The organism is Salipiger aestuarii (assembly GCF_003259905.1).
In the GTDB taxonomy this organism is placed as follows: Bacteria; Pseudomonadota; Alphaproteobacteria; order Rhodobacterales; family Rhodobacteraceae; genus Salipiger; species Salipiger aestuarii.
This window is the reverse complement of record NZ_QLMG01000001.1, coordinates 173,900-227,335: the sequence shown is the minus strand read 5'-3', so window position 1 is coordinate 227,335 and position 53,436 is coordinate 173,900. Positions and strand designations below refer to the sequence as shown.

Here is a 53,436-nt window from a genome sequence, read left to right as displayed (position 1 = left end):
GAACCGACGCAAGCTTCAAAGGGTCAGGACTTCGGTAATGGGTCCTCCTCAAGCAAGTGACTTCGGCCACACGATTTGACGGTCTATCGCAGTCTCCTTGGGCTCCTCGCTGATGAGGCAGGCAAAGCAGTGCGGGCCGGGATTGACAGGGCAAGCCGCACTTCTGACAGTTCGCTCGTTCGCGTCGACCGGATTGAAGGAATGGCCGACTATTACGAAGCAAATGCGCAGAACTTCATTGCCGCCACTCAATCGGTCGACATGTCGGACCTGCGCGCCCGGTTCTTGGCGCAACTGCCTCAGATGCCCGGGGGCCAATGCCGCATTCTCGACGCAGGCACCGGGTCCGGACGCGATGCCCGTGCGTTCCGCTTTGCAGGCTATGAGGTTGAAGCTTTCGACGCCTCCCCAGCGATGGTTCAGGCAGCCACTCTCTTCAGCGGCGTCCCGGTCCGACACCTCAGCTTCGAGGAATTCCAATGGGAGCAGCCATTTGATGGCATCTGGGCCTGTGCGTCGCTCCTACATGTTGCCCGCGCTGATCTGCCCGCCGTCTTCCAGCGACTCGCGGATCACATTGTCCGCGGCGGCATCCTCTATGCCTCATTCAAATTCGGCACCGGTAACCGCCGAAAAGACGGCCGCAATTTCACCGACATGACCGAAGAAACTCTCTCGGCCCTCCTGGACGAACTCCCTTCTCTGCGGCAGGTTGAAACCTGGCGATCCGAAGATCGCCGCCCTGATAGAAAAGAAGACATTTGGGTCAATGCCTTGCTGAGAAAAACCTGACACTTGCCCGCTGAATTGCCTTCCGCAGACAACGCACCCTGTCCATGCTGTAGCCCGGCCATGGACAAGGTGGTCGAATGCGACGCCCAGGTCATTCTGATCCGCCACGGGGCCGGCCTGATCCTCGCTCCGCGGCGACACGCGAGACGGTGGCGCGACCTCGACGGGGCCGAGCAATCGGCCCTGATGGCGCGGATCACCCCGGCTCAGACCCAGCTCGAGACCGACGGCATCACCGCCTCGGTCGCCCTTATCGAGTCTGGGCCGCATTTTCATTTTCGCCTCGAAGCCCCGGCATCCGCGACAGGTCCAATCCCCGGCGCCCCGCACGACCGACCGCTTATTTCAGGCGGAGACGACGCGCTCCATGCCCACCTCCGCCCCCTGATCGACCAGGCGAAAAGTGTCGATCTCGCCGTGTCCTTCCTGATGACCTCCGGCGCGCGCCTCGTCCTTCCCCACCTGCGTGACCTGCTCGACCGCGGCGGGCGGTTGCGGCTACTCACCGGCGATTACCTGGATGTCACCGAGCCGACTGCGCTGCGCCTCATGCAGGATCTCGACCACGACCGGCATCTCTACATCTTCCGCGCGGCGCGCATACCGTTTCATCCCAAGGCCTGGATGTTCTCCTTTGCCGACGGCTCTGGAGCGCTGATCGTCGGCTCGTCGAACTTGTCACGCTCGGCTCTGACCGATGGCGTCGAATGGAACCTCCGCCACTTCGACAAGTCGGACGCCCTGCCGCTGACCACTGCCCGCGCGGCATTCGAAGATCTTCTTGCCCGGCCCGACGTGACGAGCCTTTCGCCCGAGTGGATCGACAGCTACGAAACGCGACGGATCGCCCCAACGCCGATGACTTCCGGCGTGCCGGAGGAGCCGCCCGAAGACGCACCCAAACCGCACGCCATCCAACTGGAGGCTCTCGCTGCCCTGGCCGCGACACGCGCCAAAGGATACCGCGCTGGTCTGGTCGTGTTGGCAACCGGCCTCGGCAAAACTTTCCTCGCCGCCTTTGACAGCCAGCCTTCCGCGCGCGTTCTATTCGTCGCGCATCGTGAAGAGATCCTGACGCAAGCCATGGAGGCGTTTCGTGCAGTCCGCCCCAAGGCCCGGCTTGGAAGGTTCGGCGGAGGTGAGAAGGACTTCGGCGCGGACGTGCTCTTCGCCTCGATCCAGACGCTCTCCCGCGACGAACATCTGAACCGCTTCTCGACGGATGCCTTCGACTACATCGTCGTCGACGAATTCCACCACGCGGCCGCTGCGACCTATCGGCGGATTATCGACTATTTCACACCTGACTTCCTGCTGGGCCTGACGGCAACGCCTGACCGCTCTGATGGCGGTGACCTTCTTGGCCTCTGCGAAGAAAACCTCGTCTACGAATGCGACCTTTGGTCGGGCATCGACAGAGAATTGTTGTCGCCGTTCAAGTATTTCGGCGTCCCTGACCCTGTCGAATACGCGCAAATCCCCTGGCGCAGCGGACGGTTTGATGAGGCGGCACTGACTGAGGCTGTCGCCACGCAAGCCCGTGCTGAAAACGCGCTCGACCAGCTCGCACAGCGGGGCGGCAAGAAAGCCATCGGCTTCTGCGTCTCGCGTCGTCATGCCGACTTCATGGCCGAGTTTTCAAGAGCCCGCGGACTACGCGCCGTGGCCGTGCATTCCGGAGAAACCTCTGCCCCACGCGCCAGCGCCTTGAAGGCCCTTGAAGAGGGCGACCTCGACATCGTCTACGCAGTCGACATGTTCAATGAAGGCGTGGATGTGCCATCCATTGACACGGTCTTGATGCTGCGCCCCACCGAAAGCCCAGTGATCTGGCTGCAGCAGCTTGGCCGCGGGTTGCGCCGGTCCGCCGAGAAGACGCACCTTGCTGTGATTGATTACATCGGCAACCACAGGATCTTCCTGACCAAAGCCCGCACCCTGCTGCGCATCGGCGCGGGCGAAGGTGCGCTGCGGATCGCCCTGGAGCGCTTCGCCCGGCATGAAATTTCCTTTCCCGCAGGCTGCGAAGTCACCTACGACCTCGAAGCACTCGACATCCTGAAGTCCCTGATACGCCAACCCCGTGATGGCGAAGAGCTGACCGCCTTCTATCGCGACTTCCGCGACCGCCACGGCGTCCGCCCCACCGCGTCCGAGGTTCAACACGCCGGCTTCAACCCCGGCCGCACCGGCCACGAAGGATGGCTCGGCTTCATCAACGACATGGGCGATCTTTCCGCCGCCGGCCACGCGGCATGGACCGCGGGCAAAGGGCTGCTCGATGAGATCGAAACCACCCGCATGACCCGTAGCTACAAGATGTTGGTCCTGCGCGGCATGATCGAGGCCGGAGCCTTTCCGGGACGCATCGCCATTTCCGATCTGGCCGACCGTGTCGCGCGCCTCGCGCGTCGCAATCCGGAGATCAAGGCAGACCTCAGCGTCGATCCCAAAGACCCCGCCGCGCTGCGGGCCCTGCTGACACAGAACCCGCTGAAGTACTTGTCCGAGAAGGAGTGGTTCCAGCTCCGTCCCGGCACGTTTGAGACCACCTTTGGCAACGCCCCTGATCCAGCACTGGCGGAACTCGCATCCGAGATCGTCGACTGGCGCCTCCTGCGCTACCTGCAGAACCGCGCCACGACTTACAGTCAGGACGAAGCTAGTCCTCTCGCGGAGGCTGCCGAGGGCCAAACACCATATATCCCCGCACCAGCGCCGGCAAAGATCTGGGACGAATATCCCCGCGATCGCATCCCTCCTCTGTTTGGAGAGAGGTTCAATACCGGGTCCTGGAACTCCGGAATCGTTGTCATCCCAAAGGCTAAGGTCATGGTCCTGCTGGTCACCATGGACAAGCGCAGCATGTCTGTCGGAGACCACTATGCCGATGCTTTTGCCACTCCGACGCGCTTCATCTGGCAAACCCAGACCAGCACCCGTCGTGAAAGCTCACGAGGACGCATCATCTCAGGGGACGAGCCCGGCTGGACGATCCACCTCTTCGTCCGAAACTCCAAACTCCGTGATGGCCGCGCCGCTCCGTTTCGCTATGCCGGCCCGGTAACGTTCGCAGGCTGGGAGGGAGAAGCCCCAATCACTGTCCAACTGGATTTGACCGAACCCCTTCCAGCAGGATTGCAGTCGCTGTTTGGCGTGGGGTGACGCACCTATATTGGTTTGAGGCAGTGAAGGGTGGACCGCCGACCATCGGCTGCACATCGCATGAATGGCCAAGTTGCGCAGGTAACGGGCGTGGCACCTGGAAGAGGGCTGCCAGGTTTGGCCGGCGCTTTCGGCCCGAAGCGGTCATTCGCCAGCTGTTCATCGCTGCGGCGCGGGCTCCGAGAACCTGTCGTTTGCTCCATCGGGCAGGAAAACCAGACAGGCGAAAGCCAACAGCATGGGGCCGGTATGATATCCAGCGCTCCTTAGAAGAAACTATTTTGATCCGACTAGATAAGGGCGAGGCCAATCAGGTTGAGCCAGCGTTTCGGCCCAAAACCGCTCAAGGAGGCCCTCAGGCCAAATTCAGACCGGTTCGAATATTCCGAAGTTAGGAAGGTACCGATAGATTTCTTTAAACTGTTCCCTCTCTCGCTCCTTCAACCATTCAATTTCAGGAATCCCGTCCGATGGCATTAGTCTTTCAAGTTTCGAAACCTCGAAGGGTGTAAGTTTCGGTATCTTTATGACGAATGCATCATCCGCATCCCTATAGTAAATTAGCTGATCCAAACGACAACTATCGAATGCATCTTGCTCGTTGCGCTTGTAAATAACCCATCCAACAGTCGCCATTGCTGCGCCATCACGATATCTGAAATAGCAAACCTGGGAGGAAATTCTTTGCTCGTCAAACGGCTTAGTTGCATCAGCATCATGCAGGGCACGCTCTAGCGCGGCCCCTAGTGCCTCCCGACCAAGATCAGAGTACTTTTTTCCGGAAAAGTCCTCTGGCTTTGAGCCTTCGCCCACAAAATCAGGGAACTCCTCTCGAAGCCGATCCATTTCCCTGTCTGACCCAACTATATCTAGGGGAATCCCACAAGCAAAAGAGACACAAAGGAAAGAGCCACTCTTGATCCTCGCCCCTAGCGATGTCATGTCTGCAGCCATGTTTGCAGATAGCCGATCATCGTAATCAAGCCAGCAGATTGACCTCCGCTCATAGCTGAGATTCGGAATAACATCCCAAGTATATCCGAACTTCATCGCAATGCAGGCAAGTGGAGAATTCTGCCGGAAACGCTCCTGCGCAGCTTCATCCTCCGTCGCCTCAATACTTACCATGTCGCAAATACCTAGACCACGATGGAACATGCGATGATCAACAAAACCAATTGAACCCATGCCAATATATGAGTACTGGTCAATGTGATCGAACCTCAGTCTGCCAACAAGCTCGACCAGCATTTGCCTTTCCGCATGCTTCGCCGGGCGAAGCCGGTAGTCGATAGTCTCAAAGCTCCCCGTCAAAGATCGTCCTCCTCAACTAGACGAGCAAATGCGAACTCAAAAGATTTGACGCCAACCTCTTTTGCGCTGCTCGCGCCGAGTGCAGTTTGCAGAGATGCTATTTCTGGCTCAGGTTTCTTGTAGGCAATATTCTTAAGTGCTGGACCTTTCTTTACCGTGGCCTTTTGATAGGAGAACGTCTGCTGCACGGCCATCTTCGAGATCGGCGTGAGTGGCGCTTTTTGCAGAACGCGCGAGATCACCTGATCTTCCGGAGAAAAATCCCTCTCGTTGTCGAGTTCATTGAGGAAATTAATAACGGGGCGAGCGATCTCCACAAGCCTCTGCCGAAGTCTGACAAACTCTGGATGATCAAAGTCTAAATCTGTTTTTGTTGTATTCCACGGGAGTCGATCCGGATCATTGGAATCAAGAAACGCGTATCCTCTGAACCTAGTAAACTGATTGTGGAACTTTGGCACGGAAACCCCACTGGCACCAGGAAGATCACCCCAACCGGTCGTCGAGCTTTGGTCTGCTGAAACAATGCATCTGCCGTTGCAGAAAACATACCAGCCCGCTGCGGCCGGAGCAGATGGTCCAACCCCAGCATATATGCGACTTTTTAGAAGGTCTTTGCCACCTTCATCTTCGTAGACCTGATAGAATGGAATGAGTTGCTCACTGGATGCGAGCTGCCATGCGGGAGAGATAATTGCATCACCATTAACTCGGATGCTTAGGCCGTTTCTAATGAAGTGCTGCTGAGATGTTTTGATCTCATGCACGACCCGATCATTGAAAAACTTTGTCGAAAAAAGACTGGAAACACCGGAATACAGATTAATTACCGTAATTTCTGTACCGGTATCTTCAACTTCTACCCCTTCCGTATCTAATTTTGATATCCTAAAATCCCAGTGCGGATCGGATATCCAAGCAGGCACATCAACCGATATCTCATAGGTATCGCTCTGCGTCGCAGTCTCAACCTTGAAGTGTGATCCCATTTTAAATAGGGATCGCTTCATGCCAACGCCAAACTGCCCCACAGAACCGGGGGTGCCGTCAAATTCCTGGTCGCGGCCAAACTTGAACGCATATTTTCTTGCGATTTCCAGGTCAATTCCACCGCAATTGTCTTTAATCGAAAAGCCTTCGGCGTCAAATTGAAGTTCCACCCACAATCCGCTGTACAACGCCCCGCCGTCGCCAGCCTCCGAACTGCCGCGCAACCTCTTGGCGCCGTCGACGCAGTTGTCTACAAGGTCGGCGATGGCGTCCTCCAGACTCAGGTCTCTCGTGATGACCGAGCAGAAGAAGGCCTTTGTGGGGCTTGCATCAACGGATAGCGGGTCGCTCTCGGCCCCTTCAGCTCTCAGCTTGTTTCCGTCGTTCGTCACGTGAAATCCCCTTCATATCTGTTCGCCAAAAAGCGCGCACCCAACTCGACTTACATACTGCTAAATGCTAACTGCTAACAATGAAAATGAAAATGAAAAACAATCGCGTAGTTGACCTGTTCTGTGGATGTTCAGGACTTGGCCTAGGCGCACGTCAGGCTGGCTTCGAGGTTGCGCTCTCGATCGACATTGACTCCATCTTGACCAGCTCCCACAGCAAGAACTTTCCCGGTGAAAGCGTTCATCTGGGAGATGTTGCATCCATGAGCGGAAGCGAGCTGAAGAAGTTGTCTGGCGGCCAGATCAATGGCATTGTGGGAGGGCCGCCCTGTCAAGGGTTTAGCTCCATGGGTAAATCTGACCCAAGTGACGTTAGACGGTCGCTGCTCGGCCACTTTTTTCGGCTCATCTCCGAAGTGGAACCCGATTTCTTTCTGATGGAGAATGTTAAGGGACTGTTGGATCGACGTAACGTCGGTGAACTCGAGGCAGCTTTGGATCAGGTGAGAGACCGGTATAGCATTGCTGGTCCACATGTATTCAATGCAAAGGATTTTGGCGCAGCGACTAATCGACCAAGAGTGTTCGTTCTGGGGCTGAAAAATGGCGGAACAAAGCATCTTCTGTCATGCATAGAATCTAGGAAAAAGCCAGCGACCTCCGTTCGGGACGCAATTGAAGACCTTATTGGTGCAGAGCTTATCTCTAATCGTAAGTCGGAAATCGACTGGTGGCGAATAAAAGATTGCATTCGATTCAGTGAATACTCAAAGTCGATGAGGACTAAAGATGGTATAACGAGCGGCCTGAGAACTGTGCCTCATAAAGATGAGGTTGCTCAGAGATTCGCGTCCGTGTTGCCTGGAAAGGTGGATAAGATTGGAAGGCATTATAGACTCGACTGGGATGGTCAGTGCCCCACTCTTCGCGCCGGCACTGGTCCGGACAAAGGATCATTTCAATCAGTACGCCCGCTACACCCGGAACTGCCGCGCGTGATCAATGTCCGTGAAGCCGCACGGCTCCAGGGGTTTCCCGATTGGTTCCAGTTTCATAGAGCCTCTTGGCACAGCTTTAGAATGATCGGGAATAGTGTATCCCCCATCATTTCCCGCGAGCTCTTTTTGTCCTTGATTGACGCTCGAATTTCAATCTGTGATCCGCAGCCAAGCTGGTCACCGTGCGCATACACAGCGCCAATAGAAATTAAGGCCAATTAATCACCGCTATCAGAGATTAATCCTTAACGCATGTAAAATTACCGATGAACATCGCACGACGAGAGCCATTGTGTGCGGATATATTTAATGCATGTAAGGTCGGAAAGCTAATGATCTTCGGGGGGATGAGATAAGCTTTGCGGTTGGGGCTGACAGGATGATCTTAGGTACCACTTCGGGCGATTAGCGATTTTGCTACGACGAATTCATATTCGGCGCACAGATTTCCCAATCAGGTTCGGTGCAGCGAATTTCCGCTTCCCGCCCTTCGAGTGGTACGTGCCGTCATTCTGCGGCTCGCTTGAGTGACCGCATACGGCTGACAGTGAGCGTAGGCCATACCAGGAACAAGGCGCGTTAGAAGCCGTGCAAGTCCACCTCATCGGCGAGGCCGCCCTACAAGCGTGTCTTCTAGAACTCACCGCGGCCACGAGCGCCCTTCCAACCCCTCATCGACGTGCTTCTGCCAAGCCTCCTCATCCCGCTTGTACTGCTCGTACTGATCTTCCCCGTATGCCTCGGCGTCAGGCGGCGCGGGGATGTTCTCCGGATGGAACTTGTACACCATCTCGCTCGCAACCATGTCATCGACCAGACGCTTGTCGATCGTGAGCCCGCGCTCCTGCGCATAGCCGATCGTTTCATTGATGATCTTCTCCTGCCTAGAAAGGGGTATCCCCTTGTAGTCGGTCAGGAGAACGCGAAGCATCCAGATCGTCGTGGAAACGACCCGCTCGTACCCCTCGCTTGATGGGCGGCCGGTCAGGATCTCGTTCAGATCAACCCCGGTGTACATGTTGAGGCGAACCAGCGCCTCGGTCGGAATCGATCGCTTCCCGCTTTCATAGGCGTAGTAGCTCCGTGGCGTGATATCCATCATCTCCGCCATCTCGGTCTTGGTGAAGCCGCGCTTCTTCCTGAACAGTTCGAGGTTGGCGTGGGGCTCCACCGCGAGCGCGGCCGCCAGGGCCTCTTCCTGGCTTCGGGCTTCCTCCTCTTCCTCGAAACCACGGGCATACTCGTCCGGGTCGACCGGGGTGAATTTGAACGCCATTGTCGCGGCCTCTCAGGATAGGAACAATCGTTCCGGCAATTGTGCCCGAAAAAAGAAAGCCTGTGAAGCCGTGCATTTGACTGGTAGCATCAACCCGACAGCGTATGAAACCGGAGGCACCGATGTCGGAACTCTTGATGGAAGGGAAAACCCCGGAGAACTGGGCGAAGCAGTTGCTCGAGCACGGTGTGCGGGTGTCGCCGCGCCTCATCCGCACGAGGGCGCGTGAGACCGGCAACTACTACCAGCTTGGCAACCTGATGCTCCTGTCTCCGGAGCAGATCGAGGCGCTGCTGATGCCGGGGCGGCCTCAGGCCGACCAGAGAGCCTGAGGAGGCGAAGATGGCGGCAGAGAAGGCACGCATCACGCAATCCGAGCTGACCCGGTACCTGAAGGCGTATCGGGATGCCGGGATCCCCATCGGGCGCTCAGAGATCAGCCGTGATGGCACCGTCGTCATCTACACGGCCACGCCGAAGGCGCAGGAGGAGGACAACCCGTGGGATCAGGCCTGAAACGGAGCCGCCAGTATCCCGGCGCGACCTCCTATTTCGACCGGCACGGCAAGCGGCGCTGGCGCTTCCGCAAAGGCGGCTTCTCGGCCGAGCTTGGATCGGACTACGGTTCCGAGGATTTCATCCGCCGATACGAGGCCGCGCTGGAGGGGCATCGGACGCGCGGAGGTGTTGGCGCTGGCCGCGCGAAACCCGGCAGTGTCGGTCTGCTCGTCTCGAAATGGTACCGGTCGCAGGACTTCCTGGCGCTCGAGGCATCGACGCAGCGCGTTTACCGCGGTGTGGTCGAGAGCTTCCGCCAGCAGCACGGCGACAAGCCTGTGCATCTGATGCAGCTCCGTCATGTGCAGGACCTTCTGGCTGCCAAGGCGGACACGCCTTCAGCGGCCAACAACCTGCGCAAGAGGCTCATCCAGCTCCTGGACTACGCGATCACGCTGGAATGGCGGACCGACAACCCGGCACGCGCCACGAAGCCCTACAAGGTCGCCACAGAGGGCTTCCACACCTGGACCGAGGCAGAGATCGCAAAATTCATCCGGACGCATCCTGAGGGCACCGAGGCGCACAGGGTGATGACGCTGATGGCCTACACCGGAGCAGCCCGCGTGGATGCGGTGCAGCTTGGCCCTTGGAACATCAAGGATGGGCGGTTTCAGTACCGTCGCCAGAAGACGAAGAAGGCTAACGGGCGTCTGATCTCGATTCCCATGCATCCGGACCTTGCAGCGGTGCTATCCAAGTTGCCGCCCGACCGCCCCTACATTTCCACGAGGCGCGGTACGGCGCGCACAGCGGCCGGCCTGGGCAATCTCATGCAGCGCTGGACCCGGGAGGCGGATTTGCCCGCCTGCTCGTCTCACGGCCTGCGGAAGGCCTGTGCGCGGCGACTCGCGGAGGCCGGAGCGACCACGAACCAGATCGCGTCGGTGACGGGCCACAAGACGCTGGCGCTTGTGCAGCACTACACGGCTGCGGCAGACCGCGAAGGATTGGCTGATTCAGCTTTCGAGAAGCTGCTTGCACGTCCGAATGGAGAACAAAATCTGGCGAACCTTCCTGATTGGTTCGCCAATATCGACACCAAGTCCCTTAACGGAAAGGAAAATTGATGTTCAGTGGTGAGCCGTGCAGGATTCGAACCTGCGACCCACTGATTAAAAGTCAGTTGCTCTACCAACTGAGCTAACGGCCCACTGTGTTGGGGCTTCTAGAAATTGTCCCGGGTGGGGTCAACCACTTTCTTCAGATTTTCTGTGCCAAATTTCATCGGCTCTGGAAAGGCGCGGCGCCGAAGCGTATATCCCCGCTCATGAACAGCTTTGCGGACAGATTGCCCTTCATGAAGATGCACGGGCTCGGGAACGATTTCGTCGTGCTGGATGCGCGCGCGCGCAGCGTTGCGGTAACCCCCGGGCTTGCGCGGGCCATCGCTGACCGGCACCGGGGGGTCGGCTTTGACCAGCTGGCGGTGATCGAACCGGGCGATGTGGATACGCGGCTGACGTTCTACAATGCGGATGGCTCGACCGCGGGCGCCTGTGGCAATGCCACCCGCTGCATCGCGCGTTTCCTGATGGACGAAGGCGGCCTGACCTCGCTGCGGCTGATTACCGAACGCGGCACGCTGCTGGCCGAGGATGCCGGGAACCGGTTGACGTCGGTGAACATGGGCCAGCCGCAGCTGGACTGGCGCGACATCCCGCTTGCCGGCGCGATGGACACGCTTGAACTGCCCATCGACGGTGCCCCCACCGCGACGGGCATGGGCAACCCGCATTGCACCTTTTTCGTCGAGGATGCCGAGGCCGTGGATCTGGCAACGCTTGGCCCGGCGCATGAACACCACCCGCTTTATCCGCAGCGCACCAATGTGCAGGTGGCCAGCATCACCGGCCCCGATCACCTGCGGATGCGGGTGTGGGAACGCGGTGTGGGGCTTACGCTGGCCTCGGGGTCGTCGTCCTGCGCGACGGCGGTGGCAGCGGCGCGACGCGGGCTGACGGGGCGGCGCGTGACCGTCGATCTTGACGGCGGCACGCTGGTTGTCGACTGGCGCGCGGATGGCGTCTGGATGACAGGCCCCACCGCGCATGTGTTCGATGGCGGTTTCACCGCCGACTGGCTGGCGGGCGTGTCGTGAGCGCGCCGAAATTCACCACGCTGGGCTGCCGCCTGAATGCCTATGAAACCGAAGCGATGAAGCGTCTCGCGGACGAGGCCGGCGTGGGCAATGCCGTGGTCGTCAACACCTGCGCCGTCACCGCCGAGGCCGTGCGCAAGGCGCGACAGGAAATCCGCCGTCTGCGACGCGAAAACCCCGATGCCCGCGTGATCGTCACCGGATGTGCCGCGCAGATCGACCCCGGCAGCTTTGCCGCGATGGACGAGGTCGACGCGGTGATCGGCAACACCGAAAAGATGGCCCCCGACACCTGGAAAGGCCTCTCTGCCGGCTTCATCGGTGATACCGAGCGGGTGCAGGTCAATGACATCATGTCGGTGACCGAAACCGCCGGGCACCTGATCGACGGGTTCGGCACGCGCAGCCGTGCCTATGTGCAGGTGCAGAACGGCTGCGACCACCGCTGTACGTTCTGCATCATTCCCTATGGCCGGGGCAATTCGCGCAGCGTTCCGGCGGGCGTCGTGGTGGATCAGGTGAAACGCCTTGTGCAGTCGGGGTTCAACGAGGTGGTGCTGACCGGCGTCGACCTTACGTCGTGGGGGGCCGATTTGCCCGGCACTCCGCGCCTTGGCGATCTTGTGATGCGACTGCTGCGGCTGACGGATGTGCCGCGCCTGCGGATCAGTTCGATCGACAGCATCGAGGCCGACGACAACCTGATGATGGCAATCGCCACCGAACCCCGCCTGATGCCACATCTGCACCTCAGCCTTCAGCACGGCGACAACCTGATCCTCAAGCGGATGAAACGGCGCCACCTGCGCGACGATGCCATCGCGTTCGTGCAAGAGGCACGCAAGCTGCGCCCCGAGATCACCTTTGGCGCCGACATCATCGCCGGGTTTCCAACCGAGACCGAGGCGCATTTCGAAAACTCGCTGAGGCTGGTCGAGGATTGCGACCTGACCTGGCTGCACGTCTTTCCCTATTCCGCGCGCCCCGGCACCCCGGCCGCCAAGATCCCCGCCCGCGTCGATGGCCGCGCGATCAAGGACCGCGCCGCCCGGCTGCGCGCCGCGGGCGATGCTGCGGTGGCCCGCCATCTGGTCGCGCAACAGGGGCGCACCCATCGCATCCTGATGGAATCGCCCGACATGGGCCGCACCGAACAATTCAGCGAGGTGAATTTCGCCGTCCCGCAAACCGAGGGCAGCATCGTCACCGCAACCATCACCGGGCGCGACGGCCAGCGCCTGACCGCCTGAACGCACGCCGGAACGCCTCTTGCACCCCAATCAGATCTTTCGCACAACACCCGAGGCGCGCAGCCTGACGTTCGCGCGTGACCGGGCGTTCGGGGTGCTGGCAATTTCGTCCCGCGGCGCGCCGCTGCTCAGTCATGTGCCCTACTTGCTGTCTGACGATGGCGGCAGCGCCGATCTGCATCTGGTGCGCTCGAACCCGTTGGTGGGCGCATCAAAAGACGGCGTCGCCGCGACGCTGGCGATCAGCGGGGCCGACGGCTATGTGTCGCCCGACTGGTACGGCCTGGGGCCCGATCAGGTGCCAACCTGGAATTACGTTGCTGTTCACCTGACGGGGCGGCTGGACCCTCTGCCCCCCGACACCCTGCCGGACATGCTGGCGCGCCAGTCGGCCTTTTTCGAAAGCCGTCTGTTGCCCAAACCGCCCTGGAACATGGACAAGATGTCCGATGACCTGAAAACGCGGTTCCTGCGGATGATCCTGCCGTTCCGATTGCATATCGCCCAGGTCGACAGCACCTGGAAGCTTGGCCAGAACAAGCCCGACGCCGCGCGCGAGTCCGCCGCCGCGCGGCTTGACGACGGCTTTGGGCAGGACCTCGGTGCGCTCGCCGCGCTGATGCGCGCGCCCCAGCCCCCCGATTGACCATTTGCGAACCGCGCCCTTATGCGGCATGACGGTCGCATGACACCCGCATCCAAAGCCCTCGCCGTCCATCTTTTCACCGCGACGGGAGTCGTGTTCGCCATGCTCGCCCTGCTTGCGGCGGCGCAGGAACAGTGGTCGGTGATGTTCCTGTGGCTTGTGGTGGCCTTTTTCGTGGACGGGCTGGATGGCCCGCTGGCGCGGCGCTACGACGTAAAGTCCAACGCACCGCGCTTTGACGGGGTGCTGCTGGATCTTATCATCGACTATCTGACCTATGTGTTCATCCCCGCCTTCGCGCTGTTCGAATCCGGCCTGCTGCCAGGCTGGACAGGCTGGATCGCGATCATCCTCATCACCTTTGCCTCGGCGCTGTATTTCGCCGACAGCCGGATGAAGACCGCCGACAACAGCTTTCACGGCTTTCCCGGCTGCTGGAACATGCTGGTGCTGGTGCTGTTCGCGGTGCAACCGAATTTCTGGATCACTCTGGGGGTGGTGACCGTGCTGGCCATCGCCATGTTCCTGCCGCTGAAATTCATCCACCCGGTGCGCACCGAACGCTGGCGCGCGGTGTCGCTGCCCATGGCGCTGGCCTGGACGGGGTTCGCGGCCTGGGCGGCGTGGGTGGATTTCCATCCTGAAAGCTGGGCGCACTGGGGGCTGATCGTGACATCGGCCTACCTGATCCTTGTGGGCATGGTGCAACAGGTTGTCCCTGCGCGGGGGTGACCCGTTAAAAAATTCCCATCTCCAGGCCCGCCGCCATCGCGGCGCCCAGTTCGGCGCAGGCGCCAAGATCCGCCGTTGCGATCCGCTTGGGCGCAAGGATCGCTTCCGGAGTCTGGGCGTGGGTGATGACGATGCGGGCGGGCTGTACCTCACGCAGGCGCCAGCCGGTCGCGATGCGGGCAAGCTGGCGCGCCGCACCTTGCCCGTCGGACCCGGCACAGATCAGCTGCGCATAGGGGCGGCCTTCGATCCGGCCCAGCAGGGGATAGTAGCAGCGATCGAAAAACGCCTTCATCTCACCCGTCAGCGCCCCAAGGTTTTCCGGCCCGCAGAACAGATACCCCGCCGCGGCCAGCAAATCTTCGGGCCCCGCATCCTCGGCGCGCAGCAGATGCGTGGTCAGATCGGCCCGCGCGCCCTCTGCTGCCGCTTCGGCCATCTGCCGGCTGCCCCCCGTGCGGGTGTGATAGATGATTGCAAGGCTCATACGCTCAGTATAGCCCGCTGCCCGGGCCGGGCCAATCGCCGACTGATTGTGGCGTCTGACGTAGCGCCACAAAATATCAGCCTCGGACAAGGCAACAACCCACTTGACCCTTGAAGGCCGTTGTTTTAACCCTCGGTTCTGCCGAGCGGGCGTTGTGTAATGGTAAGACCCTTGCCTTCCAAGCAAGAGACGCGGGTTCGATTCCCGCCGCCCGCTCCAATTCACATAAAAAATAGACAGCTTTTCAGAAACTTAGGCCGCAAAGTGTCCCACGCAGGATTTGACAGTGGGACACCACCCTTCATCACCACCCCTTAACCAGCCTGCGCCAAACCGTCGGCATGAGCAACACACCCATCATCACCTGGCGCGGCGAGGAAACCCGGCTCGACTGGCCGGATCTCGCGGTGCTGGCCTATGAGCGCAGCGACGGCATAGAGGTCGGTCAGTTCTGGTGCGCGGGCCGACTAACACGGCGCGAGGTCGACACGTCCTTTTGGCGGCGCTCACCGGCCCATAGATGCGCGCCGGGAACCACCCCGACGCGCTGGAAACAGACCGACGTGTTGGGCACGTCGCGACCTTTCATTGCCGCTGAATGATAGGGGCCCGACCGCGCGGCACGGTCGCGGGCGTCACCGGGCATGTGCCCGGATCCGGGGATCAGCTTTTGCCGATGGTCGACTTTGCCCGCACGCGACCGTAGATCGCGATGAGGCCGCCCACGGCCGTGATGATCGCGTCAGCGTGCGCGGCGATGCCGGTGGCCTGTTCCTGCGACATCTCGATGCCGACGAGGCTGAGCACTTGCGGCGCGATCGCGATGATCGAGCCCCAGATTGTGACCGAGGCCAGAGGGCTTTTCGTTCCGTACATGGTCTTTCCTTTCGGGGGTGATGCGGCGCGCAGCCGCGGAGAGCGCCAACCAGAGGCGCCAGTCGGTGACGGGGATCAGCACGCGCGCCAGTCCCCATCTCGAATCCAGCCGTGCCAGTGACCTTCCCAGTTGACGGAAGGGTCCAGAGTCGGCGCGGCGATGCTGCCGTTCCAGCACCAGCTCGGCCCATGCTTTGGCTTGAAGCCGTTGCCGATCCTGAGGCGGACCTTGGCGCCACAGCCGCAGGGGCAGAAATGCAGCCAGACCTGACTGCCGTCCGGATTCGGATCCGCGATCCAGACCGATCCCGGCGTGCGGTCGCCCAGGAAGGCGTTGCGGTCGCGGTAATGGGTGGCGCGGATCACAGCAGGGCCGCCCAGGTCATCGGGCCGACAACGCCATCTGGCAGCAGCTCGTGCCGCGCCTGGAACTCGACCACGGCGCGGCGGGTCTTGGGGCCGAACATGCCGTCGATCGTAACGCCAAGCGCAGCCTGTGCATCACGGACGAAATGTCCGACCGAACCCTGCCGAATCGTTTCGCGCGTCGGGTAGTCTTGCGCCGCCGGCGCATAGTCCACGGCCTCGATCACCCGCGCGCGTAACTCGTCTCCGACCACAACCGGATCGCGCGCCGTGCTGCCGCCGGTCAGCGAATAGTCGAAATCCCATTTCCCGCGCTGCCAGACGCCCAGCGTCGGCTCGACCTCGGCATGGCTCAGGATGGTGCGGCGGGTGGCCACAATGCCGTAGCGGCCGCAGAGACGCGCCGTTTCGGCGATCAGCGCGGAGACCTGGGCGGGTCTCACCGGATGGGTCCAGCTGGCCGGGTCACCCCAGTCCGCGCCGGCCATGGCGCAGATCGCAAGGCCGATGCTGCCGGTGTTCAGCTCGCGGGTGTGCGCGGCGTAGCTGCCCGGTGCCATGCTGCGGCCGGGGGCATTGTCAGCGATCGCGTGCAGGCCGTCGTGCAGCCTGCCGTCTCCGTCGATCAGGCGGTGGTAATGCTGGCGGTCAAGATCGCTCGGGGTGTAGGTGCCGGCACTGTGGTGCCAGACGATCCGGTTCATCGGCATGGTCGTCTCCCATGAAAAAGCCCGGCGCGATGGCCGGGCGGGGTGTCGATAGGTGGGGGATGTGTCGGAGGGCTCAGGGGCGGCGATCCGCCCATGGGATCCTGAACACCAGATTGTACTGGATGCCCTCGGGGCACCGGTGCAGCGCCCAGAAACTTACATGGTCCGGCGCCCCGTACAGCGCCGTGAAGACCCACGGCCCGAACGCTTGCGGCCCGGCCACGGGCGGCCGGTCATCGGGCGTTTCCTTTGGTTCTTCGCTGCGGAACCCCGCGACAAAGCGCTGGCCACCGGCGGCGCTGGTGTAGGCGACATGGCCGATCTTTTCGCAGCGCCGCTTTTCCAGTCCGCCCCAGACCCGCAGATCGGAGCCCTGAACCTCTGCGCGATCAACGGTCACGTTGTGGAACGGGGTCAGCCCGCGGACATCCCGCCACGCCCGGCTTTCGGTGATCTTGCGCCGTTCGGCCCATGCGATGCCCGCAAGCAGGATCATCGCGGCAAGCATCATGTTGCGTCGCGTTGATCGCGCCGCAGCTTGCAGACGCTCAATCGACATCGGCGTTGTCTTTGACCGGGTCGATGCCGACCCGCTTGCGCAGATAGTCGCGCAGGATCGCGCGGCCCTCGGTGCGCCAGAACTCCCGGTCGCCGAACATGGTGGATATGATCGTCATCACGGATGTGCCCGCCAGCATGATGATCGCAACCGCCCATCGTTCGTCGCCAAAGGTCCAGGGCGCGAGGGCATCTGATAACGCCACGCCAAGCCCGGCAGAGATCAACCCATTGGTCAGCTTCGACCACCACGGCAGAGCCGCGCCGCCCCGGATCAGGTAGGCTGCAATGGCGACGATCAGGATCCAGTATTCGATCGGCTTGGACAGGATCGTCACAAATCGGTCAGGCATCAGACGCGCCCTCCTTTCGTAAGTGCAGCACTCCCGAACTGCGCGCCAGCGCGGATCGGGACATGAATCAAGGGGACTGCGTCATGTCGAGCGTCCGCGTGTCCCCGTTGCCGCGCCCGCCTTCCCCAAAGAACTCGGCGTAAGCAGCGGCGTCCGCTGCATCGAGCTCGGCATAGGTCTTGCCGGATGCTGCGACGTCGATCAGGTGGTACTGGTAGAGTATGAAGCTCTGCCCGTTGTTTTGGTTCAGGCTGTCGTAGGGGACTGATCAGCAGATGAAAGTCACCGCACAATATGTGCGCCCCTGAACCGTCGCTGCGCCGTGTGCCTCAGAGAAATAGATTTCCTCGGCGCCCGAAGGGATGACGTAGGCGTGGGGCATGAACGTGTGATTGGCGGTGTTGAAGGGATGATCGCCGGTCTCGGCGATAAGCGCTCCCGCGCCGTCCCGCAGCTGCCAGTTGACGGTGTAGCTGTTCGTGTACGGAACCCCCGGGTTCACGATCTTCACGCCGGTAATCATCGACCCGGCGGGCAGGATCGCTCGTAGGGTGTTCGATCCTAAAGGCTGGCCTGCGCCGATCGGGTCACGGAAAATGAACGTGGTCTCTGCCTGCCCGCTGTTTCGGGCATATCTGCTGCCATAGACCGCGTTCCAAACCGTCAGAACATTGCCAGTCGACTGGGTCGAAGTCCGGCAGCCACGCAACGTGACCAGCCACGTACCGCCGACGATTCCGCGCGTGAAGGTCAAGAATTCGTCGGGCGTGCCATGCATCACGTCACAGAGGCGGTATTCTGAATTGTGGGTGTATCCATAACTCGCCGCGCCGTTGCTGTATGCGTGCTTGCCGATCAACGTGCAGGCGTCGAATGTGGTATTCGCGCCCCGGTCATTGCCCGATACGAATGTCGCGGTGGTGACATTCTCGTATCCAGCCGGGATGACAGCACCGGTGTCAAAGTCCCGAAAGCTCACATGGCCCTGGTTCCATTCGCAGTAGATCAGCTTTGACAAAAGGTTCTTGTGCTCGACGCGCCCGCCGGTCACCGACATACTACACACGCCGCGCGCATGATCGTTTCCCAGAAGCTCGAACAGTGGCGCACCCTTGGTGGACGTGTTCAATGTCATGCCCGGGCTGTGACCCGACCAGTCGCAATTGACGAAGTGGAAATGTCCGCCCTTGCGTGCCCGCAGGAACTGGCCGTCATACAGCCAGAATTTGCAGTTGGTGGCCCAGTAGTTGAGAAACTGGTCCGACCCCTCGACAGGAATATCCAGCACGGTATCGCGGATGGTCGCGGTGATTGCGCAGTTCGACCAGCGCCATTCGGAATTGTTGTTGCCCCCTTCCAGCCGGTACAGCTTCTGCCAGGTGCCGTTCCAGTTGCAGTTCTCGAACAGGACATCCTGGGCGCCACCGCTGGCGTCAACGAACATGAACCGCGCGTTGTCGCTGTTGGCGGTAAAGCGCAGGTTTCGAAATCGCACGAACAGGAATTCGTTGGGGTTGTAGCAGAGGTAATCTTCGCCATCGTGATCGAAATGGATGGTGGTGCCGGTCGCACCACCCTCATAGGTAAGCCCCATGGCCCGGCCTGCCCCGACCTCGCCCATCAGGGCTCGGGGCTCGGCGATTCGGCACTCACCGCCTGCGAAGAAAATAACATTGGGCACCACGTCATTGCTTCCAACACGGGGCGATCTCTTGGCGCCGATTGCTGCCCAAAGCGCCCGCTTTACCGCCAAGGAATCATCCGTGATCCCGTCCAGCTTGGCCCCAAAGGCACGCACATCCCACCCCCTCGAACCGGGGAGCGCCTTGAACGGCGTCCCGTTTACGAGGGCGTGGTATCCCCCCAGGTTCGTCGAGCTGATTTCACTGGCACCGCTCTCCATGGCTTCAAATACGACGCCCTCCGCCGTTTGCGCTTTGGCGCCGACGCCAAGCGAGACGTACGCCGATGCGAGAAAATCCGCGCAGGTCTTCGATACGCCGACACCTTCTGCCCAGGTGACGATCCGCGAGGGGTCGGGCTGATGTTGCGGCGAAGGGGGGGAGCCCAACCAGAGGTCGGCCTCGATGCTTTGCGAGGTCATAGCCGCGCTCCTTACGATATGGTGAGATATTGGGAAGTTGAGACCGGCCCTTCGCTGCCATCCGAGGACAACGCAGCCAGCCAGTAATATCCGGTCGGGTCCGGGTCGGTGCTGATCGTAAATTCGAAAGCCCCGGCTCCGACAGGTTTCAGGGGCGTCAGCGCAGTAGCCGCGCTGAAATCATCCGTTGCAGCCATGTAGACCCGGATGGACGATGACCTTGCCGCCGCGGTTCCAACGAAAGACACCTCGCCAGTCACGGCGCTTGTACTGCTGATGACAGGTGCATCGGGTGGCGATGGTGCTGCTGCGCTTGATATGGTCACCTCTATCGGCGTCGTTGGGAATGCCGTGCCCTTGGTCGACCCGTATGTGTTGCGCACCTGGACCGTGTAGACATCGCCCGATTCCAGCCCTCTGATTTCGGTGTAATCAGAGGCGTCCCATGTGGCGTAGAACACCTCGCCATCGGCCTGCCGGGTGTAAATCACCTCCTGGTCGTACAGGTCATCCTGCGTGTCCCAATCCACGCGCAACACACCGCTGCTGGGCGACGTTGCGGAGACACCGGTCACGTCATCCACTGAGATTGCCGTGTAGGTTTCCACGTCGATCTCTGGGCGCGCGGGTTCCTCTGTCGCGCTGTCAAAATCGAAATCAGCCGCCGTCACGCTCACGGCCTCGATGCTCCACGTCCCGACGCTTTCGCGGCGCAGGGTCGAGACCTCGAACACCTCGTCCATGCCCAGCTCGGCATGCTGGAACCGGAAAAAACGCTCGCCGATCAACTCATAACCAATAGCGCCGATGCCGCCGCTCAGCTGCCATTCGGCGCGGCTGATGGTGCCAAGACGCTTGGCGATGCGGATCGCCTGGTTGTGGTTGTCCACCGCGTAAAGCTGTGGCGTGTCGCGCTTGGTCTGGTTGCCCGGCCCGACCACCCATGTGCCGGTCGACCATTCCCGGTAGACATTGTCCGGCTCGATATATTCTGGCACGATTTCTGTCGGGGCAGAACTGCCAGATCGCCCCGACGTCATCTGCACTTCGAGAAAATCCCGCGCCGTCAGGGTGACGGTCGGCGCGCTGTAGCGCCCGACCTTGAACCCGACCTTGCCGTCGATGCCCTCGTACAGGAACACGTCGGCCGCCGCGCAGAGCATGGCGCGCTGCGTCTCGAAATCCTGATCGTCAGACAGGGTGCAGTTGAGCCGCCATTTGGCGCGGGTCACGCCATAGCGATCGGTGATCGGCACATCGCAGGCGTCGGCCTCTATCGCAACATCATCCCAATCGACTGAAACGCCCATGCGTTCGGTCAGCCACCACGCAAACCCCAGGGCGAAATTGTCGGTCCAGCCGGTGCTGTCGCTGCGCGGATCGTAGATGGTGTTCAGCCCCTTGAAGATCGGCGTGGCCACCCACATCCGGCCCGTCGGGTAGCGGTCGGCCACCTCTTCGGTCGAGACCCGCTTGCCCCGAAAGTAGGAACAGCCCAGCCCGACAAAATCATGCGCGTCTGTCAATTCCTTGTCCGAGCCGGGGCCGAAATCATCCCGAATGCGGGCTGGCAAGGTCTGCCCCGCCTCGCCGGGCAATTCAGTGACATAGGCATAGCCACCCGGCCCGCCGGATACCTCCCCGATGCCGTTATAGGTCACGGGGATCTCGTCCAGATAAGTCTGAAGAAATGCCTCAATCGGATGCGCGCAATGCACGGTGATCTGGTGACGGTATTTGTTCTTTTCGCCGTCAAACCCCAGCATGCCCCCCTTGCGCACGGTGCCGATGCACCATTCCGCATAGGATACTGGGTTAGTGTAGCTGACCATTGAGGAAGACGGCTTCGGTGCCTTCGGCGCGCCTTGAAGGGCCGCCGCCACCGCTGCCAAGCCAATGCTCAGCGTGGCCTGCACCACGATGCCGCCGAAGGTCGAGGCTGCGAACGTCGCCCCCGCTGCCGCCCCCGCGGCAAATCCAGCTGACGCCCCCGCCGCCGCCGTGCCACCAAGCGCGCCGAAGGCAAAGCCTGCAACTTGCGGCTGGAACACGCGCGGATCTGACAGCGCGGTTGTCTGGCGGAAATCACGCCGCATAGCCGACCCCCCAAGATGCCAGAACCTCGACCGCGCGTGCGGCGCGGAAACAGACGCCCCGGTCCATGTGCGTTGCCCAATGCTCGCCGGTCCAGATCCCGCCGTAAGCCCAGCGTTCCCCGGCGTAGCGATAGACGCCGATGTCGCCGGGACGCATGTCCCGGTCAGAGCGCGGCAGGCCCCCGATCGTGTCGAGACAGCCCGACATGCACGCAACCGGATCAGTCAGATAGCCGGTCTCGCGCTGGCACTCTCCGCGCGTGGCATACATCCCGCGCAAATGAGCCGCCGGGTCTTGGCCGGTCACAACCTGCACCCAGTCGCCGAGGACCGTGCAGCAGTCTGTCTCGCCCCAGACGAACGGAAGCCGAGACCAGCGGTTCATCTCCCGAAACAGTGGCTGCATCGGGATGATTTCTGGACTGATCTCGGTCATCGGAACATCGGGTTTCGCTGGAAATCGGTGTTGGGCTTGTATTGCAGCGACGGGTTCGCCACCCCACCCAGCAGCGCCGCGTGGCCTTCGGTGTTGTAGGCGATGCGCCGGGCCGTCCGGCGCCCCTCCGTCCAAGCCTCGAACCCCATGGAGATCCGCCGTTCGACCGCGCCGGACAGCGAAAACGTCAACGTCCGCGCCGTGCGGCGGCACCATTGCAGCGGCGCAATGCTCGGGCGGTAAAACTCGCCCATGTGCTGCATCGGCTGCACGAAGAAATCGACGTTCTCGCCGTCGATGTATTCCGCGCCCTTGTCCTTGAGCATGGTGATCAGGTTGCCCGCCGCAGGATCCTGAAAATAGGCAAGCGTCGCGGTGCCCGCTGGCGCCACGCCGTTGATGGCACTTTCCATGCTCTCGACGCTGAACAGTTGCGAGCCGTACCATGTGCGGCCCTGCGTGTCGCGGAACACCGCGTCGGTGCCGATGATCAGCCGCACCGTGCCATCCGGCGTGTCGATTGCCATCAGATCAAGCAAGCCGATCCGGTCATCGCGTGGATCGAAATTGCCGGGAAAGAAGGTCATCGGTTCAGCACCTCGCGGAAGGACACGCTGAACGCGCTGCGATTCAACTTTCCGTAAGGCGCAGCGCCAGCCAGGTCGTCGTCGACCTCGAACAACCCCGTTGCCATACAACTCACCAGGTCGCCTGCCGCCATGTCGGCGCGCAAGGGCATCTGGATGCCAAGGGTGTAGGTGTCGTCGCCGTTCGCCTCGACACTCACCACCCCCATGGGCCAGTCGCCTGCGCTCATGATCTGGCCGGGGGCTGGCACCAGGTCAGCATCGGTGCAGGTTACGGTGACGTATGTATCCCCTGCAGATGCGGCAGCCGCCGCCTCCAGATAAACGTTTGGCGAAAAGCCGGATCCACTCGAAAACCTTTCGCCGGTTGCAAAGGGAATCCCGGTCTCGGCCACGGCGCGCCCGACGATGGCCTGCAAATTGAACCCCAAAGGGTCGAACATATACAGTCGATAGATCCCGACGCGCCCCTGCGCCTGCCAGCGATGCGCCCGCCAGGACCGCAGCCAATCATCCCGCATCGTCATGTCGAGATGACCGACCCAGCGCGGAACCTGGTTCATCACCACCTGGGTGTTGCCGTCTGTCAGTCCAGCCTCTGGCGCACCGCGCCAGTCGATGTCCCAATCGATCGACGTCACCCGCATAAGGGACAGCGGCAGGGTCACGATCTGGCGCTTCATATGCCGCGCTCCCGCTGTTGTGCTGCACGCTTGGCGAAATTGCGGCTGGTGGCGCGTGACGTTGCCTGCAGGCCCTGAGCCTGCTCAAAGCGAACGCGCGCCATGATGCTGCCATCATCGCTCAGGGTCAGCTCACCGCCTTTGATCTCGACATCTCCACGCTGTGACGATGAGCCCATCGGCGCTGTCGACGCCACTCCGACCATGCCACCGTCCGCGAACTTGGGTATGCGACGATTGCGTACGGCTTCCATGAAGCCTGCGCCGTAGAAGTCCACCGCCGAGGCGGGCTGCACAAATTCTCCCCGCGATACTTTCGCAATGAGGTTGTCCTGACGCTTGCCACCGACACCATCCAGCAGCCCCGCGCCACGCCCGATGTTCCGGAACCCGCCACCCCCGGCCCGTTCCGGCGTCCCGCCAAAGATCCCTGAAACCAGCGATCCAACCCAGCTTCCAGCGCCGGCTCCACCAGCGCCCTGCCCCAACCCGTCAAACGCCGTTGCAAGCGCCTCCCACACCGGGTCCGTGGCAAGTGACCAGAGCTTGTCGATGATCATACTCGTGAGCTGATCCCAGAAGGCTTCCTCACCCGCGCCGCCCGGCTTCAGGTTGTCAAACAGACCCCGGATGCTGTCCTCGGTCTGCTGCAACCGATCCTTGAGCGCCTGCTGCGCCTCATCTGCAGCCGCCAAGCGCCCCAAGGCAGACGCCTGATCGTCAATCACCTGTCGCAGCGTCCGGCCATCTTGGACCAGCGTCTTGTCAACATCGATGCCCTGTTCCTTAGCGCGCTGCAGCGCCTCGTACTGGAACGTCAGGCGCGCCTGTTCTTCGACGGACTTTCCCGCAAGCGATGCCTCAAGACGCAGCTGCGCGAGATGTTCATCACCGACTGCGATCAGCTGCTGAAGGGTGCTGACGCGGTCGGAAGCGGACTCCGCGCGGCTTCCGGCGCCCTGGTCAAAGGCCCCAAGGATCGTCGCATCATCGACACGATTCAGGCCTTGCCATTCTTGCCGCAGCGGGCCCGTGTCACGCCCCCGCCGGTCGATCAACCGATCTGCCATTTGGTCCTGCAAGCCGGACGAAAACAACTCACCCCCGCTCAACCCCATTTCACGCATCAGGCTGCGAAGCGTGGTCGAGACGATCTGGTAGCGCCCGACCGCAGAGCTGTTGTAGCTGTTGTCAGGGTGCGCCAGCATTTGCTTCTGCAGCGCCAGGATCTCATCCAGCGTCATCGACACCAGGTTCACATCGCCGCCGGTGAACGCCCCATACCCAAGCGTTTCGTTATACCCGCGCCCCTTGTCGGTGCCCTCCGCATAGCCAATCAGGTCGCGCAGACCTTTCTTGGCGGCATCGCTCGCGCCGCTTGCGAAGGTGACCTGATCGCTGTGTGCACGGCTTGCCTGATACTGGCCATAAACACGTTGCAGCCGATCAATTTCGTCAGCGGCATCCTTTGCGCTGTCCGCCGTCTCGTCAAACGGACGCTCGGCGGAAATTTCGCGGGTGGTGTCGAGCGCCCCATCAAGCCGTGCCTTAACGTCGGCGAGGCGCTCCTCGACGCCAGCGAGCCCCGCTATATTCTCGCGAAAATCAGACAGTCCATCCGACCGTAAAAGTTTGCCAGCCTCGGCCGCCTCCGTCAGAGCATGGGCAAGATTGTCATAGGCAGCGGCCAGATCGGCCTCAGTTGTCGCGCGGCGCACTGCCTCGATCTCATCCCTGAACAAACCCGCTTGCTCTGCGGCAGCGACCAGCGGCGACAGCTTGCCGTTGCCGGACAGGTCTTCGCCACTTTCAAGAATGCCGACGATACCATCCCGCACCGAATCCAAGGCTGGCCCTACAGCCCGCAGAGCATCCATGCTGCTGGCGAAATCCGTCGCCGAAACCTCACCCTGTCTGAATCCTTCGGCGATCTCGACAAGGCTCTTCATGAACTTGTTTTGCGCCGCACCCCGCAGACCCGACAGCAGCCCTGGGCTATCTCCGGACACCGCGTCGCGGAACATGTCGAACCGCTGGATGAAATCGTCGATGCCGTCACCGTCCAGCACTGACCCGGACATCTTGTCGCGAGCATTCGCCAGGGCACGTTCGAGATCTGTCCGCGCCTGCTCGAGCGCGGCGCGCGACTGATCCAGCATCGCCTGAGTGGCTGCCGAAACAGCGCCGCCAAGCCCCTTCTGTTCGTCCGCTGCCCGCTTCGACGCTTCCTGATAGGCATCAAGCGCATCCGCTGCTTTCATCGCGGCGGCATCAGCGCGTTCGACCGCATCCGCAGCGACATCCGTGTCGAGGCCAAAGGCCAGCAGCGAAGCCGCCGTGATCGCGAGTGAAAGCGGCCCCCCCATGACCCCGGTCAGCACACGGGCGGCGACACCCATCCGGGTCAAAGGCCCGACAGCGCGACCTGCCGCCGTTCCGGTGGCCGTGACCGAGGCCGCAAGTTCAATCATGGCCGCGCGCATCGCCACGCCTTTGGCGATCGCCAGCGTCATGCCCTTGCCAACCAGGTAAACTGTCAGCGCTTGCCCCACACGTTCGGCGATCTCTTCGACCTCGGAGAAATTCTCCGTCAGATAGCGGAGCGCATCCGTCAGGCGGCGCACGAAGGTTTCGGCCACGTCCAGCCCGCCGTTCTGGGCCGACTCGAGCTGCAACGCCTCCCAGGCCGCGGCGACTTCTTTCAGCGCGCCATCAAGCCCGCGCATCCGGACCTCGGCCTGCTCCTGCGCCGAAACTTCGCCCATCGCCGCCGCAAGGTCGCGCAATCCCGTTGCCCCCTGCGACGCCAGCGCCGCCGCCGTGCGGATTGCATCGGTGCCGAACACCGTTTTCAGGGCATCGTTGCGCGCCTCTTCGCTAAGCCCGGCCAGGCCGTCCTGCAGTTCCTGCGCGATGTCGGCCATGTCCTTCATGTTGCCTTGGGCGTCGAAGAACTCGAGCCCGAGATCCTGCATCACCCCAGCGGCTTTCGCGGACTCGGGCGTCAAACGCTGCAGGAACGTCTTGAAGCTGGTGCCGGCATCCGATCCCGATGCAAAGCTCGAGGCGGTCGCGGACAGAACGGTCAGGAAATCTTCGATCTCGACACCCGTGGTGCCCGCCACGCCGCCCGCCTGGGCGATCGCAAGGCGCAGATCGTCGAACCCGAACTTGGAAGTGAACGCGGCGCCGGTCAGCCGGTCGACGATCTCGGGGAGTTGCGCGGCGGTCAGTCCAAACTGCTGCATGACATCGGTCACAAGGTCTGCCGATGGCGCGACCTCGGCGCCAAGCGCGCTGGCCAACATCACCGAGCTGTCGAGCGCACCACCCAGGGTGTCGGAAACCGACACGCCGTTCTTGGCCAGAACCTCGATCGCCTCGGCGGCCTGCATGGCGCTGAACGCCGTGGTCTCGCCAAGCCTCTTGGCCGCCTCGCCCAGGCGCGACACGTCGGCCTCACCTGCACCGGTCGCAGCCTCGACGCGCTGCATCATCGCCTGGAATTGCCGCCCGACATCAAGAGAGCCGCGCCCGAAGGCAACCAGTCCCCCGACCAGCGCCGTGCCGCCCATGAACATCGCAAGGCGCTTCAGGGCGGGAAGCTCGGCGCTGACAGCGGAAATCCCACCGCGCAGCTGGCGGGCGGCAAGATCGGTTTCGCGCAGGCCCGCACTGGCCGGGGCGGTCGCGGACTGGATCCGCCGCAAGCTCTTTTCGCCCGAAGCCCCCAGCGCGCGCAGATCGGCGTCGAACTGCTTTTGCCCAACCGCCGCAAGGCGCACTTTGTAATTCCGGGTAGTGCTGCTCATTTGCTCTTGTCCTGCTCGCGCAGCTTTGCCGCGGCCTCAAGCAGGCCGCTTTCCCAGAAGGGAAGCAAAAGTGCCGCGATGTGGGTATTCACGCCCTGAGCCTTCAGCAGCTCAAGACAGGCCGGCATGTCGAGCCCGGCGTATCCGGCGCCGCCGATGCGGCGCTGGTGGAACATCTCACGACCGGCGGCGACAAGCGCCCGGCCCTCGATGCTCTGCGGTGCATGGGTGTCTTCGGGGCACGCGCCCTCACCCCCGAACCGTGCGCACGCATAGCCGGGCATGGACCGGCAGTCGGCGCAGTGATTCAGGCCTCCGCCGTAGCGGTATGCGGCGAGAGCGCGGAGACGTTTCCCTCCGATTCCAGCTCGGCCCATGGCTCGATCAGACGAGCATGCAGGACCGAGGACACACCGGGAAAGAGCGACATGAACGCGTCCAGGCTCTGCTCGGTCATCGGGGCTGGTGTGCCATCCTCGGCCTCGACCCCGTCCCATCCGGCGCCGAATCGCAGCAGCAGAAGCTTGACGAGATGCCGCGCGAACTGGCCGCGCGCCGCCTCGTCGTGTTCCGGCCCCAGATCCTCGTCATCATGTAGCGCCGCCTCGAAGGCGAGCCGCTCCGGAACCGTCGTGCGGGCAAGCCGCTGGGCCGTGGCCTCGGCTTCCCGCAGATCGGCATACCCGAACGGGCGATGCGACACGAACACCCCGTAGCCCAGTTCGATCCGCCGGGGCCCGGACAGCCCCCGCGCAAGGCGAAGCGCCATCAGCTGGCGTTCGCGTAGTCGGACGTGGCGTTGATCAGGGTCACCTCGATCAACTCATCTCCGCTGGCAGGCCGGTTGGCACGCCAATTGAAGCTGGACGAGATCACGTCCCGGCCCTCGATCGGGATGCCGGTGCGCTCAAGCGTCACGGACGGCAGCGCAATGGTAAGGCTGTAGTTGGCCGAGATCTGCCACGCCAGAGACAGCGCAATCGCCGTTCCCGCCGAGGCCGCATCATAGAGCCCGGTATCGCGGAAGCGTGCGGTCAGGCTGCCCGAAAGGTCCCACATGCCCGGCTGGATGTCGGACGCCGTGGCAAGGCCGTTCATCGCTTCTTGGTCCGCCTCGCGCCCCGTGGCGAGCGTCAGGTTGGCCTGCGTCACCCCGGCCGCTTCGCTTCCGTCGATGCTCAGCAGGCCTTGAAATCCGACAGGCACCGGGTCGGTGCTGAAGGACACCGGCGACGAATCCAGTGTGGCACCAGCCTTGATCTCTTCGCGACCGACCATGTTCATCGTCACGCGCTGCCGCTGGCCATTCTTCGCACCTGTGATCTCGATCGACTGCGCGGCCAAACTGTCCTGCGTGAAATGCGTCGACAGATCGTTGTGGGTGATGCCGTGCGTGGCCAACAGGATGCCAGGGTTTGCCGCCGCCACAAACGCATGGGTATAGGGCCCGGTCCCGGTGGTCGTGGGAAGGCCCAGCAGCTGCGCCAGCCACCAGCCAATACTGTCCAGCCCCATCGGCACTTCCAGAGCGCCCGAGAGGTTGCGCAAGCCTGCGACGGTGTCGCCCGGGTAGGCATCCCCCCGGATCGCTTCGTCATTGGACAGCTCACCCGAAGGCGTCACGTTGTAGCTGTAGAACGGCAGCGTGTAAAAGGCACCGGCAGCGGCGCTTTCCGCCGTGCCGAAGGTGGTCTGGCGGCGCGAAAACAGTTTCGCGCGATCTCCGCGTGCATTGGGCATCGGGTCACTCCATGGGGTTTTCGGTGGTTTCGTAAAAGATGGTGACGGGCAGGACCGCCCCCGCCAAAGTCTCAGCGCCCTGCATGGGCACTGCATCTGTCTGCTGCGGCGCGCCGACCTCGATCCAGTCGACCGCGCCGCCAAGCTGACGGTCTGCCAGCACAAGCGCCGACAGCGACACCAGCGCAACATCCAGCGTATCCGCCCGCGCTGCTGCAGTTGATCCTCGCACAACAAGTTCACAGTCGATTTCGCGCGACCACTCACGGGTGCCAGCGCCAAGACGCACGCCTTCCTCCTGCGAATCGCCGGGCACCAGGTTGATCAATCCCTCATCCGGGCAGGCGACAGGCAGGTCATGTTCGCGCATCACCCTGGCAGCATGGCTGTCGATCGCTGCCAACAGCGCCAAAATGGGGGCTTCATGTGGGCTGGGCATCAGCGCAGCCTGCGACGTGAAAGAGTGTTGAATGCTGCATCGATCTCTGAGGCGAGCCCGGACAAGGCTGCGGCCTCGATCTTGTCGCTATTCAAACGGCGGCGCAGACGAACCTGCGGAACCAGCCAGAACATCGGCACCGTATGTAGGCCACTACCGGTCCGGAGAGACTTCTTGTTCCGCGACAACGCGTAGCCACCCTTTTTCGCCGCACGCTGGTTATCGACCACCAGCAACGAGGTCCCGCTGCGCACATAGACAAAGCGCAACGGCCCATAGCGATGTTCAGGAAAGTTCGCAGGACTGAGGCGATCTCCCTTAAGTCCCTTCTTCGGCGCGGAAGGCGTCGGGATTGCGAGATATTTGCTGTTTCCTGATCGGATCGTGACACCTTCATCGAACGCCGCCACCAGCTTCTCAGCCTTCGTGAACACATATGACGCGGCGTTCAGACTCGTATCACCCTTCGGATAGTTCTCCTGCTGCCAACTTTTTGACAGTCTCCGCCCAAGGCCACCTGCAATGACGTCTGCCCGCAGCGCATGTTTGACCGCAGTTGCACGGCGGTGAACACCTTGGGTCACCGCGCGTTTGGCCAGGTCCAGCTCCTCGCGCATGTACCGCTCAAGGTCTCCCTCAAGCGCGGCTTCGATCCGGGCGCGCCTCATTCTTCGACCGGGGCTTCCAGTTCGGATTCGCGATCCGTATCGACCAGCGCGCCCTGCCCGCGCAGTTGGTCAGCGACCGAAGCCGAGACCTTTCCAGCCCATGCAGCAGGGAACACGCGCTTACGGCCCGGCGCGGCGATGACCTCGGCAGTCATGCAGGTTTCGATCTCGACCGAGGTCGAGGCAGGGATCTTGCGGGGCATGGAAATCTCCTCGGGGCATCAGGCGGGGCGAACGTCGAGCGACCAGATCAGGCGCTCGGCATCGGCCTCTGGCTCGCTTTGAATGACGAAGCTGTCGCCGCCACAGACGAAGGCATCGCCTGGACGCGGGTTCGGCACCTGCGATTGGCGAACATCGAACAGGTCTGTCGGGACATGCATCCGGATGCCCTGGAACTCGGCGACCTGATCCGGGGATCGTCGCACAGCACGGCAGTCGACCGGAACGCCGGTCGCCACCGGCGTCCAGATCGCATCCACCGCCAGGTCGCCATTCGCGAACAGGGTCAGCATGGCGGCGGAAAAGGCGGACACGCTTAGAACGACCCGTTCAGGCGGACCCGCCCGATGGTTTCGGTCGCGCCGCCACCAACGGCCGCCAGCGCGACACCAACCAGCGTGTTGCCCGAGGCGGCGGTGGTCATGCGGTAATTGGTATCATCCCAATACACCTTGGCACCGACCGTCCACGCCTGCGAGGCGGTCTTGGCAATATCGATGACGCCCGTGGTCTTGAGCACCACATCAGCGCCGGACTCTGCGGCCGTCACGGCCACGCCGAACAGCGAGCCGACAAGCGCACCAGCACCGGATGCCAAAGCACGAGGGGCGGGAACGGTGACGCTGTCGCCGTCCTGAACATAGTTTTTCATATCTCAGATCTCCGAAAAGGGGGGAAGATGGGGGAACCCGGCCAGCGCCGGGCTCACTTACCAAACGCCGGATTAGGAGCCGGCGTTTTTGTAGAGTGTCCGGTGATCCAGCGGCGCCACGCCTGCATCGATGCGGACCTTCAGTTCGACACCATCGGTCGACCATGCGGTCTTTTCTTCGAGGTAGGGCTCCTGGACGCCGTCAAGATAGGCCACCTCGATGGTGTCATAGGCGTTCGGGTCAGCGGCCAGATACCAGCCGGTCGCCGACGCCGCGTCGAGACGTCCGTCAACGATCAGCTGCGCCATACCGGCCACCGGGTTCGATGCGTGTCCCTTGTTGGCGGTCGGATCGACAGCGGATTGCAGCAACTGAGCTGCGGCGACTTCCAGCGCAGCGGGCACAATCATGTATTTCGGCGTGATGTTCAGCGCCGGGCCGGTTGCGCTTTCCTTTTGGGTCCGCATCGCCGTCTTGCCTGCCGCCATGGTGGTGATCGACGGCACAGCGCCCGAAGCCGCAAGGTTTCTGTGATCGGCGTGGAACAGCGCGGTGCCATCCGACATGGTCGGGTTGCCGGTCAGGATCGCATAAGCGAGGTTGCCGATCGTGCGCTTGGCCGCACGACCCATCTTGCCCGGCAGGGTCGAGAACAGCGCCAGATCGTCGTTGATGATTGCCTGGCGGGTGATCTTCAGCATCTTGCCGTAGGTCGCGAGCGTGATCGTTTCGCCCCGATCGCCGACGGTACCGTAGGTGTATCCACCGCCTTCGGGCACTTCGGGCAGGCTTTCAGCCAGTCCCAGGCCGACGCGTTTGGTGGCCTTGAAGTCGGTCAAGGTGCCAGTGCGCGTCCACATCTGGAACGTTTCCTCGGCCTCATTCCAACCGCGCAGCGCGGCCTTGTGCGCCACGTTGGCCAGCACATTCGCAAAATCGCTGGTCGAATGCGCGCCCGACTGCACGAAGGCTTGGCCGACCATGTCACGACGATCGGACGGGGAGCGAACGCCCGCAACGGTCAGCGATTGACGCGCAAGCTCGGCCAGCGTCATGCCGGTGAACTCGTTGCGCTGGCCACCTTCCATGCCAGCACGGGCCATCAGGCCTTCGGCGGCGCCCTGACGGAAGCGCTCCGTCGCGTCCTGCGTGACGCTGGCGCGCGGCCCGCCCACGCCTGCGGTGGCGGACTGCCCCGCCTGGGCGAAGGCTTCGATGGCCTGGGCACGGAATGCGTCGATGGTGGTGCCGTCATCGATGGCGCTCTGCACTAGCGTGTCGGTGGTGCCAAGCTGGGTTGCGGTCTGACGGATCTCCGCGATGCGGGCGCGTTCGTCCTGCGCGGCCTGCTGACGGATGGCGGCCTGATCGACCGGGGGCTGCGCCTGCGTGACGGCGCCAGTGATGGGTTCGGGCATGTTTGCCTCCTGCTGATGGTTTGCGGCTGGCGCCGCCTCGGTGGTTTCTTCGATCGGGGCCGCTGTGGCACCGGTCGGGGAAAGCTCTTGGGGTTGAGCGGATTGCGTCCGGGCTCCACGATCTCCACCGCGGGGCACGACCGAGATCTCCAAAGGAACCCAGCGGGTGAAATACATCACTTCGATGCGCTCCCCGTCTCCGCCCTGCTCGATCCGAACTTCTTGCTCAATCGCCCGGAATCCGATGCTGACATTGCGCAAGGTGCCTTCGACCACGCGTTGCCAAATCGGCTCGACATCCTCGACTGACGAAAAGCGGAGACGAGCCTTGGCCACACCCTGCTCGATCCAAGCGTCTTCGATCGAACCGATGACCGAGCGCGCGCCGTGCTCCATGTGCGAGTCCAGAACCACGCCTTGCTCGACCAAGGCCGCCAGATCCCCGGCACCTTGCTCAAGCACGAGACGCGTGGGCATCCGCTGCACAACGCCGTTGTGGTTGACCCAGTGCTCTACGAGATCGCTGGTCGAGAACACGACCTCGACCGTGCGCGCGGCTTCATCGAGCGTTTGCAGCCGCGCACCCTGCACCAGTTGGCGCGGGGCCGTGCGCGGCGGTGGCGCTGCGGGGGCCTGTGTCGTGGTCTGCTCAGTCTGCGGCATCGTCTGTTCCTTTCGATTGCGGCGCGGGTGACGCCTCCGGAGCTGTGCCAGCCGAGATCCCGGCATCCGCCAGCATCTCCTGCCAGGCGCGCAGCTCTTCGATCAGTTCTTCCGGGGTCTGGCCGGTGCGCTCGATGACCTCCTGCGGAGAAATCAGGTTCGCGTTGATCTGCATGATTGCAGCGGCTGCGTCTTTCTGTGGGTCGACCCACGGGCGCTTTGGCGGGGTCCACTGGGCCACGGGCGAGAACGGCAGTCGCAGGTCACCATTCACGCGCGCCGCATCCATCACCCGACGCCACGCCGGGCGTCCGCTTTGGGTGATCATCAGATCCGCCTGCCAGATCTCGACCAGCCGCCCAAACTCAAGCTCACCGCCCCGCATTGAGGAATAGTTCGCTTGGCTCAAATCGCCGGTCATCTGGAAATAGGTGGTGCCGATGCCCGCCGCGATCGCGTGAAGGCGCTCGCGCATGTGCTCCGCCAGCCCCTCGCTCGCAGGCGGTGCGTTGAAATCCACCCCCCAACCGGGCCGGGCCTGTAAAACCATACCGGGCTGCATCCGCTCAATCGGCGCGCCCGACGCAGACCGCAGTGGTGCGCCGCTGTCATCCTCCGCACCGGCCAACGCTGGAACACCGCTCGGGTCGCCGTCGTCGTTGGCGTTTGTGACCACCATCGAAATGCACGCTTCCAGCTTCTTGCGCACGATCTCAGCCTCGGCCAGATCCTCGGTGTCCCGCAGTGTCGTGGCCGACGGTGCCATCCAGGACACGCCTCGCACCTGACCAGGGCGAAGGACCTCGAAGACATGATCGACAAAGGCCGCAGGGACGCGCTGCAGGTCAAAGGTGAACCCGCCCGGCAAATACCGCTCACCGGGATGCCAGCGGTGCATGTGATAAGCCACCCGACGCCCGGCAGCGTCGAACTCGATCCCCTGCACAATCCGGCCGCCGTCCGACAGCATTTCGGTTTTCTGATGATCCAGAAGATCCCCCTCGACAATCGTCGCGCGCCAGAAAAGCCGCCCATCCTGCGCAACCGGCGTCCAGATCCGCAGCGCCTCGCCGCCCTCGACCACAGCGCGCATCAGCAGCCGCTGCTGGCCAAAGAAGTCGATCTGACCCTCGGTGTCGACGTTCTCGACAAAGCGTTCCCACTGGTCGCGGGTGATGCGCGACACAGCCTCGCGCGCCTCTTTGTCCTGGCTGACCGGCTTGGCACGGGGGCGAACCCCGGTTCCGGCGATGTGCGTCGACAGCACTCGCACCGCGCGGCTCGCGTGGGGCGAGTTGCGCACAAGGTCACGGGCCGAGGCACGCAGGAACGGCAGCGCGCCCTGCAATTCTGTCGTGGCCGACGTGTGTGGGCGGGCCCAGCCAGACATACGGCCACCAACGCGCGCGGCATCATAGGACTGCACCAACTCGGCCTGCTTTGCGACCGCAGCCATGTTCAGTTCCGCTTGGGCGACACGCAGGCGCGCTTCTGCCCTCCGGGCCGTAAAGGCCGGGGCGATATGCGTCAAAATGTTTGCCATGATCAGCTGCGATACACCGCGCCGATCGACACGCCCACGGCGGGCACACCAGCCTGCGCGCGCTTTTGCGATCGGAAATAGGACAGCGCTGACAGCAGCTCTGTCTGGCTGCGATATTTGACCCGCTTGCCGTCATACTCGACTTCGAGCGTGCCCGAGGCCATGGCGGTCTCAAGCGCCTCGATCGCGCTGTCGTAATTCACTGCCATCCGCTTCCTCGGCCTCCCAGCCAATCGTCGCCCGGCGCTGTCGCACGGGGTTTAGGTTCGGGTTTCTTCAGCGTCTCTGCCTGGGGCGCGGGCGTGACCGGCACTGCGGCCTCTGCATCGAACAGATCCGGCTGGGCGTCAGCCGATGCTGCAGAGCGCTCCGCATCCAGCAGCGCCCACTGTTCTGCCGTCATCGAGGTCCAGCCCTTCCGGCGGGCCGCAGCCTCGGCGTAAATCATCGTGTCGAGGCCTTCGTTCCGGCGCGTCGTCTCGGCCAGTTCCCATGAGCTGGTGACCACGCCGGTACGGCCACGCTTCAACACGCGCACCTCAGAGGTGATCTGCCGGAAATACTCGTCGCCCATCCCGACCGGGAAATGGACAAAGCCGCGCTCGACAGGGTCATCCTTGCCAAGCCAGCCATAGAAATCGGCCTTCATCTGGCTGACGTTCAACATGAACGCCCGCTTTTGACGCCGCTTCGCCTTCCCGTCGCTGCGCCGCTCGAACTTCATCGGTAGCAGCACCGGACCGGTCTGGCTGGTCGCCCCCTTCACCAGTATCACACGGCTCCACGGGTGCCGCTTGCCGAAGGCCCAAACATCGTCAGTGTAGGTACCGACATCGATAGCCATCATGTCGAGCGGCAGACGCAAGCCACGCTCGGTACGCCAGGTCGTTTTCAGGATCGCATCCAACGCCTCGCGCCCCTCTTGATCCCCGATGTGATGCGGGATCACCATGTAATCCACCGACCAGCGCCGGTTATCCGGGCCAAAGGCAACGACATGCACCTCGGTGCGATCCAGCTGGCAATCGACGCCCGCCGTCAGAATCACACCCCGCGCCGGCACAATGCCACGCGGGCGCTGATCCTCTTCGGGCGCGTGCTCGACCCGATCGCGCAGTTTTTCCCAATCGGGGCCTTTGCTTGCTTGCTGGAACGGCAAGCCCAGCACATCGTTCCAGAACGTTTGCTCGGTTCCGGCCTCGACCTGTTCGCGGATCGCATCCTCGGTTTCACCCGAGACAGAGACGCTGGTCCAGCCCATGACGCGCGCGTACTCGATGCCGATCGATGCCCAGTCCCGTTGCGGCGCATATGCTCGCCACAGGTGAAAGCTGGGGTGATCCCCCGCCGCGTTTTGCGGAACCCAATTTCCGGCCCCGACAATCCGCTCCTTGTCTGCGTGGCCGATGACCCCGCCACAGTCATCGCAGCTGAAGCAAGCGGCATGCAGGCGCTCAGGGTCGAGGTTGCGCAGAAAGTTCTCCCAAGTCAGCGGTGCCCGGTGCCCACAGTGAGGGCACGGGACAAAATACAGCCGCCGGTCGCCTCGGTCATAGGCCTTGCTGATCCGGCACGTTCCCGAGATCTGCGGTGTGCTGACCCGCAAAATCTTGGCATCCTCGAACCCAGATGCCCGGCTGCCAGCCAGCGCTTCTGGGTCGCCCTTCGGCGTCATCTCGAACTTGGCGAGGTCATCCAGGACCACGAGGCGGCGCGAGGTGCCAGCAAGGTCATCCGGAGACCCCGCCGAGGTGATCTTCAACGATCCGTTGCGGTTCAACGTCTCCTGATTGAACTTGGCATCCTTGTTGTCGCCGCCCCGCCCATCGCCAAAAATCTTGCGCAAGCTCGGGGCCTGTCGCCGCATCGGTAACCATTTGTTATCGACCCACTCAGTCGCCGCGCTGGTTGTCGGATGGACCACCAGGCTGTCGAGCGGGCCGTATTCGTGCCAGGCAGCAACCACCGGATTGACGATCGAGACCGTCTTGCCCCACTGGGCGCTGCCTCGGATTGTCACATCCCTCGCCGGATGCTCCGGGCTAAGAACTTCGTGGATCTCGCGCAGGAACGGAAACCGATCGATTCGGAACGGCCCCGGCATCGGCGACCGCTCATCGAACTCGATATTCTCTTCGCACCAGCGCGTGATGTCGGGCGGCGGCGGCGGCGCCATGGCACCCGACATAGCGGCAAGCACGATCCGCTCGGCTGCCGCCAAGTAGCCCTCAGAAGTCCGCATCGCGCTCATCGTCCGACATCGCTGCAGCAGCGGCCTCATCGGCCAGACCATCGGAGCGTTGCCCGCGATGAGCCCGCCAGACATCCAGTAGGCAGCGCCGCACCTGCAGGTAATCAACTCCCATCTCATCTGCGACCCGCCGCGCCCCATCCCGCAGCATCGTCTCAAACTGGGCAACCTCCTTTGCCATCTGCCTGCGCACCTGCGCTTCGACGCTCGACGCCAAGACGAAGCGTCCCGCATCCTCCGCATTCTGCCGCCGCAGACGCCGGGCCTCTTCCTCGACCTTCTGCGTCCGCGCCATCTCGTAGCGGTCTGAATCACGCTGGGCGAGCGGGCTGGAATCGGCCGGTCGCTTCGACTCCGGCTCATCGCTAGCAGAGGCGATGTCGCGAAGCGCGCGCTTGGTCTGCGACCCGTTCCCCATCAGCTGACCCGGATCGAGTCGCCCTGAAAGTTTCTCCGCCACCTTCGACAGGTCAAAGCGACGGGCGCGCCCGTCGCCGTCATAGCAGCCAGCAAGCTGCCCCTTGGAAACCATCTGGCTGATCCGGCCTTTGGAAAGTTTGAGCTTTCCCGCCAGTTCTGTCGTGGTCACCAGATCGCGCATGCCGCCTATTCCATCGCCTCTCTAAACCGCTTTTTGCCCGCTAAACTGTTGTTTAGTTTAGGCTTTGTGGAACGTTTACCTCCGCAAAACCTCTGCGCTCTGCGCCCCCGTATACGCACAGCCCCAGAAAGGACCCGTCGAGGGTATGTGCGACCGCAAGTTTGCCCTGATTTTCAGAGTGTAAATCTCTTGCCTTACGCCGATTGCGGCGAAAGCAGCGACACTGGAAACGAATAACGCCCGGTAGCATCTCTGCTCCGGGCGCGCTTCGGTTCGCTTGCACGATGTCAACGATCCTACATTTGGTCAAGACCTTTTCTTCCAGGGCGCGCGCGGCGGCATCTCGTCGGTGATCATGAACCCGGTCAGATCGCAGCGCATCTGGAAGGTGCACCGCAGTTCAAGCAAAGCGCCCCACCAGTTCAACCAGGCCCGCCGTGCCCGCGCTTGCTCTGCTGCCATGCCGGTGAAGACGACACGGCAACAATACCCATCGTCGCGCCCAATCTGGTTTGCCGGCCAACGCCCTGGCCCATCCCAGATTGATTTCTCTGCAAAGCGCCCCCGCCAATGATCTTTCCACGCGGCAGGCTCACAACTCGGCGTCATGTGCTGCCACTGGTCCGGCCAGCGGCCCAGTCGCGCCAACTCGGCAATGCAGGCAGCCATGCCGCGCCCCCCGCAACCTTCGGGCAGGCACGACACCGCCGAGGCCACGAGATCCGCGTCGGGATGCGGATCGGACCGACCACCCCCGTCGATGGTGCAGCCAAGATCGCCGCGCTTCATCAGGATGTATTCCATCCCCACGCCGGGGCGCGCGCCGGACGTGCTGCCCATCTCGTCAAAGTCCAGCCCAACGCATTCGACCTGGAACGCCCAGACCAGCAGATCCCAGATCGCGACCGGCACCTTTCCAGCGCGCCCGGGCCGGGTTTTTGCCACTGCAAACTGCTCATGGCCCCCACCCATCATGCCGCTGCCCCTTCGCTCACCAGCGCCACCGCGCGCACCTCGATGCCGCCGTGCCAGTCGAGCCAGCGCAGGTCGTCGGCACTCGCCACCCCGCGGCGTTCACGGTCCCGCCGGACCCGCACGCCGCTGTCCAGGTCGCGCGCCTTGTCGCGGATCGCGCGGCGGTCGCCATCGGTCAGCGGCGGCCGCTTGAACTTTTCCCAGAACAGGAACTGCGCCACGAGCGCGCCATCCTTCGCCGCCTTCGGCCCTTCGACCGATGCGAACCAGCGCCGTATTGCCGGGATCTCTTCGATCGGCCTTGGCGCAATCGCCTCCGCCAACGCCGCGATCGTCGCCATGCGCGGCCAGCCCCGGCGATCCTTGCCCTCGCCCCGCGTCCGCAGCGCCACGCGCAGGGTGTCGAGCTGCTCTTCGGAAAGGTACCCCAGTCCGTCGCAGAGCGAGACCATGAACCCATCGAACCGATCCGCCCGGATGTTGCCCGGCTTGCGAAAGCCCCATTCGGTCAGCGGTTCGATCAGGATCCGCCGCACCCGGTCGCGCTTCGTTTCAGCGACGATCTGCCCTTCGGTCATGCTCTGCCCTTTCTCAGCCCAGCCCGGACCGCTCACGCTCTTCGGGCGTCAGCAGGTTCGCGGCGATGATGTGATTGATGACCCAGACCTGAAGCCCGTCGAAGGCATCGGCGTGGCCGCTCCGGAACCGCTCGACGGCGCGCTGCGAATCGCGGATCACCATCGGGTTGTCGGAAAGATTTTGGGGCAGGTCGGTGCCCCTATGGTTCTTACATGTTTTAGCTATATTATAGGGAGGTCCTGATTTGACCCCTTTTAGGGTCAGATTTGACCCCTTTTGTTTTTCTTGACAGCCCGGATCTGAACCCTTTTCCGCGCCATAAAAGGGGTCATCTGCGGACCCTTTTTTCGGCCCGGATCTGACCCCTTTTAGGGACACGATTCGCGCCCGCGTCAGAAACCCGTACCCGCTCCGATTGCCGCGCCCACGGCCCACCACACGGGTGATCCAACCGGCGTCGATCAGCTCGGAAATCGCCCGCTTCAGGGTCGACCGACTGCGCCCCAGGGTGCCCTCCAACTCGGGCAGGCCCGGGTCGCATTGCGCGGTGTGGCGGTTGGCGTAGCGCATCGCAAGAACATAGGCCACGACCTGTGCCTGCGCCCCGACAGAGGCATCACAGCACACCGCCTCGACCCAACCGTAGCGCAGCCGTTCCCAGTCGCCCGAAGCGATCAGGTGGCGCCCCTCCGGCGCCGTCATGTCCTGCTCACGAGCTGCCCTTGTCACGGCATCCCCCCAGTAAAACCGATAGTCTCAACCCCTCACGACCGCGCTATGCAGACCCAAGGCGCGGCCACCCCAATACGCCGCAAGCGCCACGCTCAGCGCAGTGCGCGCTTGGTCGAACGCAAACTCATCCGCCGCCGCCCGCGCCGACACGACCGCCTGACCGGCGCTCAGGGCGTCTCGCAGCGGCCCGTCTGTCGGACACAGGGGCATGGCGTGCCCAAGCGCCGCGATATGGTCGCCACAGACGCGCATGCCGCCGCGGCGCAGTGACAACGCCGTGGCCGCAGCGATAAAGGCCAGCATTTCGGGCGGATCGCTCATGCACAGCGCCTCATCTCACGCGCCACAAGCGGCTCCAGCAGGCGCAGCACCTCTGCCCTCTTCGGGTTCAAATCGAACGCCCGGCGCACAGCTCCGGCCACCAGCGCCGCCTCGCAGACATCGAGCCGGGGAGCCGAAGGGACCGCCACCTTCAAGCGATCATGGCCGGGCGTGGGTGCCGCGCGGCGAAGCTTGTTTGCCGCCAGTTGCAGCCGATTCCGCCGAAATGCGAAGTGCGCGGTGGAATACCCAAGCGCAGCCGCCGCCTGCACATCGGTCAGTCCACGCCGATGACAGTCACGAATGTCATCATCAGAAACGGCGGGGCGCTGACCGGGCTGCCCATTTGCCGCCAACCCCAACCCCCGCCGTCGCTTGGCGTAATAGCATGTGCTCATGCCAAGCTCGGCGGCACCGACCTTGTCAAGCACGCCTCGTGCGACGCAGGCGCGGATCTGATCGTCGCTCGCCACGCGCGGACCCGTGCGATCGGCCTTGAAACCAGCCTTTGCTCGCGCCCGATTGATCGTTGCCCTTTGGCAACCCACCTCGGCGGCAATGGCGGCAATGCTCAGACCTTTACGGCTCAGGCGCATGATATGGGCTGCGCGCTTTGCCGCAGCCACGCTCCGGGGCGAGGTCACGGCCAATCCTCCACCGCGTCCGCGATCGCGCGCAGCTGGCCCGCCAACGCGCGGCGGTCGCGGGCACTGTCGCAAAATCCATTCGTCAAAAGCTGAGGCCGGGCGCCCATGCCGGGCGACGGCGCCGTCCGCAGCGCCCAGCTGCGCGCGCCGCAGGCACTGCGCATCAACTCCAGGGTCAACGGACCGAACGGCAACGCGCGCCGGGCAAGCATCACGAGGGGCGCAGCACCAGTCATGGGCATTTCCGCCACCAGCGCGGCGGCATCCCGCCATCCCGGTTTTCCGGATTCACACACTGGCAGGGTTGCTCGGCATCGCGCACCCGCTTGAACATGCCGCACACCGCCGCACGGCTCCGGCACAGATCGCGGGCAAGAACCGCAAAGCTCATCCCATCAACCTCATGCCGGTGCATCGCCTCAAGGAACCGCTCATCTTCGGCGCGGCCCGCATTGTCTGGCGCGCTCCACCGCCGCATCAGGCAGCCTCCTCCGCATCCAGCCGCGCGTCGGTCACGATCAGGTTGATGAGGTCTGGCACGCTGACGCCAAGCCGGTCGGCCTCACGCTGCAGCCAGACGAGATTGCCGGATTGGGCGACTTCAATCAGGTGCCGCCCGTAGACAACGCCGCGACGCGACGCGACCGACCGGACGTACATTTCCGAGCAGTTGACAGCTGCGGCGATTTCAGGGGCACTGCGGAACGGGTTCCGGCTGATTTCTGCCAGAATAATCAGGCGCTTTGATCCGTATTCCATGCTCACATCCCCGAAAAAGCCCCCGACACCACCGGCGCCGGGGGAAGGTCCAACAGGGATGCGCGGATAACCCGCCGCGCCGGGATGCAAAAAGACGCGCGGAGCTGGCCAGCCTCTGGGGAGGAGGGGAACCGGCCAAGGGACAAAGCCCCGCGCGCCAGGTGGCGGAGGGCCTGTACCCCCGCCTGACAGGCCCGGACAGGTCGGGCATGCGTGTTCGTTGCGGCGGGCATCACGCGGCCCTCCGCTGATCCACCGCAACCGCGGCGGCGAGATGTTTCAGAAATCCGGGCCGCTCAAGCACCGCGATCATCACCTTGTCGGCAGTCGGGCGCGTGCTGGCGTTCCACCAGTTCCAGGCGCTGCTGCTGCGCACCCCGAAAAACACCGCGACATCTTCGGGGCGGGGAAATTCCAACCGCAGCCAGTCCGACCAGATTTCGGACGCGATGACCTGCATCCGATAGCGGTCCAATTCTTTGGCCAGACCCTTGGACAAATCATTGGACCGCGACGCGAGTCCAGCGGCCGAGTCAGGCTCGGAACATGGATTCGATACCACCAGTTTCAGATGATCGCTCATGCGGCGTCCTCCCTCGGTGGGTTCGCGGCGATGTACGCTTTCAGCCGATCCACGCGGATCATCGTCGGGCTGGACTCGCCCGCACGCCACGATTCCCATTCCTTCCAGCCCGCACCGATGGCCTCTCGCAAGACCCACTGCGGCTTTCGGTTCACAGAGGCCGCGTAGGCCTCGACGTATGCGATCAGCTCTTCCATGCGCATAGTTATGGGAAAACATTACCACACTTGCAAGGGAATTTATTCCCGTCGCGCAGTTTTGTTGAACGTGGGAATGTATGCCCATGACCGTTGATCCATTCATTCAGGGCTTGAAGGCAGTGTTCGCTGCTAATCCCGCCCTCAAACCCGCAAGAGTCTCGCAAGAGGCTGGGTTGAGCCAATCTGCCATTCGCAAAATGTTTGAGAACGACGAAGCGTCACCTAGACTTTTCACCGCCCGGAATATTGCGGCCGTGTTGGGAATGACAATCGAAGACATCGTCGCGCAGGGCGATGGCGCCGCGCCACTTGCACGCCCCACCATCGCCATCGCAGGCAAAGTCGGCGCCGGCGCCCAGGTGCCGGTTTTCGACGCCTACGCCAAGGGCGACGGCCCCCAGGTCGAATGCCCGCCCGGCCTGCCCCCGCGCGGCGTCGTCGCGGTCGAGGTCGAAGGCGACAGCATGGAACCCGTGTACAGCGCGGGCGACCTGATCTTCTACACCCGCGACACGCCCGATGGCGTCCCCAGCGACGTGATCGGCCACCGCTGTGTGGTTGAAGACGAGGATGGCATGGGATGGGTCAAACAGGTCAAGGCGGGCGACAAGCCGGGAATGTTCCATCTGATTTCCCTGAACCCCGGCGCCAACACCATGTGGAACAAGAAACTGAAATGGGCCGCGCGCGTGCGCTTGGCATGGCCTGCGGAGCTTGCGAGGAAGGTGTGAGGCGCGGCCAGCCGTGCCCCACCCACCTGTAAATTTAGACGTTGGGAATATCGCCCATTTCATCCTTTACTTCATAGGCAAACAGGGCTTCCAACCAATCATCAAGCGCCTGCTTGCGATACCCCTCTTCGGTACAGTCGTTCGATCTCTGCGCTTCGAACTGCGCCAATACGTTCCGCAGGAACTGGCGTTCCACCATCTGGTCGCGCTGGGATCTCCCTCCATACATCTCCTGTATTGACGCGGCAACTGAGGCGAAAGCACTGGGTCTCAGCTTGCGGGATGAGGGCAACCGCGATTGAACGAAATCCGAGCCCTCGATCACCTTGAGCGCCTCGCCCTTAGAAAGGAATTCCGACATGATTAGCATCCACTTGATCTTGATAAAGACTGAGGGCGCAGATCGGATGTAAGCCAAAACTATGCGGACCGCCAAATCGCAAAGTGCGTAGAGCAAGATAGCCATAGAGAGCACCACCAGCGCACTCCACGACACCTCAAGCAACCTCGCCAACGGGTCGACCACCCTGCCGAGCAGATTCTCAGCATGAACCTGCCAACTCATCAAATCACGATCCCGAAGCCAAGAATCGATCGTCAGGACTGCTGCCGCAAACCCGATCAACCCCAAGATCCACCCGCGCACCCTCTTCATACGGAATTTTGGTCATATTGACTCCGATTCTACCATGGCGTTCTCGCCCCCCCCCCCCCCCCCCCCCCCCCCCCCCCCCCCCCCCCCCCCCCCCCCCCCCCCCCCCCCCCCCCCCCCCTCTGGCCGGGCCTTTTGCTTTGCGCCAAACCATCCGGCGCGCCCCACCCTAACCGGGGCACGCGTGGTTAACAACTTTTTTGGGGAATTATTTCCCATTTATGTTGACTAGGGAATTTTTTCCCTTCATCTTGCAAGCCATCAACCCCGATGGAGGCAGCGATGCTCATTCCCACGAAATTCGCAGGGCTCGCCAAAACGCTCTGCACCCCGGACCTGACCCACCGCGCGCCGGCGGCCGTGCAATTCGCCTGGCTTGACGCAAAGGCCGCGCATGGCCAGCCGATCACCCCCGAACGGCAGCGGCTGCTGGCCGACAGGCCCAGCCACTACCCCGGCACGGCCTCCCCCATCCCTGAGGCCCCCTTTGTCGAGGTCATCGTCGAAGGCGATCCCGATCCCCTGCCGCCCGCCCCCGCCCTGTCCGAGGTCGACAGGATACACGTCCGCGCAATCAGCAAGATCCGCGCGGCCGTCGTCGCACGCCTGCACGGCGGCGACGCGGCATGACCGACATTCCCCACGACTGGCCCGCACGGACCACGCCCAGCCAGCGCGCCGCCTACCGTGCCTTCGCAAACCTCATCTCCGCCGCCGAAGACGAACTTGCCGCCCGCCTTCTGGCCGAAGCTCCGGCATTCGGCATCACCGTTCACAAGACCGATCTTGGCGTCAATCTGCAGGGCGTGAACGGCGGTGCTCACGGCGGAAACGCCACCGGCGCACTCCACTCCTGGCGGATGCGCTATCAGGACACCCAGCCATGACCCATCGCACCACTCACGGACCGACCGGGCACGAAGATCGCGTGCTCTGGTACGCCTGCGAGGTCATGGCAGACGCGGCGCGGTACGACATCGCCACCGTCGCGTCGGCCTGCGAGGTGGCGCTGGACCACCCGCAGGCCACTTATGCCGACCGCCAGATTGCCTCTGACCTGCTGGCAGACATCACCCGTTCTGCCGCGTGATTGCCGCCCCAATACGCGCGCAGACGAAGGTAGCACCACACCCAAAAGGAGATTCCCAGTGATGGCGAACAAAAAGCCTCCGGCCCAGATCAACAGGCCCGAGCCGCAAGACCCCTACAAGATGCGCACGCTGGAACAGATCCTGACGCTGTTCGATGGCGGCGACTTTCTGGCCGATGTGATGACCCGCCATCAGGATCTGATGCAGGATCTGACCGACCACCTTGAAACCCACGGGCCCAAGGGCTGTCAGGGCAGCATGTCGCTGACCATCGAATATGCGGTCGGCAACGCTGGCGACGTGGGCATGGGCGCACAGGTGACCTTCAAGCCGCCGAAAAAGCCCAAGAGCAGCGCCGGCGCGTACATCAACGATGCAGGCGAGCTGACGCTTTACAGCCCGATGATGGCCCGGATGCACCAGCCCGTCCGGGATGTCACCGATTTCGACCCGGAAACCGGCGAAGTCCGCGACGTCGACTGATCCCACCCCCCTTTCTTGCCAACGGAGACGACAATGCCCGAAGATCTGTCCACCCATCACAATTCCGCCGAAACCATGCGCGACATCATGGCCGAGATCAGCCACCACGATCCGGTCGAAACGCCACCCGCTCTTGACCTGACCAGGGCGCACCTGGTCACCCTGCCGACGCACCGCAATATCGAGAACCTGACGCAGCATCACCGCGCGGCGCTGGAGTTCCTGAAACCGGCCCGCCGCACCGGCACCGCCCAGCTCAAGGATCTGGACAGCCTGATCCTGTGGGCCAATCGCTTCAAGGGCGACACCTCCGCGATGTTCGCCAATCCCGACATGGCCGCGCCGAAACTGACCTGCATCGCCGACTACCACGCCGCGGGCCCGATCGACCCGATCGACCCCGCAGGCGATGCGACCGCGCGCCATTGCCACCACCGCGCCATCTACAGCTTCCCCCTTTCCAAGGAATGGGATGCGTGGATGGCGATCTCCGGCCGCGCGCTGGACAAGGACGAGATGGGTGAGTTCATCGAATCCAACGCCAAGGACATCGCAGACCCGACGCCCGCAGTGCTGAGCATGGTCGAAAAAGACAGCCACCAGCCTTGGGAAAATCGCCTGATCGCGACCGCCCGGCAGATCGAGGGCCGGTATGGTCAGCTCGGCCAGCTGCTGGCCATGTCGCGTCGCTTTCAGGTGTATGAAACCAGCGACCTGACGGTGAAAACCAACCGCGACACCGGCGAAAGCGAGATCCAATTCCTGAACGAACACAAGGATGCTGATGGCAAGCCGCTCAGCGTGCCGAACCTCATAATCATCACGATCCCGGTCTTTCTGAACGGCGCGCCATACCGCATGCCCGTGCGCTTTCGCTATCGCAAGGCGGGAAGCGCGGTGAAGTTCATCCTGTCGGTCTACAACCCCGAAAAGGTGTTCGATGCCGCTTTCGACGAGGCGCTGAATATCGCGCGCGAGGCAACTGACCTCCCCATTTTTCAGGGCTCGCCCGAAGCCTGACCCATCGGTGACCGTCCCCACGCGGGGCGGCATCCCATCAGCCAGAGGAGACCTCCCCATGTCCGGCCCCTTCGACACCCTGCACCCCAACAGCAGCAGCCTGGACATAGCGCAACACATGCGCCGCCAGCCGCACGGAAATCCCCCAATCGAAACCCCGCATTCCGGCGACAAGCTGCGCCGCTACCTCGACACGCCGGTGTTCTTCAACGACGACCCCACCGGCGCGGCGGCGCGCTGGTGCCTGATCTGCGTCGTGCTGACCTGCCTCGGGCTGGCGGCGTGGCTGGGGTGGAGGATGTGGGGGTGACCCGCAAACGGCATAGCCCCGAGGCCATCCAGCGGGCCGTCGAAATGCGTGAGTGCGGCAAAAGCATCATGCAGATCGTGCGCGCCACGGGCATGTCTCGTGGCGCTGTATACTGGCATTGCCTAAAGCTCGGCGCGGACCTGCCAGACGGGAAGAAGCATCCGGTTGGCCTGCGCGGGCCCGAAGTTGTGACGCGCGGCGATCATCAGGTTCGCCGGTTCTCTGCCGATGAAGACGAAAAACTGCTCAGGTGGGCCGCGGAAGGCGTCAGCCGGTGCGAAATGGGCCGCAGGCTTGGCCGTCCGCATAATTCTGTAATCGGGCGATTGATGACGCTTGCCCGCCACAGCGCACGACAGGAGGAGCTTTCGTGAGAGACCTCTTCCTTTTTCCGACAGTCGATCCCGTCACCGAGGCGCGCCCGTTGATCGTCGACAGCTTCGCAGGCGGCGGCGGCGCCAGCACCGGCATCGAGATGGCGCTGGGGCGCAGCCCTGACATCGCGATCAATCACAATCCAGCGGCGTTGGCGCTGCATGCGGCAAACCATCCCGAAACGCTGCACCTGTCGGAAAACGTGTTTCAGGTCGATCCTCTGGACCATCTGGCAAGGAGGCACATCGGCCTGATGTGGTTCTCGCCCGATTGCAAGCATTTCAGCAAGGCCAAGGGCGGCAAGCCCGTGGCGCGCAACATCCGGGATCTCGCGTGGATCATTCCCGGCTGGATCGAACGCATTCAGAAAAGCGGCGGGCGCGTCGACGTGGTGATGATGGAAAACGTCGAGGAGTTCGCAGGCTGGGGCCCGCTGATCGAGACCGACCGTGGCCTGATGCCATGTCCGAAACGCAAGGGAGAGACCTTCCTGAGATGGAGCAAGGCGCTCAAGCGGCTTGGCGGCAAGATCGAACGCCGCGAGCTGCGCGCCTGCGACTATGGCGCGCCCACGATCCGCAAGCGTCTGTTCGTGATCATACGCTTTGACGGGCTGCCCATCACCTGGCCTGCGCCGACGCACGGTGACCCCGCCTCAGAGGCCGTGAAAAGTGGCAATCTCAAGCCGTGGCGCACAGCAGCCGAATGCATCGACTGGTCGCAGCCATGCCCGTCAATCTTCGATTCCAGCGCCCAGATCTTCGAAAAGCTGGGCCTGCGCGCCAAGCGCCCGCTGGCCGACAACACCCTTGCCCGCGTGGCGCGCGGGATGAAGCGATATGTGCTGGATGCCGATGAGCCATTCTTGGTGAATCTGACCCATGGCGGACGTACCGAATCCGCAGCCGCTCCGCTGCGCACGATCACCGGAGCACACCGCGGCGAAAAGGCCGTAATAGTGCCGACGTTGACGAATGTCGCCAACAGCAAGACTACGGGGCGCGGGCCCAACGCATGGGACATAAAGGAACCTACGCGCACTGTGACCAGCTCCAGCGGCTTTGCCTTGGTCGCGGCTTCGGTCACCCGCTTCAACAGCGGCGCGACCGGATCGCCGATGACGGCGCCGATGCCGACCGTCACCGCGAACAGCTACATAAAGCGCCCCGGCGGCGCGGCCCCGCTGGGCATTCTGGCCCCCGCTCTCGCGACCTACTACGGGCACGACGAGGCACCCGGCGTCAGATCTGCCACGCTGGAAGATCCGCTGCGCAGAGTCACTGTCGACAACCGGCATGCCCTGATCGCGCCGTCCCTACTGTCCCTGAAAGGCACGGCCCGACGCGACCGGGCAGCTGATGCGCCGCACCCGACCGTGCTGGCCGGCGGCGGGCACAGCGCAGTCGTCGCGCCGGTCCTGACCTACGCCCAGCAGGGTGGCAAATCGCGCCCCATCACCGCGCCGCACCACACGATCTGCGCAAGCCGCAAGGATCAGAACGCGGTGATCATCCCGACGCTGATCCAGACCGGCTACGGTGAGCGCCCAGGCCAGGCGCCGCGGGCGCTGGATATCGACCAACCGCTCGGCACCGTGGTCGCTGGCGGCATCAAGCACGCGGCCTGCGCGGCCTTCATCGCGCAACAGAACGGCGGGCCGCGCATGGCCGACCACGCAGGACATCCTGCCGACGCGCCGTTGTCGACCGTAACGTCCTCAGGCAGCAACCAGACCCCGATCGCGGCGTTCTTCGCGAAATACTACGGGACAGGCGACGGCGCGAAGATGGATGAACCCGCTCACACCGTCACCGTGCGCGACCGTTTCGCACATGTGGAAGCCTCTCTGTCCGATCCTGAGTTTACGCCGGAGCATCACGACCTCGCCCGCCAAGTGGCCGACTTCCTGCGCGCGCATGGCGCATGGGATGGCGACGAGTTCGTCACGATCACGCGCAGAGGAGAGACTTTCGTGGTCGTGGACATTGGCCTGCGAATGCTGACGCCCCGCGAGTTGTTCAACGCCCAAGGCTTTCCGCCTGATTATGTCATCGACGGCGTTTGGCGCGAACAGGACGGCGACTGGACCTTCGCGCCGTTCACCAAGGACGTGCAGGTCAGCTGCTGCGGGAACAGCGTTTGCCCTCCGCTTGCTGCGGCATTGGCCCAGGCAAACTGTGGGCATTTGGCCCTCACGCAGGAGACAGTAGCATGACCGATACACCCACCGCGTCCCTAGACTGGTCTGATACCGCGACTTTCACCGGCGACCACGCCGCCAAACTTATCCGCTGTGGGGCTTACGACGATACGCTGGAGCACATCGGAAAAACCTGCGGCGAATGCGCCGAAGCTGACCCGTGGAGCGCGCTGGTCTACGCCGCAGATCTGCTGCCGCCGGAACGGATCGACGCCTGCGCCATGGCAAAGCCGTGGGTTGCGCTGGAATATGCAGCCAACTTGCTGCCACCTGAGTTGGTCGACGCATGCGCCGAAGCTGATCCGGTGTACGCGCTTATCTACGCCGCCGACAAGCTGACACCGGAACGACTTGACGCCTGCGCAAAGGCTGAGCCGTGGGTTGCGCTGCAATACGCCGCAGGGAAACTAACGCCGCAACGCCTTGACGCTTGCGCAAAGGCTGATCCGATGGCTGCGCTGCGACATGCCGCCGACCAACTAACGCCGGAACGGCTCGCCGCTTGTCTCGCTGCACTCGAAGGATAACGACATGACTGATACAAGCACCGCCGCAATGATGCGCGAGGCCGAAATGATGGATGCCAGCGACAACCACGTTTGGGCCAGAAAGACGCGCGCACTGGCCATCGAACGCGACAACCTGTCGCGCGACCTCGCCGCCGCCTTCGATCTTTGCGCGCAGATTGCCGACAGCCACGCCGCAGAGGCCCGCATGAACGGCGACTTGACCGGAGCTACCATAGCTCAGCAGATCGTGCGGGATATTCGCGCCATGAGGGAGCAAGACGATGACAACGCCTGAATTGAAGTCCTGTCCGTTCTGCGGAAAACCGGCTCGCCTGCTTGGTGGCTCCATGGCCCAAGAGACTTACTCGGTGTGGTGCACAAATGAGCGCGGCAAGCGGCACCATATGGAGTGCGGAACCATGTCCGAGGCTGTTGCCGCATCGGAGTGGAACACCCGCTCCGACCTATCCGGCGCGCTTGTGGCTGCTGCATATGAGGCGGCGGCGCAAACCCACGACGACGCATGGCGGGAAACATCGGCCTACCAATCATCGCTGATCCGCGCCCTGACCCCAGCCGACGCCCGCGCCGCCTTGGGCGCCATGCTTGCAGATGCCGAACATCGGGGGCGGGATAGCGTGACTGTGCAGGACGCGGCGAAGGTACTTATGGATGCCTGCCCGAACCCGATCTTCGATATTTTGAAGCCGGTGCTTATGGGGGAGTTTCGCGTCAACACCCGAGTCTTTGATGAGGACGGCGAAGAGGTTTGGGAGGAACGATTGCTGACGTGGGATACCACGAAAGACGTGATCCACGCCACTCTCCGCGCGCTTTCAGGGAAGGCAGACCAATGACAGCACCGAAACGCATTCAGCGCAAGCGCACAAAAGGCTGGCGGATGCCCGAGGGCGCCATGAGCGTGTGCCGTCCGGGCGACTTCGGAAACCCTTGGATCGTCGGCACACCGGGGCGCGTGACCCTGACGCTGGATGGCGCAAAGACGGAGTATCACTTGCCGCGCGATCTGACGGCGGAGGATGCGGCAAAGATGTTCAGCATCTGGATCGAAGGTTATTCCATACCGTTCGACATGAAGCCAGACTGCCTTAACCGACAAGGGAGGCGCGCCATGTGGGATCACCTTGCGGCCCGTCGCGCGCAGATATTTGACCGCCTACCCGATCTACGCGGCAAAGACCTAGCATGCTGGTGCCCGCTGGATGCCCCATGCCACGCCGATGTGCTGCTGCGGATGGCGAATACGCCAAGTGGGAAATAGAACGGAGTGACAGACTGATGGCTGAGAATAGCGGCATTGAATGGACAACCCACACGTTTAACCCGTGGATCGGATGCACCAAAGTCAGCGCGGCTTGTGATCATTGTTATGCAGAGGCATGGGACAAGCGCGGCCTGCAAGGCGGGCCAAGCCGTTGGGGTCCACACGCGGCACGGACCCGAACGAAAACTTGGGGCAACCCGGCGAAATGGAACCGACAAGCCGAAGGCCAACCTGACCGACCGCGTGTATTCGTGGCATCCTTGGCTGACGTGTTTGACAATCACCGGAGCATAGATCCGACATGGCGTCGAGATTTGTGGGCGCTGATTCGGCAATGCCGCAACCTGGACTTTCTGCTTCTGACAAAGCGCCCGCAGAACGTCGCACGGTTCCTGCCAGATGATTGGTGCGGCGGCTATCCGAATGTATGGCTAGGCGCGACCGTCGAAAGTCAGAAAGAAGCAGACCGGCTTGCGCATCTGACGGCCATTCCTGCCGTTATCCACTTTCTGAGCATGGAGCCGCTTCTTGGGCCGGTCGACTTGTCTGCGCATATCGGCGGGATAGAATGGGTCATCACGGGCGGGGAAAACGGTGTCCATTACCGCGCTGCCGATCCGGACTGGTTCCGGGGACTGCGCGATCAGTGCGCCGCCGCTTGCGTGCCGTTTCTGTTCAAACAATGGGAGGGTCGCGGCCAAAAAGAGATCAAGGCCAAGGGCAGGGAGTTGGATGGCGTGGTGCATGATGGTTATCCCACCCCGCGCGGGGAAAGGGGGCTGTGATGCGATACCGTATACGCAAAGCGCGTATCGAGGTCTGCGACGGGTCCCACTGCTGGCACACGCGCCGCTTCATCGCCGAACGCCGCATAAATCTGTTCGGCTTTATACCGATCTGGTGGGCGGTCATAGATGCGAGGTGGCGATGCACACCCGCTGACGCCCGCGTCGATGTAGATCGGGACGCGAAGCTGCGCGCGCCGCTTTCTGATCCTGAGTTCATCACCACCGCAGGGAGGCCCTGACATGGCCAAGACCGCCGCACCGGCCATGCCGACGCCGCGCCAGATCGAAGACGCGTGGAAAGCCGTCAAGGCGCTGGACCCCGCCGCGCGCATCGTGTCGGTCGGGCCGGATGGTGTCAAATTCGACTATGCTGCCGACAGCATTGCGCAGAGCCCAGAATCGCCCAAGAATAGGCGGGTTCCCCTCTCTTGGACGTGACCGCCATGAACATAAAGTACCCCGGCCTGTTGGCTGAAAAACTTCCATCTGGGGCGACACGCTACCGGGTACGGGTTGAGGGCGACAAGAAACGGCGAATACCTCTGTCCGTAGAGCCAGGGCACTCACAGTTTGTCGAGGTATACCGGGCGGCGCGCGCTGGCATTATAATCACCCCCGAGGCCACGCCTGAAGAACGCGCCATCAAATACTCCATCGGCTGGCTTGCCGCGAAGCATCTTGCCGCCATGGAGCGCGAAGTGGCAGCCGGAGCGGCGTCTGCGCTCACGCTCAAGAAGCGGGTTGGCGTCATGAAGGTGCTGACAGAACGGTACGAGAATTATGCAATGGTGATGCCGCAATCCAAGCTTGTTGATCTGCGCGACGCATTTGTCTCCACCCCGGCCCGCGCCGACAGCATAATCGAGGGCATCCGGTCAATGTATCGCTGGGCGTGCGAGCGCGACCTATGCACCGTCAATCCCGCAATCGGGATCGCAAGGATAGACCAGGGGAAGGGCGGGGCCATCCCATGGAATTCTGACGATCTCAGGAATTTCCGAAATAGACACCCACCGGGGACCACACCGCACCTATGCCTTACCATTCTCATGTTCACAGCCTGCCGCATCGGAGATGCCATTTGGCTTGGACGGGGGAATGAAACAAAGATCCAAGGCGTCACGGCCCTGCGCTGGCAGCCATCCAAGAAGGGGTCCGCCGAAGTATCGATACCGATGTTGCCTCCGCTGTATCGCGCTACCCGCGCGGCGTCGATCCAAGGCAAGACGTATCTGCTTAACGGCAAGGGCGGGCAATTCGCCTCTACCGACTCTCTGGGAATTATGTTTCGGAGATGGTGCGACAGCGCGGGGCTCACTGGTCGATCCGCCCACGGCGTTCGGAAGGCAGCCGGGCACCTTCTCGCCCAAGAGGGTTGCTCTCAATACCAGATCATGACCATCCACGGCCACACTCAGGCGCAAACCTCAGAAATTTACACAAAAGGTGTCGAACGCTGGCGGCTCGCAAAAGACGCAATGGCTGCCTTGGAGAGCATGGAGTGGTGAGCGTTTTCCGTGGGACACCCTGTCGTTAACCCATTGATTCCAAACAGGCTGTATTCATGTCATCGTGGGACACCGAATGCCTGATAAATAATATAAAAACACCGATTCCGGTATCCCGCCGCCCGCTCCAATTCACATAAAAAATAGACAGCTTTTCAGAAACTTAGGCCGCAAAGTGTCCCACGCAGGATTTGACAGTGGGACACCA

Annotated in this window: 66 protein-coding genes and 2 tRNA genes; 28 read left to right on the top strand and 40 right to left on the bottom strand. The window is 62.6% G+C overall.

Annotation, left to right across the window (positions count from 1 at the left end):
• The first annotated feature begins 201 nt into the window (after positions 1-201).
• On the top strand, positions 202-792 hold the full coding sequence (locus ATI53_RS01255) for a class I SAM-dependent methyltransferase (protein WP_111549543.1): 591 nt from the start codon (positions 202-204) through the stop codon (positions 790-792).
• Between the two features lie 60 nt (positions 793-852).
• Positions 853-3,957, top strand: coding sequence for a DUF3427 domain-containing protein (locus ATI53_RS01250; RefSeq protein ID WP_111549542.1), 3,105 nt, complete (start codon positions 853-855; stop codon positions 3,955-3,957).
• Positions 3,958-4,323: 366 nt separating this feature from the next.
• Here the strand turns inward: ATI53_RS01250 and ATI53_RS01245 are convergent, their stop codons facing one another.
• Both ATI53_RS01245 and ATI53_RS01240 read right to left on the bottom strand, forming a co-directional pair.
• A complete protein-coding gene (locus ATI53_RS01245; RefSeq protein WP_111549541.1) occupies positions 4,324-5,271 on the bottom strand; it encodes an O-methyltransferase in 948 nt (315 codons plus the stop codon).
• Positions 5,268-6,653 (bottom strand): ATP-binding protein, encoded by a 1,386-nt coding sequence (locus ATI53_RS01240; RefSeq protein WP_111549540.1) that lies wholly within the window; start codon positions 6,651-6,653, stop codon positions 5,268-5,270. The genes ATI53_RS01245 and ATI53_RS01240 overlap by 4 nt, the downstream gene beginning before the upstream one ends.
• An 80-nt stretch (positions 6,654-6,733) precedes the next feature.
• Between ATI53_RS01240 and ATI53_RS01235 the strand changes: the two genes are divergently transcribed.
• Entirely contained in the window at positions 6,734-7,873 is a 1,140-nt protein-coding gene (locus ATI53_RS01235) for a DNA cytosine methyltransferase (protein WP_211315387.1), read from the top strand.
• A gap of 418 nt (positions 7,874-8,291) precedes the next feature.
• On the opposite strand, the gene ATI53_RS01230 is transcribed toward ATI53_RS01235, so the two are convergent.
• Positions 8,292-8,927, bottom strand: coding sequence for a helix-turn-helix domain-containing protein (locus ATI53_RS01230; RefSeq protein WP_111549538.1), 636 nt, complete (start codon positions 8,925-8,927; stop codon positions 8,292-8,294).
• A 122-nt stretch (positions 8,928-9,049) separates the two neighbouring features.
• Here ATI53_RS01230 and ATI53_RS01225 point away from each other — a divergent pair, with 122 nt between their 5' ends.
• Genes ATI53_RS01225 through ATI53_RS01220 form a run of 3 tightly spaced genes read left to right on the top strand, consistent with a single transcriptional unit; the run spans position 9,050 to position 10,555 of the window.
• Positions 9,050-9,259 (top strand): hypothetical protein, encoded by a 210-nt coding sequence (locus ATI53_RS01225; protein ID WP_088652986.1) that lies wholly within the window; start codon positions 9,050-9,052, stop codon positions 9,257-9,259.
• A gap of 10 nt (positions 9,260-9,269) precedes the next feature.
• Complete coding sequence (locus tag ATI53_RS23135; RefSeq protein ID WP_158965043.1) at positions 9,270-9,443, top strand: hypothetical protein; 174 nt, start codon at positions 9,270-9,272, stop codon at positions 9,441-9,443.
• Entirely contained in the window at positions 9,428-10,555 is a 1,128-nt protein-coding gene (locus tag ATI53_RS01220; protein ID WP_111549537.1) for a tyrosine-type recombinase/integrase, read from the top strand. Before ATI53_RS23135 ends, ATI53_RS01220 begins: the two co-directional genes overlap by 16 nt.
• Before the next feature lie 7 nt (positions 10,556-10,562).
• Here ATI53_RS01220 and ATI53_RS01215 read toward each other — a convergent pair.
• Positions 10,563-10,638, bottom strand: a tRNA-Lys gene (locus ATI53_RS01215).
• Positions 10,639-10,755: 117 nt separating this feature from the next.
• Here ATI53_RS01215 and dapF point away from each other — a divergent pair.
• Genes dapF through ATI53_RS01195 form a run of 4 tightly spaced genes read left to right on the top strand, consistent with a single transcriptional unit; the run spans position 10,756 to position 14,214 of the window.
• Complete coding sequence (gene dapF, locus ATI53_RS01210) at positions 10,756-11,586, top strand: diaminopimelate epimerase (protein ID WP_111549536.1); 831 nt, start codon at positions 10,756-10,758, stop codon at positions 11,584-11,586.
• Positions 11,583-12,836 carry a tRNA (N(6)-L-threonylcarbamoyladenosine(37)-C(2))-methylthiotransferase MtaB gene (gene mtaB, locus ATI53_RS01205; protein ID WP_009506197.1) on the top strand — a complete coding sequence of 418 codons (1,254 nt, stop codon included), beginning with the start codon at positions 11,583-11,585 and terminating at the stop codon, positions 12,834-12,836. The genes dapF and mtaB overlap by 4 nt, the downstream gene beginning before the upstream one ends.
• A 19-nt stretch (positions 12,837-12,855) precedes the next feature.
• Positions 12,856-13,482, top strand: a complete 627-nt coding sequence (locus ATI53_RS01200; RefSeq protein ID WP_009506198.1) for an FMN-binding negative transcriptional regulator — start codon at positions 12,856-12,858, stop codon at positions 13,480-13,482.
• Between the two features lie 39 nt (positions 13,483-13,521).
• Positions 13,522-14,214, top strand: a complete 693-nt coding sequence (locus ATI53_RS01195) for a CDP-alcohol phosphatidyltransferase family protein (protein ID WP_009506199.1) — start codon at positions 13,522-13,524, stop codon at positions 14,212-14,214.
• Positions 14,215-14,218: 4 nt separating this feature from the next.
• Here ATI53_RS01195 and ATI53_RS01190 read toward each other — a convergent pair whose 3' ends face one another.
• Positions 14,219-14,701: a flavodoxin family protein gene (locus tag ATI53_RS01190; protein WP_111549535.1), complete on the bottom strand. Its 483-nt coding sequence runs from the start codon at positions 14,699-14,701 to the stop codon at positions 14,219-14,221.
• Positions 14,702-14,846: 145 nt separating this feature from the next.
• Between ATI53_RS01190 and ATI53_RS01185 the strand changes: the two genes are divergently transcribed.
• Together ATI53_RS01185 and ATI53_RS01180 are read left to right on the top strand one after the other, a co-directional pair.
• Positions 14,847-14,920: transfer RNA gene (locus ATI53_RS01185), tRNA-Gly, on the top strand.
• A 122-nt stretch (positions 14,921-15,042) separates the two neighbouring features.
• Positions 15,043-15,303, top strand: a complete 261-nt coding sequence (locus ATI53_RS01180) for a hypothetical protein (RefSeq protein ID WP_111549534.1) — start codon at positions 15,043-15,045, stop codon at positions 15,301-15,303.
• A gap of 61 nt (positions 15,304-15,364) precedes the next feature.
• Here the strand turns inward: ATI53_RS01180 and ATI53_RS01175 are convergent, their stop codons facing one another.
• The 34 genes from ATI53_RS01175 to ATI53_RS01005 all read right to left on the bottom strand — a co-directional run bounded on the left by ATI53_RS01175 (position 15,365) and on the right by ATI53_RS01005 (position 42,273).
• Positions 15,365-15,577, bottom strand: coding sequence for a hypothetical protein (locus ATI53_RS01175; protein ID WP_111549533.1), 213 nt, complete (start codon positions 15,575-15,577; stop codon positions 15,365-15,367).
• A 75-nt stretch (positions 15,578-15,652) separates the two neighbouring features.
• Positions 15,653-15,943 carry a ubiquitination-like system serine protease family protein gene (locus ATI53_RS01170; RefSeq protein WP_111549532.1) on the bottom strand — a complete coding sequence of 97 codons (291 nt, stop codon included), beginning with the start codon at positions 15,941-15,943 and terminating at the stop codon, positions 15,653-15,655.
• Entirely contained in the window at positions 15,940-16,653 is a 714-nt protein-coding gene (locus tag ATI53_RS23775) for a peptidoglycan recognition protein family protein (protein ID WP_111549531.1), read from the bottom strand. The genes ATI53_RS01170 and ATI53_RS23775 overlap by 4 nt, the downstream gene beginning before the upstream one ends.
• Positions 16,654-16,726: 73 nt before the next feature.
• A complete protein-coding gene (locus ATI53_RS01160; RefSeq protein ID WP_111549530.1) occupies positions 16,727-17,212 on the bottom strand; it encodes a hypothetical protein in 486 nt (161 codons plus the stop codon).
• Positions 17,202-17,564 (bottom strand): hypothetical protein, encoded by a 363-nt coding sequence (locus ATI53_RS01155; protein WP_111549529.1) that lies wholly within the window; start codon positions 17,562-17,564, stop codon positions 17,202-17,204. The genes ATI53_RS01160 and ATI53_RS01155 overlap by 11 nt, the downstream gene beginning before the upstream one ends.
• A 268-nt stretch (positions 17,565-17,832) precedes the next feature.
• Positions 17,833-19,668 (bottom strand): hypothetical protein, encoded by a 1,836-nt coding sequence (locus tag ATI53_RS01150; RefSeq protein ID WP_111549528.1) that lies wholly within the window; start codon positions 19,666-19,668, stop codon positions 17,833-17,835.
• 11 nt (positions 19,669-19,679) lie between these two features.
• Entirely contained in the window at positions 19,680-21,764 is a 2,085-nt protein-coding gene (locus tag ATI53_RS01145; RefSeq protein ID WP_111549527.1) for a phage tail protein, read from the bottom strand.
• Positions 21,754-22,200, bottom strand: a complete 447-nt coding sequence (locus ATI53_RS01140; protein WP_111549526.1) for a DUF6950 family protein — start codon at positions 22,198-22,200, stop codon at positions 21,754-21,756. Before ATI53_RS01140 ends, ATI53_RS01145 begins: the two co-directional genes overlap by 11 nt.
• A complete protein-coding gene (locus ATI53_RS01135; protein ID WP_111549525.1) occupies positions 22,197-22,787 on the bottom strand; it encodes a hypothetical protein in 591 nt (196 codons plus the stop codon). Before ATI53_RS01135 ends, ATI53_RS01140 begins: the two co-directional genes overlap by 4 nt.
• Positions 22,784-23,470 carry a hypothetical protein gene (locus ATI53_RS01130; RefSeq protein WP_111549524.1) on the bottom strand — a complete coding sequence of 229 codons (687 nt, stop codon included), beginning with the start codon at positions 23,468-23,470 and terminating at the stop codon, positions 22,784-22,786. The genes ATI53_RS01135 and ATI53_RS01130 overlap by 4 nt, the downstream gene beginning before the upstream one ends.
• Positions 23,467-27,282 carry a phage tail tape measure protein gene (locus tag ATI53_RS01125; RefSeq protein ID WP_111549523.1) on the bottom strand — a complete coding sequence of 1,272 codons (3,816 nt, stop codon included), beginning with the start codon at positions 27,280-27,282 and terminating at the stop codon, positions 23,467-23,469. Before ATI53_RS01125 ends, ATI53_RS01130 begins: the two co-directional genes overlap by 4 nt.
• Positions 27,279-27,566, bottom strand: coding sequence for a DUF7697 family protein (locus ATI53_RS01120; RefSeq protein ID WP_111549522.1), 288 nt, complete (start codon positions 27,564-27,566; stop codon positions 27,279-27,281). The genes ATI53_RS01125 and ATI53_RS01120 overlap by 4 nt, the downstream gene beginning before the upstream one ends.
• Positions 27,567-27,589: 23 nt before the next feature.
• Positions 27,590-28,051 carry a hypothetical protein gene (locus ATI53_RS01115; RefSeq protein ID WP_111549521.1) on the bottom strand — a complete coding sequence of 154 codons (462 nt, stop codon included), beginning with the start codon at positions 28,049-28,051 and terminating at the stop codon, positions 27,590-27,592.
• Positions 28,051-29,022, bottom strand: coding sequence for a phage tail tube protein (locus tag ATI53_RS01110; protein WP_111549520.1), 972 nt, complete (start codon positions 29,020-29,022; stop codon positions 28,051-28,053). Before ATI53_RS01110 ends, ATI53_RS01115 begins: the two co-directional genes overlap by 1 nt.
• Before the next feature lie 4 nt (positions 29,023-29,026).
• Positions 29,027-29,461 (bottom strand): hypothetical protein, encoded by a 435-nt coding sequence (locus tag ATI53_RS01105; RefSeq protein WP_111549519.1) that lies wholly within the window; start codon positions 29,459-29,461, stop codon positions 29,027-29,029.
• Positions 29,461-30,129, bottom strand: coding sequence for a DUF6441 family protein (locus tag ATI53_RS01100; protein WP_111549518.1), 669 nt, complete (start codon positions 30,127-30,129; stop codon positions 29,461-29,463). The genes ATI53_RS01105 and ATI53_RS01100 overlap by 1 nt, the downstream gene beginning before the upstream one ends.
• On the bottom strand, positions 30,126-30,332 hold the full coding sequence (locus tag ATI53_RS01095; protein WP_111549517.1) for a hypothetical protein: 207 nt from the start codon (positions 30,330-30,332) through the stop codon (positions 30,126-30,128). The genes ATI53_RS01100 and ATI53_RS01095 overlap by 4 nt, the downstream gene beginning before the upstream one ends.
• Before the next feature lie 18 nt (positions 30,333-30,350).
• On the bottom strand, positions 30,351-30,665 hold the full coding sequence (locus ATI53_RS01090; RefSeq protein WP_111549516.1) for a head-tail joining protein: 315 nt from the start codon (positions 30,663-30,665) through the stop codon (positions 30,351-30,353).
• Positions 30,666-30,667: 2 nt separating this feature from the next.
• Entirely contained in the window at positions 30,668-31,003 is a 336-nt protein-coding gene (locus ATI53_RS01085; protein ID WP_111549515.1) for a DUF2190 family protein, read from the bottom strand.
• Between the two features lie 72 nt (positions 31,004-31,075).
• Complete coding sequence (locus ATI53_RS01080) at positions 31,076-33,085, bottom strand: prohead protease/major capsid protein fusion protein (RefSeq protein ID WP_170134505.1); 2,010 nt, start codon at positions 33,083-33,085, stop codon at positions 31,076-31,078.
• Positions 33,072-34,541, bottom strand: coding sequence for a phage portal protein (locus ATI53_RS01075; RefSeq protein ID WP_170134504.1), 1,470 nt, complete (start codon positions 34,539-34,541; stop codon positions 33,072-33,074). Before ATI53_RS01075 ends, ATI53_RS01080 begins: the two co-directional genes overlap by 14 nt.
• A gap of 89 nt (positions 34,542-34,630) precedes the next feature.
• Positions 34,631-34,837, bottom strand: a complete 207-nt coding sequence (locus ATI53_RS01070; RefSeq protein ID WP_111549512.1) for a phage head-tail joining protein — start codon at positions 34,835-34,837, stop codon at positions 34,631-34,633.
• On the bottom strand, positions 34,828-36,909 hold the full coding sequence (locus ATI53_RS01065) for a phage terminase large subunit family protein (protein ID WP_249033393.1): 2,082 nt from the start codon (positions 36,907-36,909) through the stop codon (positions 34,828-34,830). Before ATI53_RS01065 ends, ATI53_RS01070 begins: the two co-directional genes overlap by 10 nt.
• Positions 36,857-37,480 carry a hypothetical protein gene (locus tag ATI53_RS01060; protein ID WP_111549511.1) on the bottom strand — a complete coding sequence of 208 codons (624 nt, stop codon included), beginning with the start codon at positions 37,478-37,480 and terminating at the stop codon, positions 36,857-36,859. Before ATI53_RS01060 ends, ATI53_RS01065 begins: the two co-directional genes overlap by 53 nt.
• 306 nt (positions 37,481-37,786) lie before the next feature.
• Entirely contained in the window at positions 37,787-38,425 is a 639-nt protein-coding gene (locus ATI53_RS01055; protein WP_240778639.1) for a hypothetical protein, read from the bottom strand.
• A 26-nt stretch (positions 38,426-38,451) separates the two neighbouring features.
• On the bottom strand, positions 38,452-39,033 hold the full coding sequence (locus ATI53_RS01050) for a hypothetical protein (protein ID WP_111549510.1): 582 nt from the start codon (positions 39,031-39,033) through the stop codon (positions 38,452-38,454).
• Between the two features lie 13 nt (positions 39,034-39,046).
• Entirely contained in the window at positions 39,047-39,736 is a 690-nt protein-coding gene (locus tag ATI53_RS01045; RefSeq protein ID WP_111549509.1) for a GntR family transcriptional regulator, read from the bottom strand.
• 54 nt (positions 39,737-39,790) lie between these two features.
• Positions 39,791-40,087 (bottom strand): hypothetical protein, encoded by a 297-nt coding sequence (locus ATI53_RS01040; protein WP_111549508.1) that lies wholly within the window; start codon positions 40,085-40,087, stop codon positions 39,791-39,793.
• The gene (locus ATI53_RS01035) at positions 40,084-40,731 is read right to left on the bottom strand and encodes a helix-turn-helix domain-containing protein (RefSeq protein WP_146609869.1); all 648 of its coding nucleotides are present in this window, start codon (positions 40,729-40,731) and stop codon (positions 40,084-40,086) included. The genes ATI53_RS01040 and ATI53_RS01035 overlap by 4 nt, the downstream gene beginning before the upstream one ends.
• Positions 40,728-40,970: a hypothetical protein gene (locus tag ATI53_RS01030; protein WP_146609868.1), complete on the bottom strand. Its 243-nt coding sequence runs from the start codon at positions 40,968-40,970 to the stop codon at positions 40,728-40,730. Before ATI53_RS01030 ends, ATI53_RS01035 begins: the two co-directional genes overlap by 4 nt.
• Entirely contained in the window at positions 40,967-41,212 is a 246-nt protein-coding gene (locus ATI53_RS01025; protein ID WP_111549505.1) for a hypothetical protein, read from the bottom strand. The genes ATI53_RS01030 and ATI53_RS01025 overlap by 4 nt, the downstream gene beginning before the upstream one ends.
• Positions 41,212-41,493, bottom strand: a complete 282-nt coding sequence (locus tag ATI53_RS01020; protein WP_111549504.1) for a hypothetical protein — start codon at positions 41,491-41,493, stop codon at positions 41,212-41,214. Before ATI53_RS01020 ends, ATI53_RS01025 begins: the two co-directional genes overlap by 1 nt.
• A gap of 232 nt (positions 41,494-41,725) precedes the next feature.
• Complete coding sequence (locus ATI53_RS01010; protein WP_111549502.1) at positions 41,726-42,076, bottom strand: hypothetical protein; 351 nt, start codon at positions 42,074-42,076, stop codon at positions 41,726-41,728.
• Positions 42,073-42,273 (bottom strand): hypothetical protein, encoded by a 201-nt coding sequence (locus tag ATI53_RS01005; RefSeq protein ID WP_111549501.1) that lies wholly within the window; start codon positions 42,271-42,273, stop codon positions 42,073-42,075. Before ATI53_RS01005 ends, ATI53_RS01010 begins: the two co-directional genes overlap by 4 nt.
• An 86-nt stretch (positions 42,274-42,359) precedes the next feature.
• On the opposite strand from ATI53_RS01005, the gene ATI53_RS01000 reads away from it, so the two are divergent.
• Positions 42,360-43,007: an XRE family transcriptional regulator gene (locus ATI53_RS01000; RefSeq protein WP_111549500.1), complete on the top strand. Its 648-nt coding sequence runs from the start codon at positions 42,360-42,362 to the stop codon at positions 43,005-43,007.
• Between the two features lie 34 nt (positions 43,008-43,041).
• Here ATI53_RS01000 and ATI53_RS00995 read toward each other — a convergent pair whose 3' ends face one another.
• Positions 43,042-43,572, bottom strand: a complete 531-nt coding sequence (locus ATI53_RS00995) for a hypothetical protein (RefSeq protein WP_146609867.1) — start codon at positions 43,570-43,572, stop codon at positions 43,042-43,044.
• A gap of 369 nt (positions 43,573-43,941) precedes the next feature.
• Here ATI53_RS00995 and ATI53_RS00985 point away from each other — a divergent pair, with 369 nt between their 5' ends.
• From ATI53_RS00985 to ATI53_RS00910, 15 genes are all read left to right on the top strand, one after another.
• Positions 43,942-44,289 carry a hypothetical protein gene (locus ATI53_RS00985; RefSeq protein WP_146609866.1) on the top strand — a complete coding sequence of 116 codons (348 nt, stop codon included), beginning with the start codon at positions 43,942-43,944 and terminating at the stop codon, positions 44,287-44,289.
• Positions 44,286-44,546, top strand: coding sequence for a hypothetical protein (locus ATI53_RS00980; protein WP_111549497.1), 261 nt, complete (start codon positions 44,286-44,288; stop codon positions 44,544-44,546). The genes ATI53_RS00985 and ATI53_RS00980 overlap by 4 nt, the downstream gene beginning before the upstream one ends.
• Positions 44,543-44,749, top strand: a complete 207-nt coding sequence (locus ATI53_RS00975; protein WP_111549496.1) for a hypothetical protein — start codon at positions 44,543-44,545, stop codon at positions 44,747-44,749. The genes ATI53_RS00980 and ATI53_RS00975 overlap by 4 nt, the downstream gene beginning before the upstream one ends.
• Positions 44,750-44,810: 61 nt before the next feature.
• Positions 44,811-45,233 carry a hypothetical protein gene (locus tag ATI53_RS00970; RefSeq protein ID WP_111549495.1) on the top strand — a complete coding sequence of 141 codons (423 nt, stop codon included), beginning with the start codon at positions 44,811-44,813 and terminating at the stop codon, positions 45,231-45,233.
• A gap of 33 nt (positions 45,234-45,266) precedes the next feature.
• Positions 45,267-46,253, top strand: a complete 987-nt coding sequence (locus ATI53_RS00965) for a DUF2303 family protein (protein ID WP_111549494.1) — start codon at positions 45,267-45,269, stop codon at positions 46,251-46,253.
• A gap of 58 nt (positions 46,254-46,311) precedes the next feature.
• The gene (locus tag ATI53_RS00960) at positions 46,312-46,563 is read left to right on the top strand and encodes a hypothetical protein (RefSeq protein WP_111549493.1); all 252 of its coding nucleotides are present in this window, start codon (positions 46,312-46,314) and stop codon (positions 46,561-46,563) included.
• Positions 46,560-46,937 (top strand): helix-turn-helix domain-containing protein, encoded by a 378-nt coding sequence (locus ATI53_RS22880; protein ID WP_146609865.1) that lies wholly within the window; start codon positions 46,560-46,562, stop codon positions 46,935-46,937. Before ATI53_RS00960 ends, ATI53_RS22880 begins: the two co-directional genes overlap by 4 nt.
• On the top strand, positions 46,934-49,153 hold the full coding sequence (locus ATI53_RS00950; protein ID WP_240778536.1) for a DNA cytosine methyltransferase: 2,220 nt from the start codon (positions 46,934-46,936) through the stop codon (positions 49,151-49,153). The genes ATI53_RS22880 and ATI53_RS00950 overlap by 4 nt, the downstream gene beginning before the upstream one ends.
• The gene (locus ATI53_RS00945) at positions 49,150-49,665 is read left to right on the top strand and encodes a hypothetical protein (RefSeq protein ID WP_111549491.1); all 516 of its coding nucleotides are present in this window, start codon (positions 49,150-49,152) and stop codon (positions 49,663-49,665) included. The genes ATI53_RS00950 and ATI53_RS00945 overlap by 4 nt, the downstream gene beginning before the upstream one ends.
• 4 nt (positions 49,666-49,669) lie before the next feature.
• On the top strand, positions 49,670-49,942 hold the full coding sequence (locus tag ATI53_RS00940; protein WP_111549490.1) for a hypothetical protein: 273 nt from the start codon (positions 49,670-49,672) through the stop codon (positions 49,940-49,942).
• Positions 49,929-50,504, top strand: a complete 576-nt coding sequence (locus tag ATI53_RS00935; RefSeq protein ID WP_146609864.1) for a Lar family restriction alleviation protein — start codon at positions 49,929-49,931, stop codon at positions 50,502-50,504. Before ATI53_RS00940 ends, ATI53_RS00935 begins: the two co-directional genes overlap by 14 nt.
• Entirely contained in the window at positions 50,501-50,929 is a 429-nt protein-coding gene (locus tag ATI53_RS00930) for a DUF4326 domain-containing protein (protein ID WP_111549488.1), read from the top strand. The genes ATI53_RS00935 and ATI53_RS00930 overlap by 4 nt, the downstream gene beginning before the upstream one ends.
• A 17-nt stretch (positions 50,930-50,946) precedes the next feature.
• Complete coding sequence (locus tag ATI53_RS00925) at positions 50,947-51,717, top strand: DUF5131 family protein (RefSeq protein WP_111549487.1); 771 nt, start codon at positions 50,947-50,949, stop codon at positions 51,715-51,717.
• A gap of 243 nt (positions 51,718-51,960) precedes the next feature.
• Positions 51,961-52,158, top strand: coding sequence for a hypothetical protein (locus ATI53_RS00915; protein WP_111549485.1), 198 nt, complete (start codon positions 51,961-51,963; stop codon positions 52,156-52,158).
• Positions 52,155-53,228 (top strand): tyrosine-type recombinase/integrase, encoded by a 1,074-nt coding sequence (locus ATI53_RS00910; RefSeq protein ID WP_240778539.1) that lies wholly within the window; start codon positions 52,155-52,157, stop codon positions 53,226-53,228. The genes ATI53_RS00915 and ATI53_RS00910 overlap by 4 nt, the downstream gene beginning before the upstream one ends.
• Positions 53,229-53,436 lie beyond the last annotated feature (208 nt).

Coding starts and splice junctions, on each gene's coding strand:
- ATI53_RS01255 (WP_111549543.1), top strand. CDS start 202: ATGGCCGACTATTACGAAGCAAATGCGCAGAACTTCATTGCCGCCACT.
- ATI53_RS01250 (WP_111549542.1), top strand. CDS start 853: ATGGACAAGGTGGTCGAATGCGACGCCCAGGTCATTCTGATCCGCCAC.
- ATI53_RS01235 (WP_211315387.1), top strand. CDS start 6,734: ATGAAAATGAAAATGAAAAACAATCGCGTAGTTGACCTGTTCTGTGGA.
- ATI53_RS01230 (WP_111549538.1), bottom strand. CDS start 8,927: ATGGCGTTCAAATTCACCCCGGTCGACCCGGACGAGTATGCCCGTGGT.
- ATI53_RS01225 (WP_088652986.1), top strand. CDS start 9,050: ATGTCGGAACTCTTGATGGAAGGGAAAACCCCGGAGAACTGGGCGAAG.
- ATI53_RS23135 (WP_158965043.1), top strand. CDS start 9,270: ATGGCGGCAGAGAAGGCACGCATCACGCAATCCGAGCTGACCCGGTAC.
- dapF (WP_111549536.1), top strand. CDS start 10,756: ATGAACAGCTTTGCGGACAGATTGCCCTTCATGAAGATGCACGGGCTC.
- ATI53_RS01195 (WP_009506199.1), top strand. CDS start 13,522: ATGACACCCGCATCCAAAGCCCTCGCCGTCCATCTTTTCACCGCGACG.
- ATI53_RS01190 (WP_111549535.1), bottom strand. CDS start 14,701: ATGAGCCTTGCAATCATCTATCACACCCGCACGGGGGGCAGCCGGCAG.
- ATI53_RS01180 (WP_111549534.1), top strand. CDS start 15,043: ATGAGCAACACACCCATCATCACCTGGCGCGGCGAGGAAACCCGGCTC.
- ATI53_RS01175 (WP_111549533.1), bottom strand. CDS start 15,577: ATGTACGGAACGAAAAGCCCTCTGGCCTCGGTCACAATCTGGGGCTCG.
- ATI53_RS23775 (WP_111549531.1), bottom strand. CDS start 16,653: ATGCCGATGAACCGGATCGTCTGGCACCACAGTGCCGGCACCTACACC.
- ATI53_RS01160 (WP_111549530.1), bottom strand. CDS start 17,212: ATGTCGATTGAGCGTCTGCAAGCTGCGGCGCGATCAACGCGACGCAAC.
- ATI53_RS01155 (WP_111549529.1), bottom strand. CDS start 17,564: ATGCCTGACCGATTTGTGACGATCCTGTCCAAGCCGATCGAATACTGG.
- ATI53_RS01150 (WP_111549528.1), bottom strand. CDS start 19,668: ATGACCTCGCAAAGCATCGAGGCCGACCTCTGGTTGGGCTCCCCCCCT.
- ATI53_RS01145 (WP_111549527.1), bottom strand. CDS start 21,764: ATGCGGCGTGATTTCCGCCAGACAACCGCGCTGTCAGATCCGCGCGTG.
- ATI53_RS01140 (WP_111549526.1), bottom strand. CDS start 22,200: ATGACCGAGATCAGTCCAGAAATCATCCCGATGCAGCCACTGTTTCGG.
- ATI53_RS01135 (WP_111549525.1), bottom strand. CDS start 22,787: ATGACCTTCTTTCCCGGCAATTTCGATCCACGCGATGACCGGATCGGC.
- ATI53_RS01130 (WP_111549524.1), bottom strand. CDS start 23,470: ATGAAGCGCCAGATCGTGACCCTGCCGCTGTCCCTTATGCGGGTGACG.
- ATI53_RS01125 (WP_111549523.1), bottom strand. CDS start 27,282: ATGAGCAGCACTACCCGGAATTACAAAGTGCGCCTTGCGGCGGTTGGG.
- ATI53_RS01120 (WP_111549522.1), bottom strand. CDS start 27,566: ATGCCCGGCTATGCGTGCGCACGGTTCGGGGGTGAGGGCGCGTGCCCC.
- ATI53_RS01115 (WP_111549521.1), bottom strand. CDS start 28,051: ATGGCGCTTCGCCTTGCGCGGGGGCTGTCCGGGCCCCGGCGGATCGAA.
- ATI53_RS01110 (WP_111549520.1), bottom strand. CDS start 29,022: ATGCCCAATGCACGCGGAGATCGCGCGAAACTGTTTTCGCGCCGCCAG.
- ATI53_RS01105 (WP_111549519.1), bottom strand. CDS start 29,461: ATGCCCAGCCCACATGAAGCCCCCATTTTGGCGCTGTTGGCAGCGATC.
- ATI53_RS01100 (WP_111549518.1), bottom strand. CDS start 30,129: ATGAGGCGCGCCCGGATCGAAGCCGCGCTTGAGGGAGACCTTGAGCGG.
- ATI53_RS01095 (WP_111549517.1), bottom strand. CDS start 30,332: ATGCCCCGCAAGATCCCTGCCTCGACCTCGGTCGAGATCGAAACCTGC.
- ATI53_RS01085 (WP_111549515.1), bottom strand. CDS start 31,003: ATGAAAAACTATGTTCAGGACGGCGACAGCGTCACCGTTCCCGCCCCT.
- ATI53_RS01080 (WP_170134505.1), bottom strand. CDS start 33,085: ATGCCGCAGACTGAGCAGACCACGACACAGGCCCCCGCAGCGCCACCG.
- ATI53_RS01075 (WP_170134504.1), bottom strand. CDS start 34,541: ATGGCTGCGGTCGCAAAGCAGGCCGAGTTGGTGCAGTCCTATGATGCC.
- ATI53_RS01070 (WP_111549512.1), bottom strand. CDS start 34,837: ATGGCAGTGAATTACGACAGCGCGATCGAGGCGCTTGAGACCGCCATG.
- ATI53_RS01065 (WP_249033393.1), bottom strand. CDS start 36,909: ATGAGGCCGCTGCTGCAGCGATGTCGGACGATGAGCGCGATGCGGACT.
- ATI53_RS01060 (WP_111549511.1), bottom strand. CDS start 37,480: ATGCGCGATCTGGTGACCACGACAGAACTGGCGGGAAAGCTCAAACTT.
- ATI53_RS01050 (WP_111549510.1), bottom strand. CDS start 39,033: ATGACCGAAGGGCAGATCGTCGCTGAAACGAAGCGCGACCGGGTGCGG.
- ATI53_RS01045 (WP_111549509.1), bottom strand. CDS start 39,736: ATGACGGCGCCGGAGGGGCGCCACCTGATCGCTTCGGGCGACTGGGAA.
- ATI53_RS01040 (WP_111549508.1), bottom strand. CDS start 40,087: ATGAGCGATCCGCCCGAAATGCTGGCCTTTATCGCTGCGGCCACGGCG.
- ATI53_RS01030 (WP_146609868.1), bottom strand. CDS start 40,970: ATGACTGGTGCTGCGCCCCTCGTGATGCTTGCCCGGCGCGCGTTGCCG.
- ATI53_RS01025 (WP_111549505.1), bottom strand. CDS start 41,212: ATGCGGCGGTGGAGCGCGCCAGACAATGCGGGCCGCGCCGAAGATGAG.
- ATI53_RS01020 (WP_111549504.1), bottom strand. CDS start 41,493: ATGGAATACGGATCAAAGCGCCTGATTATTCTGGCAGAAATCAGCCGG.
- ATI53_RS01010 (WP_111549502.1), bottom strand. CDS start 42,076: ATGAGCGATCATCTGAAACTGGTGGTATCGAATCCATGTTCCGAGCCT.
- ATI53_RS01005 (WP_111549501.1), bottom strand. CDS start 42,273: ATGGAAGAGCTGATCGCATACGTCGAGGCCTACGCGGCCTCTGTGAAC.
- ATI53_RS01000 (WP_111549500.1), top strand. CDS start 42,360: ATGACCGTTGATCCATTCATTCAGGGCTTGAAGGCAGTGTTCGCTGCT.
- ATI53_RS00995 (WP_146609867.1), bottom strand. CDS start 43,572: ATGAGTTGGCAGGTTCATGCTGAGAATCTGCTCGGCAGGGTGGTCGAC.
- ATI53_RS00985 (WP_146609866.1), top strand. CDS start 43,942: ATGCTCATTCCCACGAAATTCGCAGGGCTCGCCAAAACGCTCTGCACC.
- ATI53_RS00980 (WP_111549497.1), top strand. CDS start 44,286: ATGACCGACATTCCCCACGACTGGCCCGCACGGACCACGCCCAGCCAG.
- ATI53_RS00975 (WP_111549496.1), top strand. CDS start 44,543: ATGACCCATCGCACCACTCACGGACCGACCGGGCACGAAGATCGCGTG.
- ATI53_RS00970 (WP_111549495.1), top strand. CDS start 44,811: ATGGCGAACAAAAAGCCTCCGGCCCAGATCAACAGGCCCGAGCCGCAA.
- ATI53_RS00965 (WP_111549494.1), top strand. CDS start 45,267: ATGCCCGAAGATCTGTCCACCCATCACAATTCCGCCGAAACCATGCGC.
- ATI53_RS00960 (WP_111549493.1), top strand. CDS start 46,312: ATGTCCGGCCCCTTCGACACCCTGCACCCCAACAGCAGCAGCCTGGAC.
- ATI53_RS00945 (WP_111549491.1), top strand. CDS start 49,150: ATGACCGATACACCCACCGCGTCCCTAGACTGGTCTGATACCGCGACT.
- ATI53_RS00940 (WP_111549490.1), top strand. CDS start 49,670: ATGACTGATACAAGCACCGCCGCAATGATGCGCGAGGCCGAAATGATG.
- ATI53_RS00935 (WP_146609864.1), top strand. CDS start 49,929: ATGACAACGCCTGAATTGAAGTCCTGTCCGTTCTGCGGAAAACCGGCT.
- ATI53_RS00930 (WP_111549488.1), top strand. CDS start 50,501: ATGACAGCACCGAAACGCATTCAGCGCAAGCGCACAAAAGGCTGGCGG.
- ATI53_RS00925 (WP_111549487.1), top strand. CDS start 50,947: ATGGCTGAGAATAGCGGCATTGAATGGACAACCCACACGTTTAACCCG.
- ATI53_RS00915 (WP_111549485.1), top strand. CDS start 51,961: ATGGCCAAGACCGCCGCACCGGCCATGCCGACGCCGCGCCAGATCGAA.